Here is a 47,078-nt window from a genome sequence, read left to right on the forward strand (position 1 = left end):
TCGCCAACCTCTTTTAACTGTATGTCTCGACATAATCTACCAACAAAAGTTACTTGATTCATATAATTCCTCCTTAATGGTGTTAATATTAAATACCAAAAAAGAAGTTTAAAAGTGCTAAGCAAATATATTATTTAGATTTTTTCGGCCAATTCAACAATTTTTCTCAACCGATGATTAACTCCCGATTTCGAAATAGGTCCGTTAGGAATTTGCTCTCCCAACTCTCTTAAGCTCATATCTGGATTTTCAATACGAAAACGTGCCATTTCTTCTAATTTTTCCGGTAAAGAGGACAATCCTTTTTTGGCTTCAATCCGTTTAATAGCTGCAATTTGTTTTTGCGAAGCATCAATTACTTTATTAAGATTAGCGTTTTCACAATTAACTAAGCGATTAACTGAATTCCTCATATCCCTAACAATCCGCACATCTTCAAATTTTAAGACTGCTCGATTGGCTCCAATAATTACTAAAAAGTCAGCGATTTTCTCTGCCTCTTTTAAGTAGGTGATATATCCGTTTCTACGAGCAATTGTTTTTGCATTTAAATGAAAATCATTCATCATTTTACAAAGATCTTCATTATGATCCTCATAACTCGAGTATATTTCTAAATGATAAGAGTTTGACTCCGGATTATTCACCGAGCCTCCCGCTAAAAAGGCTCCTCGCAAATAAGAGCGCTTCTTTGGGTCGTTTTGCATTATTTCGGGAGCCACTCTTGAGATGAGGCTTAATTGATCAAAAATTTCTAAATCTTCTAAAATTTCTTGTACATGATAACGACAGCGCACAATATAGACATTGTTCTTTTTTAATTTCATTTTGCGCCGAACAATCAGTTCGCTTTCAGCATCAAAGTAGTCCTTGAGTAAGGTATATAACCTTCTTGCGATTGCAGCATTTTCACTTTGTACATTTAAAATTAGCTTTTGTTGATAAATAGAAACCGCACCATTCATGCGGATCAATGCCGCTAATTCTGCTTTGGCATGCTCTTTGTGAACTTCTAATAATGTACATTCTTTTTTTACTTCTGCTGCAAATGTCATCCTACTCTCTCCTTAACCAACATTTAGTCCATTTATAAAACTGAGTGCTTATTTGAATCAGAACTATTTTTATCAAGCAAACGCACACTATTCAATAAGTGCCCTAATTCTTCAACAACCTTATCCGTATCATGATAAGCGCCGCCTTCTTTCATACTTAAAAACTCACTAGATATAACCCGACATCCTAAACGACGCAAACCATTGAAATCGTGTTTTACTTGAAGCAGATACTCTTTGTTTGGTTGATTGATAATATATTCTTTGGGAACTTCTGTAGTATTAACCAAAACGGTATCGACAAATCGAACTCCCAAATGATTATGTAATACTTCAATATGATCTGCATCCGTAAAGTTTTCTGTTTCTCCTAATTGAGTCATAATATTACAAATATAAACTACCTGAGCATTGGTTTTTGATATCGCTTGTCCAATCTCATCAATCATTAAATTGGGCAAAATAGAAGTATACAAACTGCCTGGACCTAATACAATTAAGTCTGCTTCCATGATTGCTTCCACAACCCTTGAAGAAGCCTTAACGGCAGGTTTTCCTTCAATAGTCATTACATTAACTTCTTGAATGCGTTTACGATGGTGGGCTATTTTCGACTCGCCAACAGCAATCGTTCCGTCTTCAAATAAAGCTTGCAAAATTAATGGTTCAGGAGCTGCTGGTAGGATTTGACCATTAATATTCATAAATTGCGATAAGATATCAATGGCTTCCGACAGTGAGCCTTTCATTTCCTTTAAAGCGGCAATCAAAAGATTTCCAATGGCATGGCCTGCTAAAAAATCATCATCCGTGTTAAAGCGATATTGAAAGAGTTCAAGTAAGACTGGGTCTGCTTCGGAAAGAGCTGACATACAGTTACGGATATCTCCCGGTGGAACAACGTTAATATAATCACGAATAACGCCAGATGACCCTCCGTCGTCGGCAACAGTAACGATTGCTGTAATGTTGGCATCTAATTTCTTTAGTCCTCTTAAAATTACAGGCAAGCCGGTTCCCCCACCGATTACCGCAACTTTATAACGAGCTTGACGCATCTGATTCATTTCTAGCAACCTTCTTTAACACTTGGTTTTGGTTTTTTGCCATATCACGGTGATTAACATTTGTACAATAATTCATGCGAGTAAAATGTTCGCCAATTCTTTCAGCTAGGGCCACTGAACGGTGTTGCCCCCCTGTACAACCAATCGCTATCACAGCCCTACTTTTGCCTTCGCGTTTATAGCCAGGAACACAATAATTTAATAAGTCGATTAGCTTATTATAAAAAATTTGACTTTCCGGTTGACTCATAACATAATCATAAACCGCATTATCCACTCCAGTTAATCCTCTTAAATCTTGAATATAATAAGGGTTAGGTAAAAAACGCACATCCATGACAACATCTGCATCTATTGGAAGACCATACTTAAAACCAAAAGAGACTACATCTATTCTAAAGGTAACTTGCTCCTTTTCAGCAAAATGTTCCATAATATAAGCTCTTAGTTGTCTGGGTTTCATTTCAGAAGTGTCTACAATCATTTGAGCACGCGTTCTTAAATCGCGTAATAACTCTTTTTCTTTAGCAATCGCACTCAATGTTGAGACTTCATTTGCTTGTGATAATGGATGATGTCTACGTGACTCCTTATAACGAGAAACCAATTCTTGGTCATTGGCTTCTAAAAAGAGAATTCTTGAAGTAACATCTTGATTATTATCCATCGTACCGATTATATCCGATAACTCATCAAAAAACTCCCGTGTTCTTAAATCAATTACCATAGCGATTTTAGTGATTTTACCTGATTCTCGCATCAATTGCCAAAAGGTTGGCAAAAGACTTGGCGGCATATTATCGATGCAGTAATATCCAAGGTCTTCAAAACTTTGAACAGCAACGGTTTTGCCTGCACCACTCATCCCAGTGATAATGACTAATTCCAAATTTGACATGGTCTCCCTCTTTTCTTGGTGAATATTTATTACTCTCTATTATATCACAAATTAATTTCTACTCTATCTATGAATCTTTTAGCTAAAAAAGCTGCTGAAATCCACTTTCTTAAAAAGAAAAAGATTTCAGCAGAGATTTAACTTACTTAATCAATTGATTCAAAAAGGCCTCTAAACTCACTATTTTGTCATTTGCAGCCTGTTCACTTTCAGCTTTAGCGCCCATATATAATTTTATTTTTGGCTCTGTGCCACTTGGTCTTAAGGCAATCCATGATCCGTCTTTCAATTTATATTTTAAAACATTGGATTTAGGATATGAAAGACTGGATTGTTTACCATCTGCATAAATCAAATTACTGTTTAAATAATCGTAGGCTTCGGCAACAGGAATACCAGCTACCTCCGTCAAGCGATTAGCCCGCGTTTCATTCATTAACGCTTCCATTTCTTGCTTTCCATCAAGTGATGTAAAAGAGATGGATAAAGTTTTTTCTTTATAATAACCATATTCTTCATAAATTGACATTAGCGCTTGTGCGAGGGTTTTGTTTTGTTTTTTATAAAAGGCTGTAATTTCAGCCAACATTACTAAGGCTTGAATAGCATCTTTATCACGTGTAAAGCTCTTCAATAAATAGCCAAAACTTTCCTCAAAGCCCATAATGAAGGTGTGCGCTTTTGATTCTTCGTACTGTTTAATTTTTTCTGCAATAAATTTAAAACCTGTTAAAACATCTACCGTCTCAACCTTATAGGCTTTAGCAATTTCTTCTGCTAGATCTGTTGAAACAATCGATTTTATGATTACACCATTTTCAGGTAATTGATCTTTGGCTTGGTATGCTTTTAACATATAGTTCAACATTAAGCAGGCGATTTGGTTTCCTGATAGCAATTGATAATTTCCTTCTTGAGTACGAATCATCGCACCTAAACGATCAGCATCCGGATCTGTTGCTAAAAGAATATCAGCTTCAATATTTCGCCCAATTTGTTCAGCCAAGTCAAATGATTCAGGCGATTCAGGATTAGGGGATTTAAGAGTTGGAAAACCTCCATCTGGTTCTGCTTGCTCTTCAACAACATGGATGTTAGAAAACCCTGCTTGTTCTAAAGCCTGCATCCCTAGATACATTCCCGTACCGTGTAGTGGAGTAAAAACAATTTTTACTTCTTCTGCCATCTCAGCAATTAGATTAGAATCAATCGTTACTTTAGCAATCTCAGCTAGATAAGCTTGATCCACACGATCACCAATAATTTCAACTTTACCTGACCCTAACAATTCCGTCTTATTTCCTACTTCAATGACTAGTGGATCTTCAATGGACCGTACAAACCGAGTTAACTTATCCGCATCTTCTGGTGGCATTTGACCGCCATCTTCACCATAGACCTTATAACCATTATATTCTGCCGGATTGTGACTAGCCGTTACCATGATACCCGCATAAGCATGTAAATAACGCACAGCGAAGGACAAGGTAGGTGTTGGACGTAGGCTTTCATATAAATAAACCTTAATTCCGTGCTTACCTAAGACTAAAGCGGCTTCCATTGAAAACTCGGGGGAATAGTGTCTCGAATCATAGGCAATAACAACACCACGCTCTTTTGCTTCTTGACCTGCTTCATTGATTAACATGGCTAAACCTTCTGTTGCTTGTCTAACTGTATAAATATTCATTCGGTTCGGGCCCGCTCCTATAATACCGCGCATCCCTGCCGTACCAAAGCTTAAAACATTATTAAAAGCATCTTTTGTTTCATCGCCAGCTTGTTCTTCTAGAGATTTCTTGACCGCTTGGTCAAGATTTTCTTTGTTTTTCCATTTTTTATATAATTCACGCCAAGGCATATTCTCGCCACCTTTCTCATTGTTATTTATTATATCATGATTGGGATAAAATAGTAGAAATTTGACTAATCTCCCAAGTTTTTAGTTATTTCTTAAAAAGACTTACCTTTAAAAATAGCTAAGTCTGATTAATTATAAAAATTAGTCTGCTAAGGTTTGAATATATTGGTAAGCCATATGGCCTGCATGACTCCCGTCGCCAACAGACGTGGCAATTTGACGTAAATGTGTTTGGCGAACATCTCCTACAGCAAAAATGCCCGGAATCCGCGTTTCCATTTTTTCGTTGGTGATAATCCATCCTTCTTCATCCGTAATATCTAGATGGCTAACCAACGAAGAGTTCGGCACTAAGCCAATGTAGATAAAGACCCCCTCACAAGGATATGTGTAGCGTTCGCCGGTTTTTCCATTTCGTAAGAACACGCCTTCTACTGATTGATCACCTATAACTTCTTCAACAGTCGTATCCCAAATGAAGTCAATTTTATCATTTTTGAAAGCACGCTCTTGTAATATCTGTTGAGCTCTAAGACTGTCTCGACGGTGAACAATGGTTACTTTATCAGCAAACTGAGTGAGGTAAATTCCTTCTTCGACAGCCGAATCTCCCCCTCCTACAACCACTAAGTGGCGGTTACGGAAAAAGAAGCCATCACAAACAGCACAATAAGAAACTCCTTTACCACTTAAAAGATTTTCCCCTGGAATATCTAACTTTCTATGCTGAGATCCAGTAGCAATAATGACAACAGGTGCTACATAGATGTTCTTGCTGGTAATGACATGTTTTACTTGGTCATGTAACTCAATTCCAACCACCGTTTCCATTGAATGCTGCGCGCCAAACTCCATAGCAGATTCAAAAAATTTATGAGCTAATTCTGGACCGGCTATTTTAGAAAAACCTGGATAGTTCTCTACATCAGCCGTATTATTAACTTCTCCTCCTGGTAGACCCTTCTCAAGAATAATTGTTTTTAAATTGGCACGTGAAGCGTATAGGGCTGCCGTCATTCCTCCAGGGCCAGCGCCTACTATCACAACATCGACATTAATCATTGTCTTTTCAATCGTATCTTCCATCTTATCTTCCTTTCTCTGAGGTGATCACTTCATTGTGTTGGGCTAAAGAGGCTTCTTGTTTGCCAGAGCGATTCATTAATTGACTAACCACTTCTTTAACATCCGCTCCTTGATAAAGAACTTGATAGAGGCCATTAGTAATTGGCATATCGACTTGATATTCTTGTGCCAACTCATAAGCTGCCAGGCAAGTAAAAATACCCTCAACCACCATCTGGACTTCTTCTGTCACTTCTTCAACAGTTAAGCCTTTAGCCAACAAATTACCAGCTTGCCAATTACGTGAATGAATGCTGGTACAAGTTACAATGAGGTCTCCAACTCCACTTAAACCAAGAAAAGTTAGCGGGTCTGCCCCTAAGCGTATACCCAAACGCGATATTTCAGCCAAGCCCCGTGTAATTAAACCGGCCTTAGCATTGTCCCCGTAGTTTAAACCATTAAGAATTCCTGCGCCTAAAGCAATAATGTTTTTCAAGGCAGCGCCTAATTCAACCCCTATCACATCCGTGTTAGTGTATACACGGAAATAATTATTCATAAAGAGCTCTTGAACAGTTTCAGCAGCTTCTAGCGATTCACTGGCCGCGGTAACGGATGTAAGATCTTCGCGTGCGACCTCTTCCGCATGGCTAGGACCGGATAAGACGACTAAAGCTCTGTAAAGATCTGTGGTCAGCTCTTCTTGAAGCACTTGAGAAATACGCAAGTGACTTTTTTGTTCAAGTCCTTTAGACACATGAATAATTAAAGGAGGTCGCTCCATTTTGACTAAAAGTTTATTTACTTCTTTAGAAACCTTACGAATTGCTTGGGTGGGTACTGCAAAAAGCAAGACTTCTGCTTTCTTTAAGGCTTGTACTAAATCAAGCGTTGCTTTAACAGTCTCATTCAGCTCAAATTCTTTAAGAAAATGCGAGTTGGTATGTTGTTGATTAATCTCATCAACCACCTGAGGATCAATGCTCCAAATAGTAACACTATGTTGATTGTCTGATAAGACTTTTGCTAGAGCAGACCCCCACGAACCTGATCCTAGAATTGTAATGTTCATTTTTTTCTCCTTATCTTGCAATATCTGATTCCTTATAGAAGGGAAGTGTCAAGTGGACTCTTCGATAAATCATAATTGAAATAGCACTTACAACGATAATTAACGAAAAAACTTGTGAGACTCTAAAAGGTCCCCAATAAAGACTATCTGTTCGTAAACCTTCAATCCAAGCTCTACCTATACCGTACCAAACTGCATAAAAGCTTGCGACTTCTCCTTCTTTTAAGAAACGCTTCCTTCTTATCGTCATAATTAAAACAAGACCGATAAAGTTCCATAAAGACTCAAATAAGAAGGTGGGTTGACGATATTGCCCTTGGACTTCCATTTGATCAATGATAAAAGTAGGTAATCTTAAATTTTCTAAATAGGAGCGACTCACAATCCCTCCGTAAGCCTCCTGGTTAATAAAATTACCCCACCGCCCAACAATTTGTGCCAACATCAAGGCAGGTGCTGCCATGTCCATTTCTAATGCTGCATTTAAATTATCTTTACGAATAAAATATATTAAGGTTAGAAAGCCCGCAATAATTCCGCCATAGATTGCAATACCACCGTTCCAAATAGCAAAAACACTCAACAAATTATCTTGATAGGACTGCCAAGAAAAGGCTACATAATAAATTCTAGCCCCTATAAAACCGATGATAATTGCCCAAAAAAGGCGATCAAAGGCCTTATCTGGATCGGCCCCTTTACGTTTAACTTCCCTTATATATAAGAAATAGGCCAATAACATTCCGAAACCAATGATTAGCCCATACCAATAGACAGGCCAACTTCCAATATGAAAGGCGATGCGATCTATCTTCATAAAAATTGAGCCGAAAGAATTAATCATTAGTCACCTCACGATTAGACATGATCAAAGCATCTAATTTAGCATTAAAGGCATCTGTAGCATCAAAGCCCATACTGTTGGCTCTGAAATTCATAGCGGCTGCTTCAATAATAGCTGCTAAGTTCCGTCCTGTTTTTACCGGTATTCTCGTTCTTGGGATTTGAACATCAAAAATCCGGTCGTATTGTTGACCAGACCCTAAACGATCATATTCAATTTGTCCATCATCTAATACCATCTCGATAATTAATTCTAACTTTTTAGAACGTACAATGGCCGAGACTCCATAAAGACTCATTACATCAACAATTCCCAAGCCACGAATTTCTAATAAGTTTTGTAGAATTTCCGGCGCTTCACCAATTAGGGTTAGCTCATCCACCATAAAAAATTCTACTCGGTCATCGGCTACTAGACGGTGACCCCTTTGAATCAACTCTAAAGCGGTTTCTGATTTGCCGACTCCAGAGGTGCCTGTTAACAAGACTCCCATCCCAAATACTTCAAGAAAGACTCCATGCTTTGAAAAACGCTCTGCTAATTGTCCTTCTAAATAATTGGTTAGATTTGCCAAGACCCGGCTAGTACGAGAACGAGCTGAAAGTAGTGGCACCTGACGTTCTTTAGCTATTAAAATAAGTTCTGAAGGTATAGATATTTTTCGAGCGACTACAATAGCAGGCGTATCTTCACGACAGATAGAGCGGAATTTCTCAATACGTTCTTGGCTAGTCAAGGTATCTAAATAAGCTGTTTCTGTTCGACCGATTAATTGAATCCGATCACTCGGATAGAATTCTTTGAAGTCTGCCAGAATAAGTCCTGGTCTTGAAACTTCACTGGAAACAATTTTCTTATCGACATGTTCATGACCATAGACAATCTCCACATCTAAAGTTTCAGTTAATTTTTGGACTGTCACATATTTTCCCACGGTCCGATCCTCCATTCATTTTTCTCTAAAATGGTATCATAGAAAGAGCCTTCTGACTAGCAAATGGCGCTATCATTAAAAATGAGCCCTCACCTAATAAGATGAGGGCTCGTTTTATTTTTCTAAAAGTCACTCCAGTTATCGTCATCTTGAGGAGTAATATCTTTAATCACCTGATGAGAATTAGTTTCTGAATATTTCTTTCCTTTACGACGTAAAGAGGGTTTGCCAACTTGATAATCATAGGGTATAATAACCGCCATTAAAATGTATGGGAAAAAACCTACTCCTGCTGAAAACATAGCAATCAGAAAAATTAAACGGACTAAAGTCGAATCAATATTAAAGTATTCTGCTATACCACCACAAACACCAAAAATGCGGCGATCGGATGATGAGCGTGTTAATCGTTGCATTATTTACCTTCCTTTCCTGTCTCAGAATCTCCATCTTTTAGGTACAAATCTCCAAAGGTAATACTTGCATCAATCTGAACTTCTTTCTGATCCAGATGACCGGGACGATTGTATATAAATGATTTACCACCATCAAAAATTTCTTGTCGGTCTAAGCCAGACATTCGATGCTTAATTTGTCCTTCAGAGAGATTACCTCTTGCGGTGAAAGCCTGTTCTTTTAGTAAGCTGACTTTAAGGTCGCCATGAACAGCTGAAAGTGAAATGTTAGCTGGTTCGATATCTTTTTTAGTAATGTAACAATCTCCATTAACTGTACTGGCCTTAATATTACCAACTGGTCCAACAATTCGGAAGTCTCCATTAATATTTTTAAGACTAGTTGTTTGGATGGTTGAGTTTTTAATTTTTACATCACCATTGACTAGATTCAAACCTAATATATCAGTTGAGATGTTTTTAAGTTTAACATCTCCTAATTTTGTGTCAATATTCACTTCATCTGCCTTGGTATCAGCAAGACGGATGTCTCCTCGCTTACTAGAAATGATTAGATTGTTTACTTCCATTTGTTTGACTCTTATATCTCCATTAAGGGTATTTAAAACAACTGAATGATATAGCTTATGAGGCAAGCTGATCTTGGCATCCATAGCTAAATTCATAGCATCCACATGAAAAACCAATTTATTTTCAATGGTGGTTATAGTTACTTTTTCTTTGAACAAGTCAACCGTTAGCTTATCTTGTCCACCCATCAGCTTAATAGCAGCCTCTACTAAAATGTCGTCGCCTTCATGGAATTCTACTTGTAAATCACCATTTAATACATTAAAATCCATCGCTGTTAAAGTTGCTCCATCAAAGGAAAAAGTATGGTCTAATACTTGGCTCTTAATCCAAGGCACATTGAAAGATACATTAACATCCTTAGTGGTGAAATTATTGAGTGAGGATTTTATCAGATCCTTCACTTGCTTGCCAAGGCGTTTACCTTCTCTGCTTGCTTCTTCTTTAAATTGGTGCGCTTGCTCAGTAAGAACTTGGGTGGAATTAGAAATAAACCGTTTAAATTCAGGGTCAGCTTGTTGATTTTCTTTACATTCTTCATATAGATCCTCTTGCTGATCATAAAGTCCTTCGACTTGCTGTTCTAAATGCTTAATTTCACTGTCAATCGCTCTTTCTTGTAAGGTAAAATCTTTGACCTGATCTTTCATCTCAGTGGTCAGTTCTTCAATTTCAGCCAGAATTTCTAGTTCTCTTAACCGCTGTTGGATAATAATCTTTTCTTCATTAAATTGATGAAGTCGCTCATTAACCTCTTCAATTTCTTGCTGAATGGCCTGCCCTTTTGTTTCAAAAGCTTCAGCCTTTGCTTGATAAGAAGCATGTTCTTCTTGATCACTGGTCTGTTCTTTAAAAGAAGGTCTGTCTTTTGTTTCTTTACGGTTTTCCAGTGAATCATTGACCTCTTTAACGACTTGATTGCTTGCTTGAGCTACTTCTTTCACTACACTTGTCCCTGCATTCACTGCTTGATCTACCATTGAACGAACCAGGCGGTTGAGGTCATCTTTTACCAATGTCTTGCTCTCAATTTTAGTGTCTTTTGTCTTAGCGCTATCCTCAGTAGGTTCTGATGAATCGTTTGCCATACCACCTGCTTCAAGTAATCTTAAGGCTTCATCCATAGATATAATTTTTTGTCTAACTAATTCGATAATTCTTTCTTTCTCGTTCATAATAATCCTCCTAATTTATACTGACCCTCTTCATCTTCTATTATGCTAGTTAATTACTCTTTAATCATAGGTCCCTAGGCTGATATTTGTTTTTAAAGAAATCGTTATCTGATTCCTGTTATTAGGATAGCGGTTATTATTAAAAAAGCATAGGCCGGACGTCTTAATTTCCCAGCCTATGCTCTCTATTATCGAAAACCCTTATCTTTATCGCGCTTCAAAATATCTTTTAAAAATTTGCCAGTATGACTCTTTCGTTTTCTAGCGATTTCTTCCGGAGTACCAACAGCCACTACTTGACCTCCGTGACTACCACCTTCGGGCCCCATATCAATAATATAGTCTGCCGTTTTAATTACATCAAGATTGTGTTCAATAATAACTACCGTGTTGCCAGCCTCTACTAATCGATTAATAACATTCATTAATTTAACAATATCATGAACATGTAATCCAGTAGTCGGTTCATCCAAAATATAAAGCGTTTTGCCATTGGAAACACGATGAAGTTCAGCGGCTAATTTCATTCGCTGTGCTTCGCCACCCGATAAAGTGGTTGCCGATTGTCCTAACTGGATATAGCCTAAACCTACGTCTTGCAGCGTTTTCATTTTGCGCGCTATCTTTGGATGCGCATCAAAAAATTCCACTGCTTCATCGACTGTCATATTTAAGACATCACTTATCGATTGTCCTTTGAATTTAATTTCGAGTGTCTCTGAATTGTAACGGGCGCCATGACAGACATCGCACGGGACATAAACATCTGGGAGAAAATGCATTTCAATTTTCTTAATACCTGCTCCACCACAAGATTCACAACGTCCTCCCTTGACATTAAATGAAAATCTTCCTTTATTGTAACCGCGAATTTTAGCATCATTAGTATTCGCAAATAATGCACGAATGTCATCAAAAACAGAAGTATAGGTTGCCGGGTTAGACCTTGGAGTTCGACCAATTGGACTTTGATCAATTTCAATCACTTTTTCTAGCTCTTCAAATCCACTGATATCTTTGAATTTACCCGGTCTTTCCTGAGTAGAGGTTAACCGCTTAGCTAAGGCAACTTTTAAGATGCGATTCACTAAGGACGATTTGCCAGAACCGGAAACGCCAGTCACACAAGTTAAGCGACCAATTGGAAAAGAAACATCGATATTTTTTAAATTGTTTTCACGAGCACCCTTGACCTCAATCCAACCTAAGTCTTCCTGTCTACGTTTTTTAGGCACAACAATCCCTTTTTCGCCCCTTAGGTATTTACCAGTAAGAGAGTCAGGGTTCCCCATTACCTCTTGAGGGGTTCCAGCAGCTACAATTTTTCCTCCTTGATCGCCCGCACCAGGCCCAATATCGATTAGGTAGTCAGCTGCTAACATAGTCTCTTCATCGTGCTCAACAACAATTAGGGTGTTCCCTAAATCACGCATCTCCATTAATGAATGAATTAAGCGATCATTGTCTCGTTGATGCAAGCCAATTGAAGGTTCATCCAGTATATAAAGCACGCCGCTTAGTCGCGAGCCAATTTGGGTAGCTAAACGAATCCTTTGAGCTTCTCCTCCTGACAACGAGCCTGCAATTCGATCGAGTGTCAAATACTCCAATCCCACATTATCTAGAAAAGTCAAACGATCATTGATTTCTTTCATAATCGGTTGAGCAATCATCAAGTCATGCTCATCAAATTGTATATTTTCAAAATGTATTTTTGCCATATCAATAGACAATGCTGTCACTTGAGCAATATTTTTATCAGCCACTCTTACACTTAAAGCTTTTTCGTTCAAGCGTTGACCTCTACAAGTTGGACACTCTAACTCTTGCATATAATTACGCAAAACATCTCGCATATAATCTGAACTTGTTTGATTATAGCGTCTTTCAACATTATTAAAGATCCCTTCAAATGTCTGATCAACCGTTCGCTTCTTACCGCCGTGCATGGGTTCAAAGGTAAATTTAAAGTGAAAGTTAGGTTGGCCATATTTGAGCGCTTCTTGTTGGTCCTTGGTTAATTCTTCATAAGGAAGGTCCATTGGGATACCGTAAGCTTTAGCAAATTGATCTAGCATAGAAGCATAGTAGCCCGAACCTTCTTTGCCCCAAGGTAAAAAGGCTCCCTCACGCAAAGTTAAGGTTGGATCAGGAATAATTAAATCTTCATCAGGAGTTAAACGAGCGCCCAAACCATCACAAGCCGGACAAGAACCGAAGGGTGCATTAAAAGAAAAAAGTCTTGGTTCTAACTCTTCAATAGAAAAATCACAGTATGGACAAGTATAATGCTCATTAAAATAAAGTTCCTCTCCATCAATTACATCTACAACTAAATAACCTTTAGAAGCATTCACTGCTGTTTCAACGGAGTCATAAAGTCGAGATCGAATCCCTTCTTTAATCACAATTCGATCGACCACAATTTCAATAGTATGACTGACTTTTTTTGAAAGTTCGGGAACTTCGGTTAAATCAATTATTTCTCCATCTACTCTTACACGAACATAACCTTCTTTAGCTACTTGCTCCAACACTCTTTTATGCTGCCCTTTTTGATTCCTTACAAGTGGTGAAAGAATTTGAATTTTACTGCGATCTGGTAATTCCAATAAGCGATCCACCATCTGTTCAACAGATTGTCTAACAATGGGTAAGTTGTGACGAGGACAGTAGGGAGTCCCTACTCTGGCATAAAGCAAACGTAAAAAATCATTAATTTCAGTAGCTGTTCCTACGGTTGAGCGCGGGTTCTTACTGGTTGTCTTTTGATCAATTGAAATGGCGGGACTCAGACCCTCAATCGAATCGACTTCCGGTTTATCCATTTGCCCTAAAAATTGACGTGCATAGGCTGACAAACTTTCTACATACCTTCTTTGGCCTTCTGCATATAGGGTATCAAAGGCAAGTGATGACTTGCCAGACCCCGATAATCCAGTCACTACAACTAATTGATCACGAGGTATTTCTATGTCTATATTTTTTAAATTGTGGGTTCTTGCACCCTTGATGGTAATTTTATCTTTAGTCAAAATAATCCCTCTCTTCTCTGTCCGTAAAAAAACTCTTCACCTCATTATAACACAGGTCACTTTCTAAACCAGAAAATTTGTTCGTATGTTTTCCCGAACGTTTAACTGGAATTTCGTTTATTCATCTAACTTTTTATACTCCTTAAGATAGGGGTGTGCTAAAATTAACTTATGTTAATAAGAAAGGGTGTTGAAATTGCAATTAGTTTATAAAGGCAAAACAAAAGACGTCTACTCCTTGGAAAATGGAAACTACCTCTTAAAATTTAAAGACGATGTCACTGGAGAAAACGGTGTCTTTGACCCTGGGGCGAACTCTGTTGGTCTATCTATCGAAGGCGTTGGTCGTGCTGGTTTAGAAATGTCTCAATTTTTCTTTGAAAAAATCCATCAAGCTGGAATCTCAACACACTTTGTTAATGCAAACATGGATGAACAAACAATGGAGGTTAAGCCTGCTAAAGTGTTTGGTAAAGGTTTAGAAGTGATTTGCCGCCAAAAAGCAGTGGGTTCTTTCTTCCGTCGCTACGGTGATTATATTGAAGAAGGCAGTGATCTTCCTCAATACGTGGAGTTCACAATTAAAGATGATGATCGTCAAGATCCACCAATCACTAAAGACGGATTAGTTGTTCTTGATATTTTATCCGCTGAACAAGTAGACCGCACCGTTGAGCTCACTCGTCAAATTACAACCATTGTATCTGATGAATTAAAAGCTCATGGTCTTGATCTTTATGATATTAAGTTTGAATTTGGTACTTTACAAAACAACGATGAAGTTGTCCTAATTGATGAAATCTCTGGTGGTAATATGCGTGTCTATAAAGACGGCCAATATATTGAACCATTGAAATTACACCAATTACTATTTAAAGCTTAATTCCTATTTTAAATCTAAGCCAAATAATAAAATCAAAGCGTCTCTCGATTAAACAATCGAGAGGCGCTTGTTTTATTCCTATTTTCCTAGGACTATGGTCTGATTTTTTAAAAAACTACTTTATCTGCCGTAGTAATTGTTTTATAATTTAAATACTCCATCAGATACAGTAAAAAGAGTGAGGTGATTCATTGATAAATAGTGATATTTTTAGAGGGTATAACGACCTTTTCATCCTAGCTATTTTAGATAAGAGTGATTCCTATGGTTATGAAATTGGCAAAACAATTTCTCATTTATCCAATGAAAAATACATCATGAAAGAAACAACTCTTTACTCCATTTTTAACCGCTTAAAAAAAGATGGTTTAATCGAAGACTATCCCGGCCAGAAAACAAATGGTCGTCCAAGAACCTACTATCGATTAACGCAAAAAGGGAAAGAAGTCTTACAAGATAAAGTCAAAGAATGGACAATCGTTAAAGCAATCGTGGAAAATATTATTAAAGGAGCTTAATTATGGACGTAATAAAAACCTATCTTGATTCTATGTTTAACAAGATTGAAGTCAATGATGAAATGCTTCAACTGAAGGCAGAAATCTTGGCAAATATGGAAGACAAATACCAAGACTTAATTGATTCAGGTCTGAGTGAGCATGAAGCCGTTGGTAAAGTGATTACTGAATTTGGCAGTATTGAGGAACTGATTGATGCTTATCAATTCAAAACACAAGATAAAAACAAACTGCCACACTATCCCTTACTCACAGAAGAAGAAATCAATGCTTTTATTACCAATAGCACCAAGTCAAATTTATTAACAGCCCTCGGCACCTTTTTAATGATTGCCTCTTCATCAGTCTTCATGACTTTAGAAAGTGTCTTAGGTGAAAACAGCACCTTAGCCGATAGCTTCGGAATTAGTATCATCATAGTGTCAATTGTAATTGCTATTGGTTTCTATGTAACAGCTAGCCAATTTAATGGCAAACCAAAAAAAGTAGCTAAGGGAGAATATCGTTTATCTAAGAACTTAGAAAGGCAACTAAAAAACGACTTGAAACAACAAGAGAAAGTTAGCTCTTATGGATTCATTGCTGGTATCGCCTTAATTCTTCTACCCATTATACCTATCGTTATAGTTGACAGTCTAAATGTAGCAACTGGTCTAGCAGATTTGACTATTTCCGGACTCTTGATCTGTGTTGCTAGCGCAGTCTTCCTTTTCATCTATTTAGGAGGAAATCAATCAACTTATAAAAAGTTATTGGAATCTGGCCTTTCATCACAGGTTAGCCCTCAAGAAATCAACAGTCGAGAGCGTCTTAAAAAAACAGATAAAATATTTGATGATATATACTGGCCATTGGTCACTGTTATTTATTTTCTCTGGTCGTTTATCAGTAGCGCTTGGGCAATTTCTTGGGTGACCTTTATAATTGCTAGCGTAATAGAGGACCTTTTAAAACATTTGTTAGGATTAAAAACCGATTAAATAAAATCACTTCGATTACTAAATAGCTATATGAAAAAATCTTTACCTTTGAGAGATTTTGGCTTTAATAAAGTATAGCTCCACCTATCTTTGACTGAGAGCAAGATCCCTCCAGCATTCTTTCTAATTGAACAATTAGTGAAGCCCTTTGAAAATGTAACTTCTACATTTTCAAAGGGCTTTATCATTACATCTTAGATAATTTTCCACCAATTTCAAACTCATACTTATGACCTTGAGTCATTGAGTGGTAGAAGCCTTTACCTTCATATATTTGAAACACTTGGGCACCCACTTGATCTGCTTGATCAGGGTAAACTATTTCGACATAAGGATTGTTACCTAAAATTTCTGTTAATTTTTCTTTACCTAACTCTCGTACTTTCCCTTCAATCCGAATCACCTGAATCAAATAATCTTCTTCCTTCATAGCTGTCATTGCAACAGCTTTATTGTCTTGGAGTTGTTGATAAAGATTTGTTTTAGGATTGGTCATGAAAAAGATTCCTTTATCGTTTGCTAGACCAACATGAACATGTCGAGCATGCGGTTTATTTTCATTGTCAACCGTTGCTAGCACAGCGACTTTCATATCATTTTGAAATATATCCATAATTTTTTCGATGTTCATCTTTTTTCTCCTTAAAAAACAATTGAAATTAATATTCTCTGTTAAAAATATGATTTAGAGTTTGAGCCATATACACTTCAACTAAAGGACCTACCCAAAAAATTAACCCAATTATTGTTAGAAGCCCTAACAACCCTACAGTAACAATCGCTCCAACTCCATCCATCATAACGAAGCCTAGAAGACCTATCAAAATAAAAAAGACAATAAAGATTAAAAGAATAACTATTAGGCTTTTTGCGATTCGGCCAAAATTATTTTTAGCTACCGTTAAACTTTTAGTAAAGGTTGCCCAGAAATTATACTTGCCTTCCACATCATATGCTATTAGATATGAAATAGGTACTAAAAACACGCTTAAGGCCAATGCCAACAGCATAAATATCAAAACAAAAACTAAGCTAGCCGTATTGCCATATTGGCTTAGTTGAAAAAATATCAAGCCAGAAACAAATAATAGTAAGAACCCGGCGATCCAACCCAAGACATTGGCAAAAAATGACTTGATCGGAAGTGTAATGATTTTTACAGGAGAGGTATGAAAGAAAGCTGAATCTGCTATTCGCATTTCAGGAAAATTTAGCTTTTGAAAATAGGATCTTCTTTGCATAATGCGTAGGAATACCGATAATATCATAGTGATTAAGGCTATTAAGCCTCCTACACCTGTATATTGTGCTTTAAAAAAATCTTGACTAAATTGAACTAATTGATCGGGTGTCATCGTTTCATTAACACTGGTAATAAATGTATTCAATTGATCATTAACCGGAGAGAACATATTGAGAATTCTATTGATTACGGAGGATCCTACAGTTGCAATAAGAATAGTCCCCATAAAATAGCCATAATGTCTTTTTAATCTTTGAATCGATTCAGATAACATCTAACCACTCCTATCATTTTTGATATTCTTTATTTTATCAATTATCGCTGCTAGCTTCAACATAGGGCTGGTGAACTTCTCCCATGGAAAGGAAAAACCTTCTTAAAGAAAAAGAAGGTTTAAATAAATATTTATTTAAAGTTTTTATGATTCGGTAGGATTAATTGATATAAATCGACGATTTCTTTTGCCATATCGTTAACAGTCATTGCGTTCATCAGGTGGTCTTGGGCATGAATCATTAATAAAGATAATTCCGAGCTATTCCCTTGAGCTTCGCCTACCAATAACTTTGTCTGCAATTGATGAGCAGTTAAGATAGACTCCTGGGCTAATGCGAACTTCTGCTGAGCCAAATCAAAATTGCCTTCTTTAGCAAAGCGGATAGCCTCCATTGATTGACTGCGCGCATCGCCACCATTGGCAATCATTAGCATGGCAATTTCTTGTACTTCTTCTACTTTCATTTTAGTCTAAAAGCGATTCGGCTTGCAACAAGACTTTTCTACCGTTTGCTAAGCCGTAATCATTTTTATCAATACTTTCAACAATGATTTGCTTTGGAGCATAGCGTTTAGACAAACCTTCTGATAAATAAGAAACTTGTGGTCCTAATAATAAGACATCGATATTTTCATTGTTTACATAATCTTCCATTTCATGGATCGAAGATGAAATAATCTCATAATCTAGTTCTTCAGTCTTTACAATATTATTCATCTTATTAACCAACATGGTTGTAGACATTCCAGTACCACACACCAACATAATTGTTTTTTTACTCATTAGTCACCCTCCATATAATAAATCACAAATAATTACTCTTATAGAATCTATATTAGCTGATTATTTAAGCGTTTTCAACGGCTTTATGCTTTTTTTTGATAAACAGTGCCATTATTTACTAACGGTGTCTTTTAATCGCACATTAAAACTGATAAAGCTGATTCGTTGTGATCGGCCTCATTAAAAAACTAAAATCTTTGCTCACACCAATAGTCTAACAAATTACAGCAATTTTTTACACCTTTATTCCTCATTTTTCTCAGTTTCTCTAGGCCTTAACCTAGCAATAGGTTCCATCACTTCGTTAAACATTCTTTGGTCATATTCAGACTCAAAATGGTCGGTTATTTTATTTGATAAGTATGATATAAACCCTTTAATAACCTCTTGATGCTTATGAGAAGAATTAAGGCCAATGAAATATAAGGCTTCATAAAGATCACGAATTAAATAGGCGTCTTGATTAATATACTGAACCAATTGACCAAAATTTTGGAATAGAATCTTCTGAAAAGGGCAGTAGTCATAACAAACGCCTACCTCTAGTGTTTGTGACGAAGGTAATTCTATTTCTTCTAAATAGACTGCATACCTGGCCGGAGCTTGCCCTAATTCACCTAATAAAATGGACTGGTAACGAAAAACATGACTAATGGTGTTGGGGTCATTTATAGAAGGTGAGGCACTCCGCAAAGCGATATCTGTTAACTTCGAAAGAGCAAAATCAGGATTGTACATAGAAGAAGGTTCGTGTTGAAAAATAAAAGACCGATTCAATTTCTCTTCAAACTTTTCCCAATCTTTTTGTTTCTTCAAAGAATAAGCATCAGCTAAAACAGCTCCTTTACCTACAAAATCACCATTTCTAACCTTCAAAACAATCACACATTTACATTCTTTTGCTAAATCAAATAAACGATCAATATCGACAAAATCTAGATAACCTTGTTTCAAAGACTGCACACTTTTACTGGCTGCCCCTTTGATAGAAGGCAATTGGTCCACAAATGTTGCTGCTTCAAAAAAGTCTTTATTTTCCGAGATAATTTTTGAAGCTCTTTCAAATAGTCCTTTAATGACCTGATTGTGTTGAACAGATTGTGAGATATCAAAAACAAAACGAATAAAGTATAAAACACTTGTAATCCCATACATTAAAGCCACTGTCCCCGACATCACTAAATATTCGCCTTGAGATTCGCGCATGAAAAATAAGGAAACCAGGCAATAAACAAAACCACCTAAATAAATACCCAAAGTTTGAGTAGACGATTTACGAAAAAGAAAATTTTCAATTGTTCGCGGCCCAAAACTAGAAGCATAATAGGACATCACACTCAGCATGGTAGCAAAAGTAAAAGTTGCCACAGCAAAAAGGGAGCCTGCTAAAGAACTTAATATCATTTGCGCAAAGTTTTGACTGGTTAGTAACACACTCGGTAGCGCATCTAGGTCTCCCCAATAGCGCACATCCATTAACATGACAAGTACCGCTAAAAAGAAAGCAAGTATAACATTATAAACAAATACCCACCAAGATTTTTGATCTTCAAAATATAGTTTTAAGCTTTCTATCATATGCACCTTTCCTCATTTCACTCTATCTTCCATTAAGAATAGAACATTCTTACCCATTCCACAAGTAGACATTCACAAAATAAATTCTTACCTCTCTTTATGATGATTAATCAAGACCTAGTTCTTGAATTTTTATCACAATCTTTCGGACTTTTCTTATTATTTTTTTTCACGAACTTAAGTGTATTTGGTATAAAAATGCCTGTACGCTAGGTTTTATGAACTTGGGTGGGAAGGCAAGAACTGGATTAAATTTTTGTGAAAAGTATTGAACATTTATAGCGGAATGTCTACAATGGAGCGTAGAGATTTCCTAGGAAATAACTTTAAATTAATTGATTGGAGGAGTCATTTTGAAAAAAGAAATTGTATTTCCAAAATTAAGTTCAAAAGTATTGTCAGGGGTCATTATTGAATGGACCACAGAGGTTGGCCAAAGCATTCAAAAAGGTGAAGTATTATATTCAGTCGAAACCGATAAAGCTGTTCATGAGATTGAGTCGCCTTTTTCTGGAAAGCTAATAGCTATCCATCAAGAGCTAGGTGACAAAGTCACTGCTGGTGATTTAATTGCGACCATTGAAGAAAGTGAGGAAGCTTAAATGAAAATCACTGCCTCTTCATCAACCCAAGTAAAACCACGTATCCGTTTTGACAATGAATCCGTCGATCAAGTTAATAACTTACTTTCTAGCCTACAACTTAATACCGTTTGTGCCGAAGCTACCTGTCCTAACCTAGGTGAGTGCTACAAAAATGGTACAGCCACCTTCATGATCCTTGGTAGCCATTGCTCAAGAGCTTGTCGTTTTTGTGATATTCTGACAGGCAATATGGAAGAAGTGAATGACAAGGAGCCTGAAAACTTAGCCGATGCTTGTAAAACACTGGGGCTTCGCCATGTGGTAGTGACCAGTGTGGCACGTGATGATTTAGAAGATGGTGGAGCTGAACAATTTGCTCGCACAATTCGTGCTGTTAAAGAAAAATGCCCAGACACAACGATCGAGGTGCTTATACCAGATTTCCTAGGTAACAAAGAAAGTATTGACCTTGTTATTGAAGCAAATCCTGAAATTATTAATCATAATATCGAAACGGTAGAGCGTTTATCTCCAAGAATTCGTCACCGCGCTACCTATGAACGTTCTCTTGACGTTTTAAAATATATTAAAAAACAAGCACCCCATATCTATACAAAGACAGGGATAATGCTAGGCTTAGGTGAAACTGAAGAAGAGGTTGCTCAAGCTATGGATGATAGTTTAGCGGTAGGCGTAGATTTCTTTACAATTGGACAATACCTTCAGCCTTCCCCTAAGCATTACAAACTAGAAGAATATATTTCGCTTGAACAATTTGGTAGATACAATAAAATGGGGATGAAAAAGGGCTTCAAGTTCGTAGCCTCTGGACCTCAAGTAAGAAGCTCCTACAAGGCTCATGAATCCTTGGATGCCGTCGGTGTTGACCATAACTTTGATGCTGAAAATAGCTTAGTGGCTCAATTAGCCAAAGAAGAAGCATAAAGACCCATGTTATATTTACCGACTGATTCACTTGATCCTAACTATTACTTTGCCTTAGAAGAATACTTAATGACCCAAAAAGCTTTAAAAGAAGACCTTTTCATGATCTGGCAAACCGATTTTACAGTCATGCTGGGTAATTACCAGAATGCATATGTTGAACTGAACTTACCAGAACTAGAAAAAGATCAAGTCGCTATTACACGACGTAATACAGGGGGCGGTACTATCTTCACCGACCAAGGTGGCTGGCAATATAGCTTTATTTCACCTCGACCTCAAGGAAATAAACGACACGAAGCTATTGATTTTCAACGCTTCATGCAATCCATCATTCAGGCATTGCAAAGTTTAGGAATCCCTGCTGAAATGAATAGCCGCAATGATTTAATGATTCATGGTAAAAAGATTTCCGGCAATGCACAATGTTTTAAAGGAAATTCCATTCTGCATCATGGATCACTTTTATTTGAGACTGACTTGACAGCCATGGCAAACTATCTCAATCCAGCTAAACATAAATTAATTTCCAAGGGGATCAAATCTGTGAAAGACCGAACCACTAATATCAAAAACAATTGCCCAGAAGATTGGACAGCCTTGTCTTTTAAAGAAGCTTTGATTAAACAAATAGTAGGAGATCAGCCTAACTCTTTCTACCTTAGTGAAGCAGACGAACTAGCCGTTCAAAAACTTAAAAAAGAAAAATTTGAGTCCTGGGAGTGGGTCTTCGGCCGTAATCCATCGTTTTCTTTAGTTAACGAAGCGGTATTACCCGGAGGTCTCCTCAAACTTCATTGCAAAGTGGAAAAAGGTGTCATTCAATCACTCCTTTTTGAAGGAGACTTCTTTAGCACGCACGATTTAAGGGGTTTTGAGCATTCTGTAAAAGGGATTAGCTTTAATAAAAAAACCATGCAAGACCATTTTAATGATAACTATCCGCAAGATTTAATTCACAACATCAGTAATCAACAAATTATTGACACTCTATTCAAAGACTTATAAGCTATCAATAGAAAACATCAGGTCTAAACCCCCTGATGTTTTCTTTTAGAAGTCGCTTTTATCCTCTACCTCCATAGAAAGAAGGTCTCAAATGTCTGATATCCATCAAGCCATGCGCCGTCAAGACCGTGCCATGCCCAATGATTTTGCTGAAAAAGTTATCGATCAAGCTCAATACGGTGTACTAAGTATGCCCGATCAACCCTATCCTTATGCAATTCCTTTGTCAATGATACGTCACAATCAAACCCTCTATTTTCATAGTGCAAGAGCCGGTAAAAAGGTTGATTTACTTGAAGACGGTATGGCTGTCTGTGTCACTTTTGTTGGACAGGTTCAGGTTCCAAATCTATATAGCGAAAGCGAAGTCGAAACGATTGCTGCTGATCCCACTGCTTGGGGCACTTTAGCCCGTACTGTTTTTACTACTGAATTTGAGTCGGCCATTATCTATGGTAAAATTCGCAAAGTTACTAACGAAAAAGAATTGCTCAAGGCCTTACGTCTGATCGCCAAAAAATATGTCCCTAAACATTATTCACTAGTTGATAAAGCCATTGACACAGCTTTCGATTATGTTCAAGTCTATGCTATCGAAATAGAGCACCTTTCGAGCAAAAGAAAGAAATATGATGATCAAGGGCAAGAAATGAAACATGCCCGAGGATGGAAAGTTTAAAAAGAGGCTGTGACTGACGTCCGCCTCTTTTTTATTTTCAAAAATCGCTTTAAATAACTAACTATTTTCGAGTAACTCATTGTCATAGATCGTGTAATCACAACGGTAAATAAAGAGATACTTGCCATCTATTATGAGTCCTGTCGACTTAGGTACATCCGTTTTAAAATAGGAGACCTTATTCCCTGAATAAACGGCTAAAGGTGTTCCGTTTTGGCTTCGCACCATAATCGTCTTCTTTTTACCAAAAAAGGTTTGGCCTAAATTGTCCTGTAAGCGCGAAATGAATGGAAGGTTCGATCTCGTATCATAAAGTTCAACGCGATTATCTACCTCCATCGTCAAGTCATTTAACCCCTTCTCAGCAGCAATCAAAGATGATCCTACATGAGTCATCGTGTGCCCACCAATTTGAATATCTAAAACCTGTGAGTCAGCTTTGGTTGAGCCTTCAGCTGTTTGTGAATCGAACTCTTCATCTCGTTCAATTGAAACTGATTTTCCCGTCATAGAATCAATGATCTGGGCTTGCTCATCATAAGTTTGGACGGTCATAGTCAAACCAATAAAATCTTGTTTAAAGCCAGAAACAAATTCACTTATAGCCTGACAGCCAGTCAAAGCTAAAACCATTATTAATAGGATAGATAATTTAAAAGTGTGTTTGTTTTTCATTTTAGTCTCCTTTTCTTAATAGTATATCTATTCTACCAGAATCAATTACTAAGCGACTTGTACTAGAGGCTGATTTTCACTTATTTACAATCGTGATTCGTTTTTAATGAATCCTTCAATTTGCTTATAATCTTCCGTTAAGAGAAATCCTTCTTCAACCATTTGTTGGTAAACTTTTTGTAGTCCATTGTAATAACCATTAACATTCATGAATATACAGGGATTCGTGTTTTGACCCACCCGACTCCAAGAGACGGCTTCCACTACTTCATCCGATATCCCTGTTCCATTAGGAAGCACCACAATAAACCACTATTTTAATAGTCTACCTCCTCTTTTTCAATTTACTATTATAACTAATTTTTTGTCAATAAATAGTTATTCTTAGCCCATTAAACAAAATTATTCTCAAAAGAAAATTTTTTGCAACAGTCTTAATTGTTTTTTATTTAAATAGCAATCCCCTTATCCTTTAAATTCATCAAACAAGCTTGAAGATAAACTTCATCATGTTCTGGATAGATGGGACAATCTAATTAGCGTTCTTCTAAATCCTTATAAGACGGAGCTGATTTGCCACGGTATTTGGGATCTAGCCAGAGGCTATCCGGCTGATAGCCTCTGGCTATCATTTCTTCCATTACTAAAACATGGTATTGGTATAATTTATAGGGATGATAACTAAAAACATAGTTTACAGTAGAATGTGGCTTGCCCCACCCCTTCCCTCTTAAGGCACAACATTCTCGATGTTGTCCTAAGAGTTGTTGTCGAGGTAATAAGGGAATCAAATCTTCATGCCATAAACGCATTGTTTCCCTCCTAATTTATTCATTGCAATAAGACACTTAATCTCGATTTAAGAACCAAGTAGCTCCATTAAGATAAGAAGCAAAAGCCGACCAAATTACATAGGGCAATAAGAGTAATACCGCCCAAGTGTTCTTTTGATAAAATTTAATGGCTGTGACTAGAACAGCTGTGAATAAACAAAAGCTTTCAATTACAGCGGTGCCGCGATATTTATACTTAAAGTATAAGAGTGACCAAAGATAATTAAGGCCTAATTGCGTTCGATAGGCAATAATGGCTTCGTCTTTTTCTTTACTTTCATCAATGATTATTCGGGCAATCCCCATCATGGTATATAATAATGGCCAAACAATGCCAAAAGTCTCTTTGGGAGGTGCAAATGGGGGCTGTTTGTACTTTTCATAGTCTGCTTTGGCATTATCGGCCGTTAAACGACCAATAATTGTTCCACCGACCAATGGAGCTCCTACAAGTAACCAATTTTTAATTTTCATCAAACCACTCCTTTTTCAAATTATAAGTTAACAGCCCTTCATCTCCGACTAAAATGCTTTAGCATCGATCATAAAAATACAGTAACTTTTTCTTCACCTCTCCAGCTATCCGTTCCATCCTAACAGGATCCTTTAAATAATTTTTACCAAATTCATCAATCAGTCCATGCAGGTCTTGAGCTTGAAGATAAGTGAATGATTCAGGCATTTGCACGACTGCATGTAATTGCTGATAGCTTTTATAGTCTTTTTGATCGATATAAGAAAACAACTTGCGAGCGTATGCATCTGAAATAAAGGCGACTTGGTCAAAAATATAGACTAAGAAGACATCAGCCGTTTCTTGGCCGATACCTCGAAGCTTAAGTAATTCTATTCTTAAATCAGATCCGTATTTTTCTACTATATGGCTATAATTCCACTGGTGTTCTTGGAACCAATTCAAAACGGCTTGGATAGCTAGGGCTTTATTTTTATAAAAACCAGCTGAATAAATCAGCTGTTCTAACTGACTACTTTCCAACCTTAGAATCCTTTGCGGATCAAACCCAGTCGCCAGCTTTAATTGAGTTAAGGCTTTATCAACATTCGACCAGTTGGTATTTTGAACCAGAATAGCACCTAAAATGATTTCTAATTTAGAATCCCCCGGCCACCAACCACTGGGACCCATTTCTTGCAGAAGATAAGTATACAATTTTTCGATGGAAACAGAAGTCATTGATCCACCCCTTTCCACTTTTACCTATTATATCATCTTTATTAACAGATTATGATTGAAAACCTTCTCTTCGTTGACTTGAAAGGCTTCTTGTTATACAATTCAAAGGCTCAATTTTACTTCTTTAGTTCGCTAGCTATATAATTCAAATAATCAAAAAACTTAGGAGAGATTAGATGATTCAGGTTGAAAACATTTCAAAACAATTTAAAATAGCCAAACGAAAAAAACACTCCTCAATGCCTGGTTTATCTTATTTAAAGAGAGAGACTGAATACTATCAGGCATTAGACCAAGTATCTTTTAATGTTAAAAAAGGCGAAATAATAGGCTATATTGGCCCAAACGGAGCTGGTAAAAGTACCACACTTAAAATCCTATCAGGTATCCTCCATCCAGATACTGGTGAGTGCCAAATAATGGGCCTAACGCCTTGGAAAAACAGGATCGACCATGTTAGAAATATCGGCGTCGTTTTTGGACAACGTTCTCAACTATGGTGGGATTTACCAGTTAAGGATTCTTTTGACCTGATCCGTGACCTTTACCGTGTGGATCCACAGCGTTATCATCAACAAATTGATAAGTTAGCATATGCTTTAGCTATCGAAAACTTACTGGATACTCCCGTTAGACAACTCAGTTTAGGCCAAAGAATGCGGTGTGAAATTGCCGCTGCTTTAATTCATCAGCCAGCCATTCTATTTCTAGATGAACCTACTATTGGTTTAGATGCAGTTTCTAAATTAGCTGTTCGAAAATTCATTATCGATCTTAATCAAGAAGAACAGACAACAGTTATTTTAACCACGCATGACATGCAAGATATTGAAGCACTCTCTTCACGGATTATATTGATTGGTCAAGGAAAAATACTGCTCGACGGTTCCCTGGAGGAATTAAAGAACAAAAATCAACAAAAACAGATTTGGAACATTGAATTTAATAAAGGAAGACTACCTCATCACCCGGGTATTCAAATTTATCAAGCGACTGAATCAGAAGCTTTATTATCTTTTGATTCGGATCTTCTATCCAAAAATGAATTTATTGCTTTATTAAATCAAAATCTTGATTTACAATCTATAAGCCCTCATGCTACTAACCTTGATCACCTAGTAATCCAGCTTTATCGGGAGTATCAATTATGAAAACTTATAGCGCAATATTTCGCATTCAATTTCAATCAGCCATTCAATATCGAACGGCTGCTTTAGCAGGTATTCTTACCCAATTTGCTTGGGGCCTACTTCTCATCAAAATGTTCGAATCTTTTTATCAAACCAACGCACAAAGTCAACCTATGACTTTTGAACAAGTCTGCGCTTATATATGGATCCAACAAGCCGGTCTTAATTTGTTTGCTTTATGGATTTATGACCGTACTATCTTCGAAGAAATCATTTCAGGCAATGTTGCCTATCAATTGACGCGTCCTCTCGGTCTCTATCCCCATTGGTTTATATCTAACCTTGCCATGCGAATTGCTCGCACTTTATTACGGTGTTTGCCAATGATAATTGTAGCAAGCTTTCTGCCAGAACCTTATAAGCTTTTGCCGCCAAACCACCTCCTACTTTTTATAGTGACGATGATTCTGTCTACTTTATTAATCATTGCCTTCTTAATGTTAGTCTATATTAGTGTCTTTTATTTCTTAACGGACGTGGGAATTCGAGTGATTGTTGCTACGATCGGGGAATTTCTAACCGGAGCAATCATTCCATTACCCTTTTTACCCCAGCCTTTACAAACCTTTATCCATTGGACACCCTTCGCCTATATGCAAAACATTCCTCTTAGAGTCTATTCTCTAGACATTAGCTCTTGGAATATTATCATTCCTCAAGCTTTTTGGCTGATTCTTCTGTTGGTGGCCGGTTGGTGGCTGATGCAACATGCTCTATCTAAATTCGTTATTCAAGGAGGTTAAATGCAGTGTTTAAAATTTTAGGTCTTTATTTTAAACTCAATTGGCAGGCTCAATGGCAATACCCTGTTTCTATGTTGTTATTAATTATGGGGCAATTCTTAGCAACCTTTGTCTCTGTACTAGGCATTTATTTTATGTTAGAAAGATTTCACAGCGTACAAGGGTTTTCAAAAGATGAAGTGCTTTTATGTGCTGGAATTTTCACTTTTGCGGCCGCCTTAGCTGAAATGCTAGCCAGGGGATTCGATTCTTTTCCTCAGATGATTGCTAATGGTGAATTTGATCGTGTCCTCACTCGCCCCCAAAGCCCCTTACTCCAAGTTATTGGATCAAAATTTGAGTTTTCACGTATAGGACGCTTAATCCAAGCAGCCTTACTACTAGTTTTCGTCATTGAAAGAGGCAAGATGGTATGGTCGTGGAATAAGATTGCTACTTTATTCATAATGATCTTAACAGCCAGCTTGTTATTTTCCTTATTATATTTTCTTTCAGCAAGCCTTTCTTTTTTTACCATTCAAGGATTAGAGATTATGAATATTTTTACAGATGGCGGACGTGAATTTGGTCAATATCCCTTCTCTATTTATGGAAAGAAGATATTAAAGTTTCTAACCTTTATTCTCCCTCTGGCTTTGGTCCAGTATTATCCCTTTTTATATTTAGTAGGTAAGAGTAATGATTGGCGATTAGCTCTATTTCCTTTTTTGAGTCTAGTTTTTGCTATACCTGTTTATGGTGTTTGGCGATTTGGCTTGTATCATTATCAGTCAACCGGCTCTTAGTCAAAGAATCTTATTTCAATGAAATGATAAATAAGATTCATAAACTAACCTCTACTTTATTAAATTTCCATTTAAAACAGTCAATTAAACTCACTAACGTCTACTCAAAGGCCCTCAATCTATATACTATTTTACTTATTATTTTTTAATCGTTTACTCTTTCTACCTGATTTCTATTCATTTAGAGGTCAGTTTATTATAGTTTAGCAAGCCGTTTATCAACCATTAGTATTCATTTGACAAAAATAATAGTGCGTGGTATATTTAAGTTGTAAAGGTTGAACGGCTGTTCAACTATAAATGATAATTTTTACTATTTATAAACAGAAAGTAGGTCATGCCATGGATAGCTGTCAAGAGAATGCAATTCATCCTGAAGCGATTAAGAAAGCTCAAGAAGTGCCTCTCAATCCAGAACATTTTAAAATTCTAATCAAACTCTTTAAAGCATTAGCAGAACCCTCTCGAGCAAAAATTTTATGGTATTTGCTTAAGACAGAATTGTGTGTTTGCGATTTAGGCCATCTAATAGGCATGTCCAAATCTGCCACTTCTCATCAACTCGCTTATCTATTTAAATTAAATTTAGTTAAAAAGCGCAAAGAAGGACGTATTGTTTATTATTCAATTGCTGATGACCATGTGCGTATTTTATATCACAATGCATTGGAACATGCAGCAGAAGGAGGAAATGATAATAATGACTTATAAATTTAAAATGCAGGGTTTGTCTTGTGCTAACTGTGCTCAAAAAATTGAAACTCGCTTAAACAATTCGGATCAAGTTGAAGCGACCGTTAATTTCGCACAAGGACAATTAACAATCGACACGGACCAAGTGATGGAGTCTAATCTCATTCAAAGCTTGGAACAAAATGTACAAGAAGTCGAACAAGGGATAAAATTGGTTCCGCTCTTTGAGCTAGAAGAAAAATCAAATCTAAACCTTGATAAAAATAAGGACAGTCAAGGCTTACTTGATAGCGAAGGCTGGCGTATTTTAATTACCATTCCTTTATTTATCTTAGGATTCTTTTTAACAAATTATATTTCTTCTGAATGGCTTCTAGTGGGTTATTTTGGTCTGACCTATCTGTTCATAGGTCAGAATGTACTTAAAACTACTTGGAATAAAATTAAAAATAAGGACTGGTTAGAAGAAAATTTCTTAATGACGATTGCTACCTTAGGTGCCTTTGTGATTGGTGAGTACCCTGAAGCAGTTGCCGTTATGCTGTTCTATTCTATCGGAGAATGGTTTCAAGACCGTGCCGTTAACCAATCTCGCCAATCAATTCAATCCTTGATGGCAATTCGTCCTGACTTTGCCCGTATTCAACAAACTGATGGTACATTAACCAAAATTGACCCCCGCGAGTTAGTTGAAGGTCAAGAGTTTATCGTAGCTGTCGGAGACAAGGTCCCTCTAGATGGACAAATTATCCAAGGTCAATCTCAAGTAGACCACTCAGCTATTACTGGAGAATCTCTTCCTCAGAGTTTAAAAGAAGGCGACACCCTCTACTCAGGTTCGATCAACTTAAGTTCTCAGCTGAAAGTTAAAGTCACTAAGACCTTCCAAAATTCAACGGTCAGCCAAATTATCGACTTAGTTGAAAATGCTTCTTCCAAAAAGGCAGCTACTGAGAAATTTATTACTCGGTTCGCACGCGTTTATACACCGGTTGTAGTTGCCTTAGCAGTTCTTTTGGCTACTTTGCCTCCTATCTTTTTTAGTGACATTTCTTGGTCAACAAGCTTTTACCGTGCGTTACAATTTTTAGTTATCTCTTGTCCTTGTGCCTTAGTTGTCTCTGTTCCTATGAGTTTTTATGGTGGAATTGGTGCAGCAGCACGTGAAGGTATCATGGTTAAAGGCGGAAATTTCCTCGAAACCCTAACAAAGATTAAGACCTTAGTTTTAGATAAAACCGGAACAATCACTCAAGGTAACTTTGCGATTGACAAAGTAGAGGCCTTATATTTAAGCAAAAATGAGTTTTTAGAAGCACTGGCTCACTTGGAGAGCCAATCCCACCATCCTATTGCACTCTCCATTCAAGAAGCCTATAATCAGCCCTTAGATCCTCATCGTGTGCAAGAAGTAGAAACAATCACCGGTAAAGGTCTTAAAGGAATTGTGGACGGTAAAAGTTTACTTGCTGGAAACAAGGACTTGATGGATCAATTCAAGATCGAAGTGCCAGAATTAAAGACTGCTGCCACTGTCGTTTATCTCAGTATTAATCAAGCATATCAAGGCTATGTCCTCATTAAAGACCAGATCAAACCAGATTCTCAGTCCGCGCTGACAGAATTACATCAATTGGGTATTTCCTCTGCCATCTTACTTTCTGGTGACAATCAAGCAACCGTCGACGAAATCGCTCAACTTGTTGGGATTGATCAAGCAAAAGGTGACTTGCTTCCACAAGAAAAGATGATCGAACTGGAGAATATTTTAGCTAACGTTAAGCAATCAACGTCTAATAAAAAATCCTCTAATGTAGCCTTTATCGGTGATGGCATCAATGATGCCCCGGCTCTTGCCCGTGCAGATATTGGAATTGCCATGGGAGGAATGGGATCTGACGCAGCTATTGAATCAGCAGACATTGTCATTATGAATGATTCTTTAGCTAAACTCCCTCAAGCTATTAAAATTGCTCAAAAAACTTTACGCATTGCTCAAGAAAATATAGCCTTTGCACTTGGAATTAAGGTACTCTTCCTAAGCCTCGCCGCTTTAGGCTTCTCATCCATGTGGATGGCTATTGTCGCCGATGTTGGTGTGACCATCCTTGCAGTTCTTAATAGTTTGCGAACACTTGGGAAAGTTAAATAATAAAAAAACCAGCAAGCATAATAATGGTATGCTTGCTGGTTTTCTTCGTTTAACAAACTCATTTATCTTTAATGAATCCTTTTAGGCCCCTTCAATTTTAAATTCGTAAGTTGAAGGTAGATGGTAATAGGCTTTTAAGGCATTAAGAGCTCCTTGGGCTTTGACTAAAGTTTCTTGGTACTCTTCTTCTGGATCTGAAAGGGCAATAATTGCTCCCCCTAGACCGAGACTAGTCTTTTCTTCTTCAATAACCGCCGTGCGTATAACAATATTTAAATCCATACAACCATTATTAGCAATATAGCCAATAGCCCCTGAGTAGATACCTCGTGGACGTCCTTCTAATTGATCAATTAATTCGAGGGTACGATACTTCGGCGCTCCAGTCATTGAACCACCAGGGAAGCAAGCTTTAAACAGATCAATAGCTGAAACATTTTTTGCAAGAAAGCCTTGAACGGTAGTCACTAATTGATGAAGGGTTGAATAACTCTCAACAGCCATCAACTTGGGAACCGTTACTGTTCCAATCTGACAGACCTTACCTAAATCATTTCGCAATAGGTCTACGATCATCAAGTTTTCAGCCATGGTCTTTTCCTCGGTTGCTAAAGCATGAATAATCGCTTGATCTTCTGCTGGGTTTTGACCCCTTTTAGCCGTTCCTTTGATGGGCTTGGTTTGAACTCTACCATCACGATTCAAGGTTAAGAATTTTTCCATAGAAGAACACGCAACAGCAAAATGATCAAAAGTTAAAAAGGCTGCGTAAGGGGCTGGACTGGCTTGGCGTAAGGTTTGGTAATATATATAGGCATCTAGCTGGTCTTTGATATCCAAGCGGTTGGTCAAACATATTTCATAGGACTCTCCTTTTCGAATGTAGTCTTGACATTGGTGGATAGCTTTCAAATAGTCACTGCGAGCCATAGCCCAAGCAATAGTTGGTTGATCGAAGGCCTCCATGATAAGCTCTTCTTTTTCACCTACTGAAATATAAGCCTGTGAAAAATCTAAATCTTTGATCCAGTCTTTGTCATCTTTATAGGATAGTAAATAAAGTTGGTTTTCGTGATGATCGATAACAGCCGCTCGATCAATATAATCTAATATGACATCAGGATACGATGACTGATGCTGATTAGGCCCTTCCATTAAACTTTTGAGCTCATAACCAAAATAACCAATATAACCTAATTGGAAATCACATGGTAAATCTTGATGGATTGGCCATTGAGGTTGATGTTTTTCTAAATAAGTGAATATATCTTGATGAATTCTTTCTTCTCTTCCCTTTATATCTGTCTTGATAACCAAATTATCCGTAATATCATAGGTCAGACGATGGCCATGGCGAGGACCCGCTTGTCCAATTATAGAAAAACGAGACAAAGCTTTTGTCACTTGACTAGAGTCTAACCATTGCGTTTGTTTATTAATTTGATAAAGCTGATTAAACAACGCTTGTGCATTGCCTTGATAAGGAACTTTTGTAACACGCAAAGGATTTGTCTGTATTTGGAAGGTGTGGATCAAGTCTACAAAATTCTCAATTAGACGCTCACCTTCTTGTGAAGCAATTGACTCTGGATGAAACTGAACGGCGTATTGAGGTTTGCTACGATGAGAAATCCCCATAATTAAGCCATCGTGCGTTCTCGCATCCACTTGAATGTTCTCCAATTTCTCTTCTTTACAGACTAAAGAATGGTAACGGGTCACTTTAAAATCTTGCGGTAGTCCTTTAAAAAGCCCTTGATTATTATGTCTGATTTCACTCAGCCGCCCATGAACAGGCTGAGGAGCCAATATAATTTCTCCTCCATTCAGATAGTAAATTCCTTGCTGACCCAAACAGATGCCCAATATGGGACGTTCTTCTTTTTCGATTACTTCACGGCAAAGACCAAAATCTTCAGGATTTTCAGGACTTCCAGGACCTGGTGAAATAACCACCGCATCAAAATCTAACAATTTGAATTCTTCATATGACATTTGATCATTCTTAATAACCAACGGAACTTCTTGCGTCACTTTGGCTATTAATTGAAACAGATTATAAGTATAGGAATCATAATTATCAATGATAACAAACTTCATAATGGTTTCTCCTAACATTTTTTTCAACGATATCTATGCAACTGGTTATTGTCCTATTTTATCACAATTTGTAGTTAGTAAAAATACCTGAAAAGTAATTTAAAAAGAATAGCATTTAATCCTTGTCAATGATTGACAAGTGCTATCATTCACCTATAATGAAGGAGAACTTTGAACAGAGTATAAAAGGTGCGTAAAGTATTTACAGATGGGAAGTTGCTGTAAAACGAAATGAACAATCATGCGATGCCTTTTATCTTCCGCTGTTTTATTATCCATCTTTAGCGGAGCTCTGAATTTCTCAGAGCTCCTATTTTTGTTTAGGAGGGTACATTTTGGACATCCAATTGAATGTTTTTCCTTATCCAATCTATCTAGAACACCATCATTTTAGTCAATTAAAAAAACGCTTAAGCCAAATGAGCGGAAAAAAGTTTCTACTAACGGATCAAAATGTGGCGACCCTTTACCAAGAACAAATTGATCAACTTGGTCAGTTAGCATCCTTTTCTTACCATATTGTTCCTGCCGGTGAAGCGTCAAAGTCATTAGCTTGTTATCAAGAAGTGATGAATCGTATGGTAGAAGAAAAACTTACTCGGTCTGATTGCCTAATCGCCTTTGGTGGCGTCATTGGTGACTTAGGGGGCTTTTTAGCCGCCACATATTTAAGAGGAATCAACTTTATACAAGTTCCGACGACTCTTTTAGCTATGGTTGACTCTGCCATTGGGGGTAAAAATGGCATTAATTTTGGTGCCTATAAAAATCAAGTGGGTACTTTCTATCATCCCGCTTGGGTTCATATCGATATTGCCTATTTAGACACCTTAGATATCAGACAAATTAACAATGGGTTAGCAGAAATTATAAAATATGCGATCCTTACTGACCCCGCTTTATTGGAGGACATCAGACAAGATAAAAGTCAACTCAACTACTTGAATCTAATTAAACGGTCTTTAGAAATAAAACACGCCTATGTTGCTAATGATTTTCACGATCAAGGTAAAAGACAATTCCTTAATTTAGGTCATACTTTCGCCCATGCCATTGAAAGTATTAGCAACCACCAAGTGAACCATGGTGAAGCAGTCGCAATCGGCCTATTATGGATGGCTCGTGCTAGTTTTAAATTGGGTTGGGCCCGCCAATCATTTGTTCCTCTTCTTGAAGATTTATACCAAAAACAAGGACTATTCCAGACTTATTACTGTGATAACCATGATTTACTGAACGCCATTAATCACGACAAGAAAAAACAAGACCAAACGATTCACTTAATTATTCCTGTTGAAATAGGAAATTGTGTCCGACAAGCCATTCCTATTCATGAATTAGGCCAATGGATTGAAGCAGGGAGTCGATTGTAGATGGATATTCAAATTATGCCTCACTCTTTAAAAGGCAGTATTTCTGCAATTCCTTCTAAATCAGACGCTCATCGAGCACTCTTTGCAGCCAGCTTAGCCAATGGTCCCTCTACCATCTATTTAGACCGTCTTTCAAAAGATTTAGAAGCAACATTGACTTGTATTGAAGGACTAGGTTGCCTGGTTCACCATGATTCAGATCAAAAAGCATACCATATCCTGCCAGATGCTCATTCTATGAAGCGCCACTTCAATGTGGGCGAGTCGGGAACAAGCTTACGCTTTCTAATTCCTATCTTAGCTAGTCGGTTAGAAAAGAACCAACAGGTCGAAATCCTTCGCCAAGGGAGTTTGATCAATCGAACCAACCAACCTTATTGGGACTTGTTTGACCAATTAGGTATTTATTGGCAAGAAGAAGGCCCTAGTATCTGGCTTTCAGGCAAGTTAGAAGCAGGAAATTACCAACTTCCAGGTAATGTTTCTTCTCAATTTATTTCAGGATTAGCTTTGGCTCTCGCTCATTTAAATAAAGCAAGTCAGATAAAATTAACTTCGCCTTTGGAATCCGCTGCCTATGTCGACATGACCTTAGCTAGCTTAAAAGAATTTAGTAAAAGGATTGATTTTTCTCATCAAACTCAAGCCTATCACTTACTCGCTGGACCTATACAAGCAGCGCCCTACCAAGTAGAAGGCGATTGGTCCAACGCCCTTTTCTTCTTAGTAGCAGGCGTCCAGGTCTTAAATCTTACTTTTGACAGTCTCCAAGCAGACCGTCAGGCTTTGTCCTATTTGGATAAATTGGGCTATCCCATCCCCGAGCCGGCAAGACAATCCACTGACTATCATCCCAGTAAGACTTCAACTGCAAGTAATCAAATAGTGGAAATCGATGCCCGTCAATTGCCCGATGCCATTCCTATCCTTACCCTAGCAGCCGCTAGAAAAACTGGGATTACTCGCATCGTTAACGGCCAACGCCTCCGCTTAAAAGAAAGTGACCGAATAGAATCTACCGTAGCTCTTATGCAAGCTTTAGGTGTCTACATACAAGCTGAAGCTGATGGGTTCATCTTGCAAGGAGGGCAAGGCTTTCATGGCGGAATTGTGGATACTTTTCAAGACCACCGTATTGCAATGACAGCTGCCATTGCGGGTAGTTTTGCCCAAGAACCTGTGATTATTAAAGGGGCGGACTGTGTTTCTAAATCTTATCCCCACTTCTTCGATGATTTTCAAAAATTAGGAGGTATCTATCATGTCCTTTAGTCTCGGTCAAAATTTTCGTCTCACTGTTTACGGACAATCCCATGCTAAAGCGATTGGGGTAGTCATTGATGGCCTTCCTGCCGGTTTAGATTTCCCTTATGCAGCCATTCAAACAGCTCTCGAACGTCGTCGTCCTGGTAAAAAGGTTTGGTCAACTAGCCGTAACGAGACTGATTTATTTGAAGTCAAAGCAGGTATTGTAGACGGTAAAACCTGTGGGGCGCCCCTTTGCTTAGAAATTAGGAATCAAGATATGCAGTCCAAGGATTATGCCCAACATCACTATCTCCCTCGCCCCTCACATGCTGATTATCCTGCTTTCATTAAATATGAGGGACACCATGACATTCGTGGGGGCGGACACTTTTCAGGGCGCATGACTGCTCCAATTGTAATGGCTGGTAGTATTGCCCGCTATTTATTAGAAACAAGCGACATCCAAATTTATAGCCACATTCATTCAATCGCTGGTATAAAAGACCGGTTAGTTGATTTTGCGCAACCTGATTTTAAAGCCTTAAGTGAATTAGTTAATAAAGAATTTGCCGTAATTGATGACCTGCAAGGCCAAGCCATGAAGGAAGCTATCCTAGCCGCTAAAGAAGATAAAGACTCTGTAGGAGGGCAAATCGAAGTAATCGTTGACGGCTTGCCAGTTGGTATCGGTCAACCCCTCTATGATTCGTGTGAAGCTAAATTAGCCCATGCCATGTTTGGCATTCCCGCCACTCGCGGCGTAGAATTCGGAACGGGCTTTGCTGGAGCAAACTTACGCGGCAGCCAGCACAACGATCCTTATTATTTGGATAATAACCTGATGGTTAAAACGCTGACCAACCATCACGGCGGTATTATCGGTGGTTTGACCACTGGCATGCCCTTGATTATGCGAGTAGCAATTAAGCCTACTTCTTCTATCGGTCAATCCCAAGCAAGTGTCAACCTTGATAAACAAGTTAATCAAGAATTGACGATTGAGGGCCGGCATGATCCTTGTATCGTCCCTCGGGTTGTTCCCGTTATTGAAGCAATGACCGCTATTTGCCTTTTAGACCTAATGATGATGGACGGTCAATGGCCAACTATTTCAACAAAAAATTAATTGCCGCCTTTAGAAAGTAGGTTCTTATGTTACAGACATCTCAAAAAAATAAAAAACCCACTCTTTGTGGCTTAATCGGACGTAAATTAGGTCATAGTTATTCCCAATCTATTCACCAACGAATTGGGAACTATCCCTATCACTTAATTGAATTAGAACCCAATCAGTTGAAAGACTTTCTTTTAGAGAAAAACTACCTCGGACTCAATGTGACTATTCCTTATAAAGAAGCGGCCTTACCTTATTTAGACAACCTAGACCCCTTGGCTAAAGCCATCGGATCGGTCAATACAATTGTGAATGAAGAGGGAAAACTCAAAGGCTATAATACTGACTACGCTGGCTTAGACTTTTTATTAAAAAATAATCATCTGACCTTAACAGGCAAAAATGTGCTTATTCTTGGATCCGGTGGCTCTGCCAAAATGATCGCTGTTTATGCTAAAAACCATAACTGTCACCGAGTTAGCCATTTAAGCATTCGCCAAGCTTTCCCACCATTAAAGGCTAACAATCAGGCGGCTCAAGTTATTTTCAATGCGACACCGGTTGGTATGTACCCTAATAACCAGGATTTAAGATTAAACTTGACCGCATTCCCTCAACTAGAAGCGGTCGTTGATCTCATCTATAATCCCTTACGCTCTTCTTTAGTCCTCCAAGCCAAAAGCCAAGGCATTCAAGCTATAGGTGGACTCGACATGTTAATTGCTCAAGCTTTTTTTGCCAGTCAACTTTTTACCGGTAAGTCTTATCCGACAGACTTCATCCATCAAATTTGCCAATCCTATTGGCAGGGAATCGAAAACTTAGTTTTTATCGGAATGCCAGGTGTTGGCAAGACCACTCTCGGAAAAAAACTGGCTGATCAACTAGGCCGCCCCTTTTTAGACACCGATCAATTGATCGAAGCTGTCATCCATCAACCGATCTCTGAATATATTTCCAAGGTGGGCGAAAAACCTTTTCGCGACCTAGAAGAAAAAATCATTCATCAAGTGGCTAAGGAAAATGGGCAAGTAATTGCCACGGGCGGAGGTGCCATTTTAAGGGCAAGGAACCGACAAGCTCTAACTCAGAATGGTCGATTGATTCTATTGGAGCGCCCCTTAGAAGAACTGTCTCGAAAGGGCCGACCACTTTCAGCTTCGCTAGACCAAGTTAAGCGTTTATGGAATGAACGAAAAACACTCTACCAAGAGAGTGCAGACCTCATTATTCCCGTCAAGTCTTCTATCCCAACTAGCTATCAAGAAATGCAAGAAAGGCTGATCAAACATGCGATTATTAGTCCTCAACGGACCCAACCTTAACTTATTAGGCATCCGTCAACCAGAAATATACGGTCAAACCTCATACTCTGACTTAACAAACTCTTTAAAAAAATGGGCAAATGAATATGCTGTAGACCTTGATATCTTTCAATCCAACCACGAAGGAGCCTTAGTCGATAAAATTCAAAATGCTTATCAAAAGGTGGATGGCATAGTAATAAACCCAGCTGCCTACACCCATACATCCATCGCTATTCGCGATGCTTTAGCAGCCGTTGCCATTCCTTTTGTAGAAGTCCATCTAAGTCCTATTAGTCAAAGAGAAAGTTACCGACAAGTCTCATATATCAAAGATTTAGCCTTAATAACAATTGAAGGACAAGGCCCTGCAGGCTACCTTCAAGCTCTGGATTTTATCAAAAATTACCTCTTTAATCCTAATAATCCATCACCTATCACATAGAAAGAGAAGATATAAATGACAATGAATTCTGTATCTGTAAAGCAAGTCACTTTTGGCAAACAACCAGCTATTGTTATCGCTGGACCCTGCTCTATTGAATCTGAAGAACATATTTTTAAAGAAGCTCAAGCCTTGAAGGCGGCGGGAGTCGACATGATTCGAGCGGGTGCTTATAAACCAAGAACTAGCCCTCATGCTTTTCAAGGTTTAGGCTTTGAAGGTGTAAAGTACTTAAGAGCCGCCGCTGATTCAGTTCACCTCCCGATGGTCACAGAAGTTTTAAGTGAATATGATGTCGAAAAGCTAATCGATCTTGTGGACATGTTTCAAGTAGGTTCTCGAAATATGTATAATTACCAACTGCTGAAGTTGTTAGGTCAAGCCGGTAAACCTGTCCTATTAAAAAGAGGGTTTTCAGCAACTCTTAAAGAATGGGAAATGGCCGGTCAGTATTTAATGAGCGAAGGAAAAGCTTCGGTTGTATACTGCGAACGCGGCATACGTAGCTTTCAAGATGAAACACGCAACACCCTTGATTTAGCAGGTGCTATTCTCCTCCAAGCCAAAACGAAACAACCTGTCGTTATTGATCCTAGCCATGCCAGTGGTAGACGCGACCTCATCCTCCCTTTAAGTAAAGCCGCTTTAGCCGCTGATATTTCGGGGATTATGGTCGAAGTCCATCACAATCCCGACCAGGCCTGGACCGATGCCGCTCAGACTATTGATTATTCTATGTTGGATCAACTAATGAAGGAGTGCCAACCATGGCTTACATCAAATTAGATGAAGGCTTTCTTTTTGGACAAGGTGTTTTTACCACCCTTAAAGTTATCAATGGACAAGCGCTCTTCTTAGACCAACATCTTAGCCGTTTGTGTCAATCAGCCAAAGCTTTAGGTTTCAAAAGTTCTATAACCAAAAACGTTATTGTCAACTCTATTAACGAGAAAGAAATGGTGGATGGGGCTTTAAAAATCATCCTCTCACCAGGTAATCTTGTTCTACAAGAACGATCGGATCCCTATGGTAAGAGATTCTTGCCTGCAAAGCCATTAAAATTAGCCAAGTGGCAGCGCCATTCCTCTAACACACTCTTGCAACATAAGTCCACTATGTACTTAGCGAACAAAATTAATTTAAAGCAGATAAGAGAAAAAGGGGCTTTTGAATGCATCTTTTTAAATGAAAAAGACCAGATCACTGAGGGAAGCTTTACGAATCTCTTTTTTGTTAAAGACCAAGAGCTTATCACTGCTCCAACAAGCGCAGGTCTTCTTCCAGGTATTATGCGTCAATGGGTGCTTGACCATTTCCCTGTGACCATTCGCCCCATAGACTGGCAAGAAAGACAAACTTTCCAAGCTGGTTTTATGACCAACTGTTTGATGGGGATTACTCCAATTAAAACACTTGAATCAACCCATTACCAAGATCATCATCCTCTAATTGATTACATCCAAGAGGAATATTCTATAAAAATATATAAGCAAAAAGCTAGCCAATGGTGATAACATTTGACTAGCTTTTTTATTCATTATATTCATCTTCCGATTCATAAATACTCACGCCTGCAAGCTGATTGATATCTTGAAAGAACTTTTCAGCATGAACTTCTTTAGGAATTACTAGACGGACTAAATAATCAAGTTGGTCACTATTATTCACTAAGGGTTTGATAAAAGTGACGGTAACTAATGACACTTCAATAAAATGAAGGACCTCATTAAAAGATTGAACATCATTTGCTTGCACAAAAACCGTTACCCAAGGTGTTTTCTTCCTTAATGAGCTTTCAAGTCTTTGTAAGAAGGTCAAAGTGATTAGGAGTATAAAGCCTACAACAATTGCTACATCGTAGAAGCCGATCCCAATTGCTAAGCCAATACAAGCCGAAGACTACAAGCCCGCAGCCGTGGTTAACCCTTTAATTTTGTCACGATTAGTAACTAAAATCATACCGGCACCTAAAAAGCCAATCCCACTCACAACTTGCGACCCCATCCGTGTAGCATCAACTCCTTCAAAAAAATTCGGCTGCAAACTGATTGGTCATCATTACCATGGCTGAAGTTACACAGACTAAAATATAAGTACGCATACCGGCTGGATGATTTTCAATCCACGTCCAAAACCAATCATACCATTAATCAACATAGCTAAAAGGGGCCTTAAGAGTATGGTAAAGAAATTTACTTCTTCAAAATTAATCGTTGGTAACTTCATTGATGACCTCCCTAAATTATTGATACTTCTTTACTAAATTTTTAATTTAAGAAGACTTACAATTTATATAACAAAAAGAATTTAATGATCAATCATTATAAAAAATTTTATATAATTTCTATTTCAATTGCTCTAATTGATTCATGGAGACTTCCTTTAGTCATTTTTAATTTTTCTGTTTTAACCCCATTCTTATACCCTCTAACAATAATTTTTTTACCAATCAAATGTGTTAATTTTTTACAACTTTCGAGAACATAACCATCCGACTTTTCATCGATAAATTCATAAGTGTGATCAGTTAATATTTGTATAATTTTGCCTTTAAAATTATAAATTTGATTGTCATGTAATTCAATATTATCTTCTCTAATTCTGCTTTTTTCTTCAAAATCTTCAATATTAGAAGTCGAATTAAAATCTTTATTTTGCTCATTAAACTTACGTTTTAGAATTTCATCTCTTTTTTCATTTATTCTAAAATATTCTTGTATAAAATTTTGTGTCTGCTCATTATTAAGAATAATTTGATCTAAGATTCGTATGAAGGTTTGAATTGTCAAATAAATAATGTAATAAGAGGAAAATAATATTAATGATATTAATAAATTGATTATCAATGAAACTTCTTGACTTTTTAAAAAGAGGAAAAATCGTAAGGGAAAGAAAAATTCCAAAATAAAGCGCTACTTTGCTAACAAATTTACCTTGCTCTACTACTGTTTTAGATTTGTTTATTCTATTCTCCATTTAAACACCTTCTTGAATTTAATTATATCTGTTTTACCATTTTTAAGGATATGTTGATATGATGCATTGTAAAATTAAATGCAACACTAGTAAAAATAAAACTCATAACAAATTTAATGGTAGTGTCAAATAAATTGTGTACCTACATTTTATTTGACACTACCTGATTTAAAATATAAATAAAAAATCCAATAAATGTAATCAGATCAGTTAGCTCAGCTATTCTATTTAATTTAATATCTATTTCAAGTCCAAAACTTCATACCCAAACCCAATCGCCTCAATAAATCTAAGCAAGTCCTGCGTTTTGATAAAAATTGTTTTCTCATTGGTATTAGGATGAAAACTCATACGATCTTGGGACATAATTTCATTATCAAAATAAACTTTGATATCCTTATCCTCATTAAACAGCAAACCAAAAGGTGAAACAACACCGGGAGGTAATTGCATTTTTTCTTTTAAAGATTCAGCTGAAGCCATCCGAATTTTGTTTGCTTGGATCAGCTCCTTTAGTTGATTCATATCCAATTGTTTTTGATCATCCATTATTAAGAGATAAAATTCAGTCTTTTTCTTATTTGTTAGAAACATTGTTTTAGTCCGAACACCGTCGATCCCTTCAATAAAAGCGTCGGCTTGCGCGGTTGTCAAAGCAGGCTCATGATCAACTATCTGAAATGGAATTTTTAATTCCTTCAACTTATCTTCTACTGGCTTATAGAGATCCATATTTTCCTTCCTAACTTTAAACCTTCTGATTATCAACTTTTTTTACAACAAAGTCCCCGAAAGTTAGATTAAAACCAACTTTTGGGGACATTTCTACCTAAGAATATTGAAATTCAGTTCCAACTAATTATTTTGAATACTCTGCTTCTAAATCTTTGATTTGGTCAAAAGCATCTTGAGCTAATTGCATGGTTTGTTCAGTAATCCACTCAGCAGCAGCTTGGGGATCTTCCGCATACATCGTGACAAGTTCTTGACGTAATTCTTCGTATTTATCTTTACCAGCTTTTTCAATGGCTAAGATCTTTTCTCTCATTTCTGGTTTTAAGTTCTCTTCATCTTCTAACATAATGGTTAGTAGATTATCTACTGCCCAATAGAATGATTCTGGATCATATTCATTGGCTTCCACTTGGTAAGCAGATAGTGTGTCATTGATATTTCCAAAGTATGGTAAGTAAGGTGAAACGGTAGGCGATCCCATCGCTAACCACATCACACCTGGTACTTTTTCAGGCATATCTTCATAAATTTGGAAGATATGAGCTTCCATTGTATTTTTGTTACCAATGGGATATAAAGCATTCTCAGGCTTTTCTGGTTCTTGCTTTTCAGTCGTTTCAGCTTCTTCGCCCTCTGTTGCTTCAGCCTCTTCGATTTCTTCTACTTCGGTTTCTTCGGTTTCTGTTGCTTTGGTTTCTTCACCTTCTGTTGTTTCAGTTTCTTTAACAACTTGTCCACCGGTAGCAGATGCGATGTTATCCGCTGGAATATAATCTGTATCTTCTAAACGATTTCGTTGTAAGCTCATGACTTGATCTAATGTGATTGTTTTATCCGTAGAATGTAAGAATGGAAACTCTGTGTCATCTAAAGAAACTTCTGCATCTGGATCTAAGGTTTTTACTCCAGACCAATACCTAGACACAGACCCAGGATCTATTTCAGCTGCATAAGAATCAGCAACTCGAATCATCCCCTCTTCCTCGACATAAGTACCCGCTTCTTCTGCAATGTTAATTAAATCGGCAGAGGCAATCACATTTTCAGTATCGTTCACATCGATTGTTTCTAAGAAGAACGAGTTGGGGAATACGGCAAACATATCATCTGGCAACTTCATCGCAGCATATTGATGACCGGATAAAATTTCCATATACCAAGTTTCATTTTTATCAGCAATAATCAATCCGTTGCCTTCGGAAGAGCCTTTCTCATCGATAATCGATGCTAACAACTCCACGCCCTCACGCGCTGTTTTAACGTGACCTAAAACGACGGTCGTCATGATTCCTTCTGAAAGACCATTTTCAACTAAAGGGTCAACCGCTAAAACTTCATCATTAGTATAAGTAGTAGTGGTCGCATCCATCGCTACACCATACTCATTATAACCTGCTTCATAATACAAGCCCCACTCAGGGGTGGTATCTGGCACAGCAAAATACTTATAAGATTGAGCTGGTAGTTCAAATTCGAACTTAGTATATTCATCCACTAACTTTGCGCCTTCTTCATTTTCCGTTGCTTCAATTACTACAAAAGTCTTATTATGGCTTTGTTCTAAGTCTTCTGTTCGGCCAAAAATAACTGACCCATCTTCTGTAAGGCCCTTACCAACATATACGCCTGTACAGGCAGCTACTGGTTGAGCCAGTAACATTCCTGCCGATAACATGGCAACAATGCTTGCGAAAAACTTCTTCATAAAATACCTCCTAAATTTTTGTGTAAACGCTTCATAATTTAATTATAACACTTGGTTATTACTTAATCAGTTTATATAGCATATTATTTTTATAAATAGATTATGGCTCATTAGTTATAATCTAAAATTATAAAAAACTATTAAACAAAAGAAAAAATAATGCCCAACTAGACTTGAATTCTAGCTAGGCATTTATATTTATGATAATGAGGTTTGAATGATTACATCATTTCATCCAGTCGCACAAACTGATACCCATTGGCTTGGACGCTTTCAATGACTGCTCCTAATGAGTTAGCCGATTCTTGATAGATGTCGTGCATTAAAATTACTGGACTAGGTAATAGGGTTGCTACTACACGGTTGATAATGGCTTGTTCATTTCGACTCTTCCAATCTTCCGAATCAACGTTCCATAGAACAGGAGTCATTTCCGTTAAATTCATTTCACGTTTGCCACCTGCTCCATATGGCATTCGATAGTAGTTGACAGGGGCATTAGTCACCCTTTCAATAATTTCGTTAGTGTGATTCAGTTCATATAGAACATCAGTATCACTAATTATTGTATAATTTCGATGACTGTAGGAATGGTTGCCCACCAAGTGCCCTTCATCATGCATGCGTTGAATGATTTCGGGATACTTTTCTGCATTTTGACCCAATACAAAAAAGGTTGCTTTCACATCATGTGCTTTAAGAATATCTAGGATTTGTGGCGTAGTGACTGGGTTGGGCCCGTCATCAAACGTTAAGACTGCAAATTTAGCAGAGTGCATTTGAGTATTAGTATTTTCATCTGGCTGGGCTGATATGTTTATAAACTTCCCTAGGTCTGGGTCAGCATAGACTTTACGAGGGACTGGAATAGAATGTTCATAAATTGCCTTTCCCCAACTTTGATAACAGTGACTCAAGTCTTTGTATGTTCTTGTTAAGTTGTTTGCTTCTAATTTACGATCAATTTCTTTCACTTTAATTAAAAAACCTGGAGAATATTTGTTAGGATTTTCCATATTCTTTTTAAAATTACGAACCTCTTGATTTAATTCGACTAGCGGCCGATCTCTCTCGGCTAAAGAATGGATGGATTCTTTGAGTGGTTGATCAGTTATTTCAGCTAAAATGGTCTCTATTTTTGTATTATACTCATTGAGACTAATATCTCTTAATTCTCTTTCTTCAACCACACCCTCTCCGGTTAAGGGTTGCGTTTCATATAATTCCAATAGTTCTTTGCGATAAGCTTCAGGCGATTTGTTCTTTCGAGCACTCAATTCGATTTTTGAAAAGGTCGATTCATTCTGATTGTTAGCATTAAATGTCATATAAATGATTAACAGTAAAATTGAACACACTGCTAGGCTGGCTGCTATTTTCTTATACATTTGATCACCTTATTTTATTCACAATTTTTTTCCAGCTTTTTTTACATCTTTTTAAGCATACTCCATCTAATAGATAAATTCTAGGGAAAAAGATAAAGAAATTAACTTTATTTACAATTGTTCCAATTAGAAATTTTAATTATCTTTAATTATTCTAAAACTATATTGTTATAAAAATTCAAAAAGTTTTTAAGTCCTTTTGGTTTTCTATTTATTATTCTCTAAGGCAATAAGCTATCTAATTGAATGCCTTCTTCTTCAATGTTATGGTTAATATATAGACAAGAAATAAACCTGTTAAAATCAAAAGGAGGAGTCATTGATGAAAAAAATATAGTGCTATTGGCAAGTATGATGATATTGGGGGGAGTGACTGTCTCCGCTCAAGATGAAGAAAAGATTGAAGAATTGAAAATCGAAATTAAAGCTCTCAAAGAGGAGCTGAAAGACAAGAAAGCCAAGTTAAAAGAATTAACAGGTGGAGATGAAGAATATATTATTACGGATGACAAAGACTTCTTCATTAAATATGTCGAAGTAAATGAAAAAGATGATGAAGAATTAGGGTATTATTATGAGTTCGTCTTTGAAGTAGAAAATAAGACAGATAGAACCATGAATATCATGGCAGAAGATGTTACTATCGATGATGATTTAATCGATAAAAAAATGGTTTTTCTTTCAGAAGAAATTGAAACAAACGCTAAAGGCGAAATCATCTTAAAATTCAAAGCTTAGAAGAAGATGAAGAGGCACCTGAATTAGATGATGATTTAGAAATGACGCTAAAATTAGTGAACGAAGAAGATCCTGACTTAAATATTGATTACCCTGTTTCGATTGATATAGATTAAAATGATTAAAACACCCAGTTTATAAACTAGGCGTTTTTTCTTTTGACGAATTGTCCAATCAAATGCAACACCGATAGTAAGAATCCAAAAAGTTCTT

49 protein-coding genes, 1 pseudogene and 1 riboswitch (1 of these 51 cut by a window edge) are annotated in these 47,078 nt (G+C 37.3%); of the genes and pseudogenes, 20 read left to right on the top strand and 30 right to left on the bottom strand.

What is annotated here, in order from left to right:
- From ACQV2Q_RS05820 to uvrA, 12 genes are all read right to left on the bottom strand, one after another.
- Positions 1–62: the 5' portion of a single-stranded DNA-binding protein gene (locus ACQV2Q_RS05820; protein ID WP_428882183.1), read on the bottom strand. 355 nt of this gene lie to the left of the window's left edge; 62 of the gene's 417 nt are visible here — the first part of the coding sequence; its start codon is at positions 60–62; its stop codon lies off the left edge, out of view.
- Between the two features lie 72 nt (positions 63–134).
- Entirely contained in the window at positions 135–1,055 is a 921-nt protein-coding gene (gene whiA, locus ACQV2Q_RS05825) for a DNA-binding protein WhiA (protein WP_428873190.1), read from the bottom strand.
- 32 nt (positions 1,056–1,087) lie between these two features.
- Positions 1,088–2,122 (bottom strand): gluconeogenesis factor YvcK family protein, encoded by a 1,035-nt coding sequence (locus tag ACQV2Q_RS05830; protein WP_428873189.1) that lies wholly within the window; start codon positions 2,120–2,122, stop codon positions 1,088–1,090.
- Positions 2,094–3,020: an RNase adapter RapZ gene (gene rapZ, locus ACQV2Q_RS05835; protein WP_428873188.1), complete on the bottom strand. Its 927-nt coding sequence runs from the start codon at positions 3,018–3,020 to the stop codon at positions 2,094–2,096. Before rapZ ends, ACQV2Q_RS05830 begins: the two co-directional genes overlap by 29 nt.
- Before the next feature lie 142 nt (positions 3,021–3,162).
- Positions 3,163–4,881, bottom strand: a complete 1,719-nt coding sequence (locus ACQV2Q_RS05840; RefSeq protein ID WP_428875180.1) for a phospho-sugar mutase — start codon at positions 4,879–4,881, stop codon at positions 3,163–3,165.
- Positions 4,882–5,022: 141 nt separating this feature from the next.
- The gene (trxB, locus tag ACQV2Q_RS05845; RefSeq protein WP_428882186.1) at positions 5,023–5,967 is read right to left on the bottom strand and encodes a thioredoxin-disulfide reductase; all 945 of its coding nucleotides are present in this window, start codon (positions 5,965–5,967) and stop codon (positions 5,023–5,025) included.
- A gap of 1 nt (position 5,968) precedes the next feature.
- On the bottom strand, positions 5,969–7,021 hold the full coding sequence (locus ACQV2Q_RS05850) for an NAD(P)H-dependent glycerol-3-phosphate dehydrogenase (protein ID WP_428873185.1): 1,053 nt from the start codon (positions 7,019–7,021) through the stop codon (positions 5,969–5,971).
- Positions 7,022–7,031: 10 nt separating this feature from the next.
- Positions 7,032–7,838, bottom strand: coding sequence for a prolipoprotein diacylglyceryl transferase (gene lgt / locus ACQV2Q_RS05855; RefSeq protein ID WP_428873184.1), 807 nt, complete (start codon positions 7,836–7,838; stop codon positions 7,032–7,034).
- A 19-nt stretch (positions 7,839–7,857) separates the two neighbouring features.
- On the bottom strand, positions 7,858–8,799 hold the full coding sequence (hprK, locus tag ACQV2Q_RS05860; RefSeq protein ID WP_428873183.1) for an HPr(Ser) kinase/phosphatase: 942 nt from the start codon (positions 8,797–8,799) through the stop codon (positions 7,858–7,860).
- Positions 8,800–8,921: 122 nt separating this feature from the next.
- Positions 8,922–9,215 (bottom strand): PspC domain-containing protein, encoded by a 294-nt coding sequence (locus tag ACQV2Q_RS05865; protein WP_428873182.1) that lies wholly within the window; start codon positions 9,213–9,215, stop codon positions 8,922–8,924.
- A complete protein-coding gene (locus ACQV2Q_RS05870; RefSeq protein ID WP_428873181.1) occupies positions 9,215–10,960 on the bottom strand; it encodes a DUF4097 family beta strand repeat-containing protein in 1,746 nt (581 codons plus the stop codon). Before ACQV2Q_RS05870 ends, ACQV2Q_RS05865 begins: the two co-directional genes overlap by 1 nt.
- A gap of 188 nt (positions 10,961–11,148) precedes the next feature.
- A complete protein-coding gene (gene uvrA / locus ACQV2Q_RS05875) occupies positions 11,149–13,995 on the bottom strand; it encodes an excinuclease ABC subunit UvrA (protein WP_428882187.1) in 2,847 nt (948 codons plus the stop codon).
- A gap of 196 nt (positions 13,996–14,191) precedes the next feature.
- Here uvrA and ACQV2Q_RS05880 point away from each other — a divergent pair, with 196 nt between their 5' ends.
- The 3 genes from ACQV2Q_RS05880 to ACQV2Q_RS05890 all read left to right on the top strand — a co-directional run bounded on the left by ACQV2Q_RS05880 (position 14,192) and on the right by ACQV2Q_RS05890 (position 16,376).
- Positions 14,192–14,878, top strand: a complete 687-nt coding sequence (locus tag ACQV2Q_RS05880; protein WP_428875174.1) for a phosphoribosylaminoimidazolesuccinocarboxamide synthase — start codon at positions 14,192–14,194, stop codon at positions 14,876–14,878.
- 191 nt (positions 14,879–15,069) lie between these two features.
- On the top strand, positions 15,070–15,396 hold the full coding sequence (locus ACQV2Q_RS05885; RefSeq protein ID WP_428873178.1) for a PadR family transcriptional regulator: 327 nt from the start codon (positions 15,070–15,072) through the stop codon (positions 15,394–15,396).
- Between the two features lie 2 nt (positions 15,397–15,398).
- The gene (locus ACQV2Q_RS05890; protein WP_428882190.1) at positions 15,399–16,376 is read left to right on the top strand and encodes a permease prefix domain 1-containing protein; all 978 of its coding nucleotides are present in this window, start codon (positions 15,399–15,401) and stop codon (positions 16,374–16,376) included.
- Between the two features lie 187 nt (positions 16,377–16,563).
- Here the strand turns inward: ACQV2Q_RS05890 and ACQV2Q_RS05895 are convergent, their stop codons facing one another.
- The 5 genes from ACQV2Q_RS05895 to ACQV2Q_RS05915 form a co-directional block, all read right to left on the bottom strand.
- Positions 16,564–17,007 (bottom strand): pyridoxamine 5'-phosphate oxidase family protein, encoded by a 444-nt coding sequence (locus ACQV2Q_RS05895; RefSeq protein ID WP_428875172.1) that lies wholly within the window; start codon positions 17,005–17,007, stop codon positions 16,564–16,566.
- Between the two features lie 28 nt (positions 17,008–17,035).
- On the bottom strand, positions 17,036–17,893 hold the full coding sequence (locus ACQV2Q_RS05900) for a hypothetical protein (RefSeq protein ID WP_428882191.1): 858 nt from the start codon (positions 17,891–17,893) through the stop codon (positions 17,036–17,038).
- 131 nt (positions 17,894–18,024) lie between these two features.
- A complete protein-coding gene (locus ACQV2Q_RS05905) occupies positions 18,025–18,360 on the bottom strand; it encodes a PTS lactose/cellobiose transporter subunit IIA (RefSeq protein WP_428882194.1) in 336 nt (111 codons plus the stop codon).
- A gap of 1 nt (position 18,361) precedes the next feature.
- The gene (locus tag ACQV2Q_RS05910) at positions 18,362–18,679 is read right to left on the bottom strand and encodes a PTS sugar transporter subunit IIB (RefSeq protein WP_428873173.1); all 318 of its coding nucleotides are present in this window, start codon (positions 18,677–18,679) and stop codon (positions 18,362–18,364) included.
- A 243-nt stretch (positions 18,680–18,922) separates the two neighbouring features.
- Positions 18,923–20,257, bottom strand: a complete 1,335-nt coding sequence (locus ACQV2Q_RS05915) for a DUF2254 domain-containing protein (RefSeq protein WP_428882195.1) — start codon at positions 20,255–20,257, stop codon at positions 18,923–18,925.
- Positions 20,258–20,610: 353 nt separating this feature from the next.
- On the opposite strand from ACQV2Q_RS05915, the gene ACQV2Q_RS05920 reads away from it, so the two are divergent.
- From ACQV2Q_RS05920 to ACQV2Q_RS05935, 4 genes are all read left to right on the top strand, one after another.
- Entirely contained in the window at positions 20,611–20,859 is a 249-nt protein-coding gene (locus tag ACQV2Q_RS05920; RefSeq protein ID WP_428873171.1) for a biotin/lipoyl-containing protein, read from the top strand.
- Positions 20,860–21,786: a lipoyl synthase gene (gene lipA, locus ACQV2Q_RS05925; RefSeq protein WP_428873170.1), complete on the top strand. Its 927-nt coding sequence runs from the start codon at positions 20,860–20,862 to the stop codon at positions 21,784–21,786.
- A 6-nt stretch (positions 21,787–21,792) separates the two neighbouring features.
- The gene (locus ACQV2Q_RS05930) at positions 21,793–22,794 is read left to right on the top strand and encodes a lipoate--protein ligase (RefSeq protein ID WP_428882196.1); all 1,002 of its coding nucleotides are present in this window, start codon (positions 21,793–21,795) and stop codon (positions 22,792–22,794) included.
- Between the two features lie 91 nt (positions 22,795–22,885).
- A complete protein-coding gene (locus tag ACQV2Q_RS05935) occupies positions 22,886–23,473 on the top strand; it encodes a pyridoxamine 5'-phosphate oxidase family protein (protein WP_428875166.1) in 588 nt (195 codons plus the stop codon).
- Positions 23,474–23,530: 57 nt separating this feature from the next.
- Here ACQV2Q_RS05935 and ACQV2Q_RS05940 read toward each other — a convergent pair whose 3' ends face one another.
- The 5 genes and pseudogenes from ACQV2Q_RS05940 to ACQV2Q_RS05960 all read right to left on the bottom strand — a co-directional run bounded on the left by ACQV2Q_RS05940 (position 23,531) and on the right by ACQV2Q_RS05960 (position 26,176).
- On the bottom strand, positions 23,531–24,148 hold the full coding sequence (locus ACQV2Q_RS05940; RefSeq protein WP_428875165.1) for a DUF5052 family protein: 618 nt from the start codon (positions 24,146–24,148) through the stop codon (positions 23,531–23,533).
- Positions 24,149–24,232: 84 nt separating this feature from the next.
- Entirely contained in the window at positions 24,233–24,451 is a 219-nt protein-coding gene (locus ACQV2Q_RS05945; RefSeq protein ID WP_428875164.1) for an LOG family protein, read from the bottom strand.
- Positions 24,452–24,597: 146 nt separating this feature from the next.
- A pseudogene (locus ACQV2Q_RS05950) lies at positions 24,598–24,960 on the bottom strand (TIGR02328 family protein).
- A gap of 36 nt (positions 24,961–24,996) precedes the next feature.
- Complete coding sequence (locus ACQV2Q_RS05955) at positions 24,997–25,455, bottom strand: TspO/MBR family protein (RefSeq protein ID WP_428876277.1); 459 nt, start codon at positions 25,453–25,455, stop codon at positions 24,997–24,999.
- Between the two features lie 58 nt (positions 25,456–25,513).
- Positions 25,514–26,176: an endonuclease III domain-containing protein gene (locus tag ACQV2Q_RS05960; RefSeq protein ID WP_428882197.1), complete on the bottom strand. Its 663-nt coding sequence runs from the start codon at positions 26,174–26,176 to the stop codon at positions 25,514–25,516.
- A gap of 176 nt (positions 26,177–26,352) precedes the next feature.
- On the opposite strand from ACQV2Q_RS05960, the gene ACQV2Q_RS05965 reads away from it, so the two are divergent.
- The 5 genes from ACQV2Q_RS05965 to ACQV2Q_RS05985 all read left to right on the top strand — a co-directional run bounded on the left by ACQV2Q_RS05965 (position 26,353) and on the right by ACQV2Q_RS05985 (position 31,739).
- Positions 26,353–27,327, top strand: coding sequence for an ABC transporter ATP-binding protein (locus tag ACQV2Q_RS05965; protein WP_428882198.1), 975 nt, complete (start codon positions 26,353–26,355; stop codon positions 27,325–27,327).
- On the top strand, positions 27,324–28,109 hold the full coding sequence (locus ACQV2Q_RS05970) for an ABC transporter permease (protein ID WP_428876276.1): 786 nt from the start codon (positions 27,324–27,326) through the stop codon (positions 28,107–28,109). The genes ACQV2Q_RS05965 and ACQV2Q_RS05970 overlap by 4 nt, the downstream gene beginning before the upstream one ends.
- 5 nt (positions 28,110–28,114) lie before the next feature.
- Positions 28,115–28,894, top strand: a complete 780-nt coding sequence (locus ACQV2Q_RS05975) for an ABC transporter permease (protein WP_428874351.1) — start codon at positions 28,115–28,117, stop codon at positions 28,892–28,894.
- A gap of 300 nt (positions 28,895–29,194) precedes the next feature.
- Positions 29,195–29,605: an ArsR/SmtB family transcription factor gene (locus tag ACQV2Q_RS05980; protein ID WP_428874352.1), complete on the top strand. Its 411-nt coding sequence runs from the start codon at positions 29,195–29,197 to the stop codon at positions 29,603–29,605.
- Positions 29,595–31,739 (top strand): heavy metal translocating P-type ATPase, encoded by a 2,145-nt coding sequence (locus ACQV2Q_RS05985; RefSeq protein ID WP_428882199.1) that lies wholly within the window; start codon positions 29,595–29,597, stop codon positions 31,737–31,739. Before ACQV2Q_RS05980 ends, ACQV2Q_RS05985 begins: the two co-directional genes overlap by 11 nt.
- Positions 31,740–31,820: 81 nt before the next feature.
- On the opposite strand, the gene pabB is transcribed toward ACQV2Q_RS05985, so the two are convergent.
- Positions 31,821–33,839, bottom strand: coding sequence for an aminodeoxychorismate synthase component I (pabB, locus tag ACQV2Q_RS05990; RefSeq protein ID WP_428874354.1), 2,019 nt, complete (start codon positions 33,837–33,839; stop codon positions 31,821–31,823).
- A 174-nt stretch (positions 33,840–34,013) separates the two neighbouring features.
- A riboswitch (THF riboswitch) is annotated at positions 34,014–34,107 on the top strand.
- Positions 34,108–34,174: 67 nt separating this feature from the next.
- Here pabB and aroB point away from each other — a divergent pair.
- From aroB to ACQV2Q_RS06025, 7 genes are read left to right on the top strand one after another with little or no spacing between them, the layout of a single operon-like run.
- The gene (gene aroB, locus ACQV2Q_RS05995; protein ID WP_428882200.1) at positions 34,175–35,212 is read left to right on the top strand and encodes a 3-dehydroquinate synthase; all 1,038 of its coding nucleotides are present in this window, start codon (positions 34,175–34,177) and stop codon (positions 35,210–35,212) included.
- On the top strand, positions 35,213–36,484 hold the full coding sequence (locus tag ACQV2Q_RS06000; protein WP_428882202.1) for a 3-phosphoshikimate 1-carboxyvinyltransferase: 1,272 nt from the start codon (positions 35,213–35,215) through the stop codon (positions 36,482–36,484).
- Positions 36,474–37,586: a chorismate synthase gene (gene aroC / locus ACQV2Q_RS06005; protein ID WP_428882204.1), complete on the top strand. Its 1,113-nt coding sequence runs from the start codon at positions 36,474–36,476 to the stop codon at positions 37,584–37,586. The genes ACQV2Q_RS06000 and aroC overlap by 11 nt, the downstream gene beginning before the upstream one ends.
- Before the next feature lie 26 nt (positions 37,587–37,612).
- The gene (locus ACQV2Q_RS06010; protein ID WP_428882206.1) at positions 37,613–38,899 is read left to right on the top strand and encodes a shikimate kinase; all 1,287 of its coding nucleotides are present in this window, start codon (positions 37,613–37,615) and stop codon (positions 38,897–38,899) included.
- The gene (aroQ, locus tag ACQV2Q_RS06015; protein WP_428882207.1) at positions 38,865–39,323 is read left to right on the top strand and encodes a type II 3-dehydroquinate dehydratase; all 459 of its coding nucleotides are present in this window, start codon (positions 38,865–38,867) and stop codon (positions 39,321–39,323) included. The genes ACQV2Q_RS06010 and aroQ overlap by 35 nt, the downstream gene beginning before the upstream one ends.
- Positions 39,324–39,338: 15 nt before the next feature.
- Complete coding sequence (aroF, locus tag ACQV2Q_RS06020; protein ID WP_428874360.1) at positions 39,339–40,109, top strand: 3-deoxy-7-phosphoheptulonate synthase; 771 nt, start codon at positions 39,339–39,341, stop codon at positions 40,107–40,109.
- Positions 40,091–40,834 (top strand): aminotransferase class IV, encoded by a 744-nt coding sequence (locus tag ACQV2Q_RS06025; protein ID WP_428882208.1) that lies wholly within the window; start codon positions 40,091–40,093, stop codon positions 40,832–40,834. Before aroF ends, ACQV2Q_RS06025 begins: the two co-directional genes overlap by 19 nt.
- 19 nt (positions 40,835–40,853) lie before the next feature.
- On the opposite strand, the gene ACQV2Q_RS06030 is transcribed toward ACQV2Q_RS06025, so the two are convergent.
- From ACQV2Q_RS06030 to ACQV2Q_RS06060, 7 genes are all read right to left on the bottom strand, one after another.
- Positions 40,854–41,141: a hypothetical protein gene (locus ACQV2Q_RS06030; protein WP_428882209.1), complete on the bottom strand. Its 288-nt coding sequence runs from the start codon at positions 41,139–41,141 to the stop codon at positions 40,854–40,856.
- An 81-nt stretch (positions 41,142–41,222) separates the two neighbouring features.
- A complete protein-coding gene (locus tag ACQV2Q_RS06035) occupies positions 41,223–41,366 on the bottom strand; it encodes an MgtC/SapB family protein (RefSeq protein ID WP_428876270.1) in 144 nt (47 codons plus the stop codon).
- A gap of 39 nt (positions 41,367–41,405) precedes the next feature.
- Positions 41,406–41,549 carry a hypothetical protein gene (locus tag ACQV2Q_RS06040; protein WP_428876269.1) on the bottom strand — a complete coding sequence of 48 codons (144 nt, stop codon included), beginning with the start codon at positions 41,547–41,549 and terminating at the stop codon, positions 41,406–41,408.
- Between the two features lie 107 nt (positions 41,550–41,656).
- Positions 41,657–42,112, bottom strand: a complete 456-nt coding sequence (locus ACQV2Q_RS06045) for a hypothetical protein (RefSeq protein ID WP_428882210.1) — start codon at positions 42,110–42,112, stop codon at positions 41,657–41,659.
- Positions 42,113–42,539: 427 nt separating this feature from the next.
- Positions 42,540–43,031 carry a prolyl-tRNA synthetase associated domain-containing protein gene (locus ACQV2Q_RS06050; RefSeq protein WP_428882211.1) on the bottom strand — a complete coding sequence of 164 codons (492 nt, stop codon included), beginning with the start codon at positions 43,029–43,031 and terminating at the stop codon, positions 42,540–42,542.
- Positions 43,032–43,158: 127 nt separating this feature from the next.
- Positions 43,159–44,739 carry a C69 family dipeptidase gene (locus ACQV2Q_RS06055; RefSeq protein WP_428882212.1) on the bottom strand — a complete coding sequence of 527 codons (1,581 nt, stop codon included), beginning with the start codon at positions 44,737–44,739 and terminating at the stop codon, positions 43,159–43,161.
- Between the two features lie 221 nt (positions 44,740–44,960).
- Complete coding sequence (locus ACQV2Q_RS06060; RefSeq protein ID WP_428882213.1) at positions 44,961–46,127, bottom strand: polysaccharide deacetylase family protein; 1,167 nt, start codon at positions 46,125–46,127, stop codon at positions 44,961–44,963.
- A gap of 261 nt (positions 46,128–46,388) precedes the next feature.
- Here ACQV2Q_RS06060 and ACQV2Q_RS06065 point away from each other — a divergent pair, with 261 nt between their 5' ends.
- On the top strand, positions 46,389–46,865 hold the full coding sequence (locus tag ACQV2Q_RS06065) for a hypothetical protein (RefSeq protein WP_428882214.1): 477 nt from the start codon (positions 46,389–46,391) through the stop codon (positions 46,863–46,865).
- Positions 46,866–47,078: the final 213 nt, after the last annotated feature.

Source organism: Facklamia sp. P12950 (assembly GCF_050409465.1).
Classification (GTDB): domain Bacteria; phylum Bacillota; class Bacilli; order Lactobacillales; family Aerococcaceae; genus Facklamia.

Bases quoted from the DNA above. Each gene is read 5' to 3' on its own strand.
- whiA (WP_428873190.1), bottom strand. From the start codon at position 1,055: ATGACATTTGCAGCAGAAGTAAAAAAAGAATGTACATTATTAGAAGTT.
- ACQV2Q_RS05830 (WP_428873189.1), bottom strand. From the start codon at position 2,122: ATGAATCAGATGCGTCAAGCTCGTTATAAAGTTGCGGTAATCGGTGGG.
- rapZ (WP_428873188.1), bottom strand. From the start codon at position 3,020: ATGTCAAATTTGGAATTAGTCATTATCACTGGGATGAGTGGTGCAGGC.
- ACQV2Q_RS05840 (WP_428875180.1), bottom strand. From the start codon at position 4,881: ATGCCTTGGCGTGAATTATATAAAAAATGGAAAAACAAAGAAAATCTT.
- trxB (WP_428882186.1), bottom strand. From the start codon at position 5,967: ATGGAAGATACGATTGAAAAGACAATGATTAATGTCGATGTTGTGATA.
- ACQV2Q_RS05850 (WP_428873185.1), bottom strand. From the start codon at position 7,021: ATGAACATTACAATTCTAGGATCAGGTTCGTGGGGGTCTGCTCTAGCA.
- lgt (WP_428873184.1), bottom strand. From the start codon at position 7,838: ATGAAGATAGATCGCATCGCCTTTCATATTGGAAGTTGGCCTGTCTAT.
- ACQV2Q_RS05865 (WP_428873182.1), bottom strand. From the start codon at position 9,215: ATGCAACGATTAACACGCTCATCATCCGATCGCCGCATTTTTGGTGTT.
- ACQV2Q_RS05870 (WP_428873181.1), bottom strand. From the start codon at position 10,960: ATGAACGAGAAAGAAAGAATTATCGAATTAGTTAGACAAAAAATTATA.
- ACQV2Q_RS05890 (WP_428882190.1), top strand. From the start codon at position 15,399: ATGGACGTAATAAAAACCTATCTTGATTCTATGTTTAACAAGATTGAA.
- ACQV2Q_RS05895 (WP_428875172.1), bottom strand. From the start codon at position 17,007: ATGAACATCGAAAAAATTATGGATATATTTCAAAATGATATGAAAGTC.
- ACQV2Q_RS05900 (WP_428882191.1), bottom strand. From the start codon at position 17,893: ATGTTATCTGAATCGATTCAAAGATTAAAAAGACATTATGGCTATTTT.
- ACQV2Q_RS05905 (WP_428882194.1), bottom strand. From the start codon at position 18,360: ATGAAAGTAGAAGAAGTACAAGAAATTGCCATGCTAATGATTGCCAAT.
- ACQV2Q_RS05910 (WP_428873173.1), bottom strand. From the start codon at position 18,679: ATGAGTAAAAAAACAATTATGTTGGTGTGTGGTACTGGAATGTCTACA.
- ACQV2Q_RS05915 (WP_428882195.1), bottom strand. From the start codon at position 20,257: ATGATAGAAAGCTTAAAACTATATTTTGAAGATCAAAAATCTTGGTGG.
- lipA (WP_428873170.1), top strand. From the start codon at position 20,860: ATGAAAATCACTGCCTCTTCATCAACCCAAGTAAAACCACGTATCCGT.
- ACQV2Q_RS05930 (WP_428882196.1), top strand. From the start codon at position 21,793: ATGTTATATTTACCGACTGATTCACTTGATCCTAACTATTACTTTGCC.
- ACQV2Q_RS05935 (WP_428875166.1), top strand. From the start codon at position 22,886: ATGTCTGATATCCATCAAGCCATGCGCCGTCAAGACCGTGCCATGCCC.
- ACQV2Q_RS05940 (WP_428875165.1), bottom strand. From the start codon at position 24,148: ATGAAAAACAAACACACTTTTAAATTATCTATCCTATTAATAATGGTT.
- ACQV2Q_RS05955 (WP_428876277.1), bottom strand. From the start codon at position 25,455: ATGAAAATTAAAAATTGGTTACTTGTAGGAGCTCCATTGGTCGGTGGA.
- ACQV2Q_RS05960 (WP_428882197.1), bottom strand. From the start codon at position 26,176: ATGACTTCTGTTTCCATCGAAAAATTGTATACTTATCTTCTGCAAGAA.
- ACQV2Q_RS05965 (WP_428882198.1), top strand. From the start codon at position 26,353: ATGATTCAGGTTGAAAACATTTCAAAACAATTTAAAATAGCCAAACGA.
- ACQV2Q_RS05970 (WP_428876276.1), top strand. From the start codon at position 27,324: ATGAAAACTTATAGCGCAATATTTCGCATTCAATTTCAATCAGCCATT.
- ACQV2Q_RS05980 (WP_428874352.1), top strand. From the start codon at position 29,195: ATGATAATTTTTACTATTTATAAACAGAAAGTAGGTCATGCCATGGAT.
- ACQV2Q_RS05985 (WP_428882199.1), top strand. From the start codon at position 29,595: ATGACTTATAAATTTAAAATGCAGGGTTTGTCTTGTGCTAACTGTGCT.
- pabB (WP_428874354.1), bottom strand. From the start codon at position 33,839: ATGAAGTTTGTTATCATTGATAATTATGATTCCTATACTTATAATCTG.
- ACQV2Q_RS06000 (WP_428882202.1), top strand. From the start codon at position 35,213: ATGGATATTCAAATTATGCCTCACTCTTTAAAAGGCAGTATTTCTGCA.
- aroC (WP_428882204.1), top strand. From the start codon at position 36,474: ATGTCCTTTAGTCTCGGTCAAAATTTTCGTCTCACTGTTTACGGACAA.
- ACQV2Q_RS06010 (WP_428882206.1), top strand. From the start codon at position 37,613: ATGTTACAGACATCTCAAAAAAATAAAAAACCCACTCTTTGTGGCTTA.
- aroQ (WP_428882207.1), top strand. From the start codon at position 38,865: ATGCGATTATTAGTCCTCAACGGACCCAACCTTAACTTATTAGGCATC.
- aroF (WP_428874360.1), top strand. From the start codon at position 39,339: ATGACAATGAATTCTGTATCTGTAAAGCAAGTCACTTTTGGCAAACAA.
- ACQV2Q_RS06025 (WP_428882208.1), top strand. From the start codon at position 40,091: ATGGCTTACATCAAATTAGATGAAGGCTTTCTTTTTGGACAAGGTGTT.
- ACQV2Q_RS06040 (WP_428876269.1), bottom strand. From the start codon at position 41,549: ATGAAGTTACCAACGATTAATTTTGAAGAAGTAAATTTCTTTACCATA.
- ACQV2Q_RS06050 (WP_428882211.1), bottom strand. From the start codon at position 43,031: ATGGATCTCTATAAGCCAGTAGAAGATAAGTTGAAGGAATTAAAAATT.
- ACQV2Q_RS06055 (WP_428882212.1), bottom strand. From the start codon at position 44,739: ATGAAGAAGTTTTTCGCAAGCATTGTTGCCATGTTATCGGCAGGAATG.
- ACQV2Q_RS06060 (WP_428882213.1), bottom strand. From the start codon at position 46,127: ATGTATAAGAAAATAGCAGCCAGCCTAGCAGTGTGTTCAATTTTACTG.
- ACQV2Q_RS06065 (WP_428882214.1), top strand. From the start codon at position 46,389: ATGTTATGGTTAATATATAGACAAGAAATAAACCTGTTAAAATCAAAA.